Source organism: Roseimarinus sediminis (assembly GCF_050433125.1).
Lineage (GTDB): Bacteria > Bacteroidota > Bacteroidia > Bacteroidales > Prolixibacteraceae > Roseimarinus > Roseimarinus sediminis.
Genome location: NZ_JBNPXV010000012.1, coordinates 93,892 through 151,562 on the forward strand (window position 1 = coordinate 93,892; position 57,671 = coordinate 151,562).

Annotated in this window: 43 protein-coding genes (1 of these 43 running past the window's edge); 27 read left to right on the forward strand and 16 right to left on the reverse strand. The window is 42.3% G+C overall.

Annotation, left to right across the window (positions count from 1 at the left end):
- Window positions 1-593: 593 nt before the first annotated feature.
- The 6 genes from FHS86_RS14835 to FHS86_RS14860 form a co-directional block, all read right to left on the reverse strand.
- Window positions 594-1,046: a hypothetical protein gene (locus FHS86_RS14835; RefSeq protein ID WP_429415317.1), complete on the reverse strand. Its 453-nt coding sequence runs from the start codon at window positions 1,044-1,046 to the stop codon at window positions 594-596.
- A gap of 164 nt (window positions 1,047-1,210) precedes the next feature.
- On the reverse strand, window positions 1,211-1,342 hold the full coding sequence (locus FHS86_RS14840) for a FeoB-associated Cys-rich membrane protein (protein ID WP_429415320.1): 132 nt from the start codon (window positions 1,340-1,342) through the stop codon (window positions 1,211-1,213).
- Between the two features lie 25 nt (window positions 1,343-1,367).
- Window positions 1,368-3,455 (reverse strand): ferrous iron transport protein B, encoded by a 2,088-nt coding sequence (feoB, locus tag FHS86_RS14845; RefSeq protein ID WP_429415323.1) that lies wholly within the window; start codon window positions 3,453-3,455, stop codon window positions 1,368-1,370.
- Window positions 3,456-3,458: 3 nt separating this feature from the next.
- Window positions 3,459-3,689 carry a FeoA family protein gene (locus tag FHS86_RS14850; protein ID WP_429415326.1) on the reverse strand — a complete coding sequence of 77 codons (231 nt, stop codon included), beginning with the start codon at window positions 3,687-3,689 and terminating at the stop codon, window positions 3,459-3,461.
- A 132-nt stretch (window positions 3,690-3,821) separates the two neighbouring features.
- Window positions 3,822-4,373: a helix-turn-helix domain-containing protein gene (locus FHS86_RS14855; protein ID WP_429415329.1), complete on the reverse strand. Its 552-nt coding sequence runs from the start codon at window positions 4,371-4,373 to the stop codon at window positions 3,822-3,824.
- Window positions 4,374-4,539: 166 nt separating this feature from the next.
- Window positions 4,540-7,248, reverse strand: a complete 2,709-nt coding sequence (locus tag FHS86_RS14860; RefSeq protein WP_429415332.1) for a 4-alpha-glucanotransferase — start codon at window positions 7,246-7,248, stop codon at window positions 4,540-4,542.
- Between the two features lie 435 nt (window positions 7,249-7,683).
- Between FHS86_RS14860 and pheT the strand changes: the two genes are divergently transcribed.
- The gene (gene pheT, locus FHS86_RS14865) at window positions 7,684-10,140 is read left to right on the forward strand and encodes a phenylalanine--tRNA ligase subunit beta (protein WP_429415335.1); all 2,457 of its coding nucleotides are present in this window, start codon (window positions 7,684-7,686) and stop codon (window positions 10,138-10,140) included.
- A gap of 68 nt (window positions 10,141-10,208) precedes the next feature.
- On the opposite strand, the gene FHS86_RS14870 is transcribed toward pheT, so the two are convergent.
- Together FHS86_RS14870 and FHS86_RS14875 are read right to left on the reverse strand one after the other, a co-directional pair.
- Complete coding sequence (locus FHS86_RS14870; protein ID WP_429415338.1) at window positions 10,209-11,393, reverse strand: PSP1 domain-containing protein; 1,185 nt, start codon at window positions 11,391-11,393, stop codon at window positions 10,209-10,211.
- 225 nt (window positions 11,394-11,618) lie between these two features.
- Window positions 11,619-12,554 (reverse strand): sensor histidine kinase, encoded by a 936-nt coding sequence (locus tag FHS86_RS14875; protein WP_429415341.1) that lies wholly within the window; start codon window positions 12,552-12,554, stop codon window positions 11,619-11,621.
- 403 nt (window positions 12,555-12,957) lie between these two features.
- On the opposite strand from FHS86_RS14875, the gene FHS86_RS14880 reads away from it, so the two are divergent.
- From FHS86_RS14880 to FHS86_RS14945, 14 genes are all read left to right on the forward strand, one after another.
- Window positions 12,958-15,375, forward strand: a complete 2,418-nt coding sequence (locus FHS86_RS14880) for an alpha-ketoacid dehydrogenase subunit alpha/beta (RefSeq protein ID WP_429415344.1) — start codon at window positions 12,958-12,960, stop codon at window positions 15,373-15,375.
- Window positions 15,376-15,543: 168 nt separating this feature from the next.
- A complete protein-coding gene (locus FHS86_RS14885; protein ID WP_429415347.1) occupies window positions 15,544-17,106 on the forward strand; it encodes a carboxyl transferase domain-containing protein in 1,563 nt (520 codons plus the stop codon).
- Window positions 17,107-17,115: 9 nt separating this feature from the next.
- Complete coding sequence (locus tag FHS86_RS14890; protein WP_429415350.1) at window positions 17,116-17,907, forward strand: enoyl-CoA hydratase-related protein; 792 nt, start codon at window positions 17,116-17,118, stop codon at window positions 17,905-17,907.
- Window positions 17,908-17,924: 17 nt separating this feature from the next.
- Window positions 17,925-19,919 carry an acetyl/propionyl/methylcrotonyl-CoA carboxylase subunit alpha gene (locus FHS86_RS14895; protein WP_429415353.1) on the forward strand — a complete coding sequence of 665 codons (1,995 nt, stop codon included), beginning with the start codon at window positions 17,925-17,927 and terminating at the stop codon, window positions 19,917-19,919.
- A 2-nt stretch (window positions 19,920-19,921) separates the two neighbouring features.
- Window positions 19,922-21,091, forward strand: coding sequence for an acyl-CoA dehydrogenase family protein (locus FHS86_RS14900; protein WP_429415356.1), 1,170 nt, complete (start codon window positions 19,922-19,924; stop codon window positions 21,089-21,091).
- Between the two features lie 10 nt (window positions 21,092-21,101).
- Window positions 21,102-22,400: a hydroxymethylglutaryl-CoA reductase, degradative gene (locus tag FHS86_RS14905; RefSeq protein WP_429415359.1), complete on the forward strand. Its 1,299-nt coding sequence runs from the start codon at window positions 21,102-21,104 to the stop codon at window positions 22,398-22,400.
- Window positions 22,401-22,442: 42 nt separating this feature from the next.
- Complete coding sequence (locus FHS86_RS14910) at window positions 22,443-23,366, forward strand: GYDIA family GHMP kinase (RefSeq protein ID WP_429415362.1); 924 nt, start codon at window positions 22,443-22,445, stop codon at window positions 23,364-23,366.
- A 44-nt stretch (window positions 23,367-23,410) separates the two neighbouring features.
- Window positions 23,411-24,454 carry a diphosphomevalonate decarboxylase gene (locus FHS86_RS14915; RefSeq protein WP_429415365.1) on the forward strand — a complete coding sequence of 348 codons (1,044 nt, stop codon included), beginning with the start codon at window positions 23,411-23,413 and terminating at the stop codon, window positions 24,452-24,454.
- Between the two features lie 8 nt (window positions 24,455-24,462).
- Entirely contained in the window at window positions 24,463-25,365 is a 903-nt protein-coding gene (locus tag FHS86_RS14920; protein ID WP_429415368.1) for a mevalonate kinase family protein, read from the forward strand.
- Between the two features lie 71 nt (window positions 25,366-25,436).
- Entirely contained in the window at window positions 25,437-26,267 is an 831-nt protein-coding gene (locus tag FHS86_RS14925; RefSeq protein WP_429415371.1) for a CvfB family protein, read from the forward strand.
- Window positions 26,268-26,418: 151 nt separating this feature from the next.
- On the forward strand, window positions 26,419-27,273 hold the full coding sequence (lipA, locus tag FHS86_RS14930) for a lipoyl synthase (RefSeq protein WP_429415374.1): 855 nt from the start codon (window positions 26,419-26,421) through the stop codon (window positions 27,271-27,273).
- A gap of 34 nt (window positions 27,274-27,307) precedes the next feature.
- Window positions 27,308-27,973, forward strand: coding sequence for an FAD-binding oxidoreductase (locus tag FHS86_RS14935; protein ID WP_429415377.1), 666 nt, complete (start codon window positions 27,308-27,310; stop codon window positions 27,971-27,973).
- Between the two features lie 316 nt (window positions 27,974-28,289).
- Entirely contained in the window at window positions 28,290-31,142 is a 2,853-nt protein-coding gene (locus FHS86_RS14940; RefSeq protein WP_429415380.1) for a histidine kinase, read from the forward strand.
- Window positions 31,143-31,165: 23 nt separating this feature from the next.
- Entirely contained in the window at window positions 31,166-31,909 is a 744-nt protein-coding gene (locus tag FHS86_RS14945) for a LytR/AlgR family response regulator transcription factor (RefSeq protein WP_429415383.1), read from the forward strand.
- Window positions 31,910-31,950: 41 nt separating this feature from the next.
- On the opposite strand, the gene FHS86_RS14950 is transcribed toward FHS86_RS14945, so the two are convergent.
- On the reverse strand, window positions 31,951-33,645 hold the full coding sequence (locus FHS86_RS14950; RefSeq protein ID WP_429415386.1) for a T9SS type A sorting domain-containing protein: 1,695 nt from the start codon (window positions 33,643-33,645) through the stop codon (window positions 31,951-31,953).
- 173 nt (window positions 33,646-33,818) lie between these two features.
- Window positions 33,819-34,337: an RNA polymerase sigma factor gene (locus tag FHS86_RS14955; protein ID WP_429415389.1), complete on the reverse strand. Its 519-nt coding sequence runs from the start codon at window positions 34,335-34,337 to the stop codon at window positions 33,819-33,821.
- Between the two features lie 211 nt (window positions 34,338-34,548).
- On the opposite strand from FHS86_RS14955, the gene FHS86_RS14960 reads away from it, so the two are divergent.
- A complete protein-coding gene (locus FHS86_RS14960; RefSeq protein ID WP_429415391.1) occupies window positions 34,549-36,510 on the forward strand; it encodes a GNAT family N-acetyltransferase in 1,962 nt (653 codons plus the stop codon).
- 125 nt (window positions 36,511-36,635) lie between these two features.
- On the forward strand, window positions 36,636-37,607 hold the full coding sequence (locus FHS86_RS14965) for a glycoside hydrolase family 43 protein (RefSeq protein ID WP_429415394.1): 972 nt from the start codon (window positions 36,636-36,638) through the stop codon (window positions 37,605-37,607).
- A 199-nt stretch (window positions 37,608-37,806) separates the two neighbouring features.
- Here the strand turns inward: FHS86_RS14965 and FHS86_RS14970 are convergent, their stop codons facing one another.
- The 3 genes from FHS86_RS14970 to FHS86_RS14980 form a co-directional block, all read right to left on the reverse strand.
- Window positions 37,807-38,502: a GDSL-type esterase/lipase family protein gene (locus tag FHS86_RS14970; protein ID WP_429415397.1), complete on the reverse strand. Its 696-nt coding sequence runs from the start codon at window positions 38,500-38,502 to the stop codon at window positions 37,807-37,809.
- 61 nt (window positions 38,503-38,563) lie between these two features.
- Window positions 38,564-38,899 (reverse strand): type II toxin-antitoxin system PemK/MazF family toxin, encoded by a 336-nt coding sequence (locus tag FHS86_RS14975; RefSeq protein WP_429415400.1) that lies wholly within the window; start codon window positions 38,897-38,899, stop codon window positions 38,564-38,566.
- Window positions 38,900-38,911: 12 nt separating this feature from the next.
- Window positions 38,912-39,118, reverse strand: coding sequence for a hypothetical protein (locus FHS86_RS14980; RefSeq protein ID WP_429415402.1), 207 nt, complete (start codon window positions 39,116-39,118; stop codon window positions 38,912-38,914).
- Between the two features lie 328 nt (window positions 39,119-39,446).
- Here FHS86_RS14980 and FHS86_RS14985 point away from each other — a divergent pair, with 328 nt between their 5' ends.
- Window positions 39,447-41,798, forward strand: coding sequence for a beta-L-arabinofuranosidase domain-containing protein (locus tag FHS86_RS14985; RefSeq protein ID WP_429415405.1), 2,352 nt, complete (start codon window positions 39,447-39,449; stop codon window positions 41,796-41,798).
- 374 nt (window positions 41,799-42,172) lie between these two features.
- Window positions 42,173-43,978 carry a tyrosine-type recombinase/integrase gene (locus FHS86_RS14990; RefSeq protein WP_429415408.1) on the forward strand — a complete coding sequence of 602 codons (1,806 nt, stop codon included), beginning with the start codon at window positions 42,173-42,175 and terminating at the stop codon, window positions 43,976-43,978.
- A 113-nt stretch (window positions 43,979-44,091) separates the two neighbouring features.
- On the opposite strand, the gene FHS86_RS14995 is transcribed toward FHS86_RS14990, so the two are convergent.
- A complete protein-coding gene (locus FHS86_RS14995; RefSeq protein ID WP_429415411.1) occupies window positions 44,092-44,268 on the reverse strand; it encodes a hypothetical protein in 177 nt (58 codons plus the stop codon).
- A gap of 1,307 nt (window positions 44,269-45,575) precedes the next feature.
- On the opposite strand from FHS86_RS14995, the gene FHS86_RS15000 reads away from it, so the two are divergent.
- Together FHS86_RS15000 and FHS86_RS15005 are read left to right on the forward strand one after the other, a co-directional pair.
- Complete coding sequence (locus FHS86_RS15000; RefSeq protein WP_429415414.1) at window positions 45,576-46,199, forward strand: hypothetical protein; 624 nt, start codon at window positions 45,576-45,578, stop codon at window positions 46,197-46,199.
- A gap of 549 nt (window positions 46,200-46,748) precedes the next feature.
- The gene (locus tag FHS86_RS15005; RefSeq protein WP_429415416.1) at window positions 46,749-48,644 is read left to right on the forward strand and encodes a glycoside hydrolase family 130 protein; all 1,896 of its coding nucleotides are present in this window, start codon (window positions 46,749-46,751) and stop codon (window positions 48,642-48,644) included.
- Here FHS86_RS15005 and FHS86_RS15010 read toward each other — a convergent pair.
- The gene (locus FHS86_RS15010) at window positions 48,621-50,843 is read right to left on the reverse strand and encodes a glycosyltransferase (RefSeq protein ID WP_429415419.1); all 2,223 of its coding nucleotides are present in this window, start codon (window positions 50,841-50,843) and stop codon (window positions 48,621-48,623) included. The genes FHS86_RS15005 and FHS86_RS15010 overlap by 24 nt on opposite strands.
- Window positions 50,844-51,560: 717 nt before the next feature.
- Entirely contained in the window at window positions 51,561-52,070 is a 510-nt protein-coding gene (locus tag FHS86_RS15015; protein WP_429415422.1) for a hypothetical protein, read from the reverse strand.
- Between the two features lie 202 nt (window positions 52,071-52,272).
- On the opposite strand from FHS86_RS15015, the gene FHS86_RS15020 reads away from it, so the two are divergent.
- From FHS86_RS15020 to FHS86_RS15045, 6 genes are all read left to right on the forward strand, one after another.
- A complete protein-coding gene (locus FHS86_RS15020; protein ID WP_429415425.1) occupies window positions 52,273-53,139 on the forward strand; it encodes an adenine-specific methyltransferase EcoRI family protein in 867 nt (288 codons plus the stop codon).
- Window positions 53,140-53,289: 150 nt separating this feature from the next.
- The gene (locus FHS86_RS15025; RefSeq protein WP_429415428.1) at window positions 53,290-54,372 is read left to right on the forward strand and encodes an HNH endonuclease family protein; all 1,083 of its coding nucleotides are present in this window, start codon (window positions 53,290-53,292) and stop codon (window positions 54,370-54,372) included.
- Between the two features lie 60 nt (window positions 54,373-54,432).
- Window positions 54,433-55,233, forward strand: coding sequence for a hypothetical protein (locus FHS86_RS15030; RefSeq protein ID WP_429415430.1), 801 nt, complete (start codon window positions 54,433-54,435; stop codon window positions 55,231-55,233).
- The gene (locus FHS86_RS15035) at window positions 55,217-55,960 is read left to right on the forward strand and encodes a hypothetical protein (protein WP_429415431.1); all 744 of its coding nucleotides are present in this window, start codon (window positions 55,217-55,219) and stop codon (window positions 55,958-55,960) included. Before FHS86_RS15030 ends, FHS86_RS15035 begins: the two co-directional genes overlap by 17 nt.
- Window positions 55,961-56,118: 158 nt before the next feature.
- Complete coding sequence (locus FHS86_RS15040; protein ID WP_429415434.1) at window positions 56,119-56,964, forward strand: hypothetical protein; 846 nt, start codon at window positions 56,119-56,121, stop codon at window positions 56,962-56,964.
- A 372-nt stretch (window positions 56,965-57,336) separates the two neighbouring features.
- Window positions 57,337-57,671 carry the 5' portion of a hypothetical protein gene (locus FHS86_RS15045; protein ID WP_429415436.1) on the forward strand. The gene runs 163 nt beyond the window's last position, so the window shows 335 of its 498 coding nt (coding positions 1-335); the start codon lies at window positions 57,337-57,339; its stop codon lies off the right edge, out of view.

Consider the following 57,671-nt stretch of genomic DNA (forward strand, 5'->3'; position numbering starts at 1 on the left):
TGCTTTCAACCCTTTTCTATTGTGTCTTTTTTTGAGTTCCTTAGTACCTGAGTGCATAAGTTCATAAGAACGCCATTGCAAAGATTTCCATTCCGTGCTAAGGTGATGACAATTGCTTTCCATCGCTTCCAATTGCTTCCCATTGCTTTCAACCCTTTTCTATTGTGTCTTTTTTTGAGTTCCTTAGTACCTGAGTGCATAAGTTCATAAGAACGCCATTGCAAAGATTTCCATTCCGTGCAAAGGTGATGACAATTGCTTTCCATCGCTTCCAATTGCTTCCCATTGCTTTCAACCCTATTCTATTGTGTCCTATTGTTTCTATTGTGGTTTTTTTTTTGAGTTCCTGGTGTATAAGAATGCCAGTTGCGATCAATCTTATTAGCACAGCAGACACACAACTGTCTTCTATTGCTTTCCATCGTTTTCTATTAGGGTTCTTGTTTATTGCAGTGTCGGGAGGCGCGAGCTCCGACTCGCGCATTTATTAGGTTTACAGGCAAGCATGACAGCTTCCTCTTTTTCAATTAGTCACTGGTAATATTCGGATTTTGTTCGGCGAGTCGGAGCTCGCCGCTCCCGATGGTATTTTGTTATGAAATGAAGCCGCTGAAGTCAGTGAGAAAGCTGTAAAACAAGGATGGCAGGATAAAAAACAAGGGGAGCGGCTTAACATCCCCGGGTAGCAAGATAAAATCCTCGGGGAGCAAGATAAAAAACAAGAATTTCAGGCTAAAATCCTCGGGGATCGGCTTAACATCCTCGGGGAGCAAGATAAAATCCTTGGTTAGCAAGATAAAAAACAAGGATTTCAGGCTAAAAAACAAGGGGAGCGGCTTAACATCCCCGGGTAGCAAGATAAAATCCTTGGGGAGCAAGAAGAAAAACAAGGATTTCAGGCTAAAAAACAAGGGGATCGGCTTGACATCCTCGGGTAGCAAGATAAAATCCTTGGTTAGCAAGATAAAAAACAAGGATTTCAGGCTAAAATCCTCGGGGATCGGCTTAACATCCTCAGGTAGCAAGATAAAATCCTTGGTTAGCAAGATAAAAAACAAGGATTTCAGGCTAAAATCCTCGGGGAGCAGCTTAAAATTCCCGGGGAGCAAGATAAAAAACTAAGGTAGCACCTTAACAGCCCGGGGGGCGTAAGAAGAAAAAACTGATTAGAAAGTCAGCTTCGAAGCACCAGTCAAGCTAACCGCTACCTTTAGTGACAACTGCAATCGTTGATGCCACAGGCCGATGCCTTTTTTTTCTTTTTCCAGAAAAACTTGCGAATCAGGTAGCCGACTGCTGTTGCGAGTAAAAGGTAAACCAATAAATCCTGCCAGTTGAACATGGTCGCTTATTTTTATTGTTGATCATTATTTTAATAACTGATAGGCCGCCAGTGCGACCACGTAGGCAAAACCACTCATAAAGAAAAGCTGAATCAGGGGCCAGCGCCAGCTGTTGGTTTCGCGTTTTACAATGGCCAGCGTGCTCATGCATTGCATGGCAAAAGCATAAAACAAGAGCAGCGAAATTCCGGTGGCAAAGGTAAACAGGGGCTTTCCGGTATGGCTGTTGATGTCGGTACTCATTTTTTCCTTAATGGTGGCTGCTTCATCGCTGCCAACACTGTAAATGGTGGCCAGTGTTCCTACAAAAACTTCGCGGGCTGCAAATGAGGTAATCAGTCCGATACCCAGCTTCCAGTCGTAACCCAGGGGAGCAATGGCGGGTTCAATGGAATGTCCCAGAATGCCAATGTACGAATGTTTCAGGCGCCATGAATTGACGGCAATGTCGAGCTCTTCGGCATTTAATTGTTCGCTTTCGGCTTGTGCTGTTACAATTTGTTCAGCATTTCTGAAATTCTCACCGGGACCATTCGATGCCAGGAACCATAATACGATCGAAATGGCCAGTATGATGCGACCGGCACCCCAAACAAAACTTTTGGTTTTTTCAACTACGGTAATCAGCACGTTTTTGGGCAGTGGCATTTTATAAGCCGGCATTTCCATGAAAAAGAAGGAGCGATTGCTCATTTTTAATAGCTTATTCAGCACGTAAGCCGAAGCAATGGCCATCAAAAAGCCCAGCAGGTAAAGCATCATCAGCGTGAGCCCCTGCAGGTTGAAGCCCATGAAACTTTGATCGGGAATTACCAGCGCAATGATGATGAGGTACACCGGCAACCTGGCCGAACAGGTAATAAAAGGAGTCACCAGGATGGTGATGAGCCGTTCTTTCCAGTTCTCGATGGTGCGGGTGGCCATGATGGCCGGAATGGCGCAGGCGGTTCCCGAAATAAGGGGCACCACACTTTTCCCGTTGAGCCCAAAGCGCCGCATGATGCGGTCCATCAGGAAAACAACGCGGCTCATGTAGCCACTTTCTTCCAGTATGGAAATGAACAGAAATAAAAAGGCGATTTGGGGAATAAAAATAACCACGCCGCCGATTCCCGGAATAATGCCCTCGGCCAGCAAACTGGTAAAGGTTCCCTCGGGCATTGTGTTGTTAACTGTTGCGCTGAGGGTGGCAAATAACTGGTCGATCCAGTCCATGGGATAACTGCTCCAGTTATAGATCGACTGGAATACCAGCAGCATGATCAGGAAAAAAATAAGGTAACCACCAATGCGGTGCGTCAGTATGCGGTCGGCCATCGCTCTCAGGCCTTTGGCCGCTGCCGGATCGATTTTTAGCCCCTGTTTCAGCACCTTGTTGATTAGCAGGTAGCGCTGTATGGTTTCTTTTTGCTGTAAACGTTGAAAGTCTGCTTCACTGAGTCTGAACCCCGCTTCATCGTTTTGCTTTTCGTCTTTTGCTGTTTTCTGTTTGAGGATGCTTTCGAGCCACAGATCGTAGAGATTACGCTGCGGATCAGTAGCCTGGAGCTGGCTGAAAACTGCCTGGTCGATTTTTGAAAAATCGGTGAGCGCTGCTTTGGGAAGCATGTGGTAGTCGACAAGCAGCGATTTCAACTCGTCGATCCCCGTTGCTTTGCGGGCACTCACCATCGCCACCCGGGTTTGAAACTGCGTTTCGAGTACTGCGGTGTCGATGCTGATTCCCTTGCGCTTCATCCGGTCGGCCATGTTGATGACCAGAATAACCGGCAGACAAAGATCTTTCACCTGACTAAACAGCAGCAGGTTGCGTTTCAGGTTTTCGGCATCGGCCACCATGACCACCACATCGGGACGATCGCTGGCCTTGAGCATCAGGTGGTCGACCACAATCTGCTCGTCGGGCGATGCAGCATTTAAGCTGTAGGTGCCGGGCAGATCGATGATGCGCGCCTTGCTGCCATCGGGCAAACGGCAGCTGCCTTCCTTCTTCTCCACGGTAATTCCCGGATAGTTACCCACCTTTTGGTTTAAACCGGTGAGCAGGTTAAATACCGATGTTTTGCCCGTATTGGGATTTCCTATTAATGCGACCTGAATTGTTTTTGCCATAGATTATCCTGCCTGACGAATTTCGATCATTGCTGCTGTTTCACGCCGAATGGCAAAGTGACTTTCGTTCATCAGCAGATAAAACAGATCGTTGAACGGTGAAAGTTGAAGTAGTTGAACTTCACAACCCGGCATACAGCCCAATTCCTGCAGCTTTACCGGTATGTCGGATGTTGAAAAATGCTGTATGATGGCTTTTTCTCCCCTTTTTAAATGCGCGATTGTTCTTTTCATACTGCCAGATAACAACTATTAATTTAGAATGGTTTTAATTAAATGGCAATAATACTTCTTCTGCACTTCTGAATCAATCATCATTTATGATGATTTTTGTAGTGTCGGACGAGAAGTGTTTGACGGTAGTTATTATGCAAACTCGGTCTTTTTCAAATCTAGTTTGGGTTTGTTTAATTTAAGAATCGATTTTCTAACTTTATCACGTGTCTCCGATTGAAGAAAGGTTGGTATGAGAATTTCAAGATCGATTTTCAGAAGACGATGAATGATCACCAGGTCTTTAAGAGTGAATTGTGAAACACCATTGATTAACTCACTCATGTACGATTTGGGATGACCGAGAATTACACCTAAATCCTGTTGAGACAGATCATACTTTTTAAGTCGCTTCCTTATGGTCAGTTTGCGTTGATGGATGAACTGCTGTTCATTGGCTACAAGTTCCTCTGCATTTTCCAGCTCTGTTAGTTTTGAGTCAGTGAGCTTGTCAAAGTCAGACCATTCACGGTCTTCGTATTCCTTTATTAAATCACGAAGCTTTTTCCTGAGCGGAAGCAAATCGGGACTTTCATTCATCATTAATCTTAATTTGCGCTCAAGTAGTGATGCCTTTTTCAGATCGTATTCGTTCTCTAATTTTTTAATTTTTAATATGTCATTTATGTTTTGAAAGTCTTTCATCATTTTTTCGTTATATCCAGTTATTTGCCTTCAACCATTTTCTGATTACATTCCTGTTATTTTTGAAAGTTTGTTCCTATTCATCATGACTGCCAGCCCAAACAATCGTTGCTTCACCGTTATCTTCAAATTCAATCAGAACAAGCTGACTTTTTTACCCACTTACTTACAGGGCCTGATTGCGTCCGCTGCGTTTCAACATGTTGAGCAGCATCTGGTTGAATTCGCCTGCATTCAGTAATTCTTCCATGCTGAGGATCATGCGGTAGCGCCATTTGTTTTTCTCATCGCTTGGTACATTGATCCGCTCCTTGTCGGTTTCGTCCCAGCGGAGCTCGCCGTCCATGGCAATCAGATCCTGAATGGGAAAAATGGTGAGCATGGCCGGAGCGTACAGGTGTTGATTAATGATTTCGATGCAGAGCCAGGGTTCGGCAAAGTAGGGTGCCTGGTCGTTGTGTCCCAGTATGTTGTGGTAGAAGCGCGCCGTTCGATCCCTGTTTTCTTCCCACCAGCCTCTGATGGTCGACATGTCGTGGGTCGATGTGGTGCAAACACTCAGGTAAGGGGCATCGGCCGGATGTCCGAATTCCACTTCCGGATTTTTGGGCATGCGCTGTATTTCAAGGCTAAGAATATTCAGTTCTTTCATCACGCCGGGCACCGAATCGGGCACCATGCCCAAATCCTCACCGCATACAAGCATCTTACTTGCTCCCACAATGGCGGGCAATTTGTTCATGGCTTCGTTGCGCCAGAAACTTTCATGCCTTTTATAAAAGAAATGAATGTACAGCTGGTCGAGTTGTTCCTTGGTGGCAGCATCGAGTTCGCGGTAGGAGTAGGTGCTGTGAAAGGCAATGCGCGGATGGAAGGCATTGTAGCTCGAATAAGGATCGCGGATGAAAAGCACCTCGTCGAGCAGGCTCATCAGTCCATCGCGAATGATTACATTCTTTTCGCTGATGGTTTGTTCTGTGTCGGCGCCTGGGGTGAAATGTTCGTAAATTTTTCGCTGGGTATTCAGGTTTGCTTTCACTTCAAATACGTTGTACTCGGTTTCGGTCAGATAGAGTTGACGAACTTCTTCGGTGTATTCACCAAATATTTCGTGCAGAAAATGTCCTCTGATGTAGGGTTGGGTAAAACGTTCGTGATCGAACCAAATGCCGTAATCGGGGAACTCTTCGAGCAACATGGGCAGGGCCGGTTTAAAGTAGCCCAGCAAGCCATGGATGGCATGTGAAGGGATTTCCCAAATTCTGAAAAAGCCCAGAATGTGGTCGATGCGGTAGGCGTCGAAATATTTGGCCATCATGGCCAGTCGTTTTTTCCACCATGCAAAACCATCGGCAGCCATCACCTCCCAGTTGTAGGTGGGAAAGCCCCAGTTCTGACCCAGCACGGCAAAATCATCGGGCGGGGCACCGGCCTGCCCGTTCAGATGGAACAGTTCGGGCTCGGTCCAGGCCTCGACGCTGTTGGGACTAATGCCAATGGGAATATCACCTTTTAGTGCGATTCCGTTGGCATGGGCATAGTCTACCACTTCGCGCAACTGGCTGTCGAGCTGGTACTGCAAATAATAATGAACGGCAATGTGCCGGTGATGACGGGCTTTGGGATCAGTCAGTTCGTCAATCTTTTTCTGATCGTACTGTGCCCAGCTGTCCCATTCCCTGAAATTGCTGCTTTTGAAACGATCGCGCAGAAAACAGAAAGCCGCATAGGGTTTTAGCCAGTCCTGGTTGGCTTCGAAAAAGGCGCGGTAAGCCTTGGTTCTTTTTACATTCTTCCATTTCTGGTCGAAAATGTGCTTGAAATATTTCGATTTAAAACGGGTCACTTCCACATAATCGACATAGGGCTTGGCATTAAGCAATTCTTTGGTGAGTTCAAACTCATCGTTTAGTTTTTCATCCTCAAGTTTTCCCAAACGCTCCAGGTTGAGGTAAACAGGATGCAGTGCCAGCACCGAGATCGATTTATAGGGGTAGGAATCGAGCCACGAGTGGGTGGCCACTGTTTCGTTAACAGGCAATACCTGAATGACCTTTAAGCCGGTTGCCTTACACCAGTCGACCAGCTTTTTCAGGTCGGGAAATTCACCAATGCCAAAACTTTCATCGGTACGCAATGAAAACACCGGTACGGCAACTCCTGCACCCCGCCAATGGTCGGCCGGATAACGAAATTTCTCATCATTTTGGAAATGAACGATCTTCGAAGGCGTTTTATCGACATAAAAAAGTTGTCGCTCGTCCCCTTCTTCCCAATGAGTAATTTTTCTGCCCGACTGATCAATCAGTAAATATTTGTAGCTCAGCGGAAACTGTATCTTGCTCATATCGATTACCGCCCTCCAAACAGGGAAGTCAGCTGCATTCATCAGCAGGGGTTTTTTCCAGTTTCCCAGTTCGGGCGCATTGCCGGTAATAGCCAGCTGGCTTCCTTTGGGTACCCTGGGCGCCCGAAGCTGAAAGACCAGGGCCTTATCGGGTAGGGGAGTTGCCTCGCTGCCTTCGTTGGGATGTGGCATCAGGGCCTCGCTGAAAAGCTTTGAAAAATACACACTGTCGGCTTCAGCCTGCGGACGCCAGTAATCTCTTATTTCAACATGATGGGCGGTATCGACGCTGTACTGTCGGTTGGCTCCGGCTTCCCAGTAAGCCTTGTGATGTGACTTCAGGAAGTATTTGTATTCGAAATTTTTTTGTTTTTTAAAATTGAGCACAGCTTCCCATTCTCCTTTGCCATTGAAAACCATGGGGTAGGCCAGTTCCTTGTCCCAATTTCCCAATCCTTTGATCGATCCGGCAATCCAGATGCTTTCTCCCCACTGCGTATGATAATTGATTCTGAATGTGACTTTCATAATTCTTCCCTTTTTATGATCGGTGTTGCTTCTGCTGGTAAGAAGTTCGTATATATTCTTCAGAAAAAAAATGCCTGACGGCAATTAATTTCAATTTGCAAAGCGCTTTTCTTTTTAATTAACACTTTTTCCCCTTTTTATATTCTTTATGTTCAAAAGAGAGCGGGTAAAGTTAGAAATGAATGCTTCAAAGAAATCTGGTATCCGTCAGCTTATGTGTTTTTGTTAAGTTGTTGAAAGCTTATCACAATATTTGCATCGTCTTTTTTCTTTTTGTTTGACCAAAGAGGCTATTTTGCTACTTTTGTCCATCTTCCAAAAAAGAAGATACAACAGCATAGAAGCCATTCAATATGAATGCGCTTCGCTGTTTAACAATGATGATCACACACGGTTGGTGAGCTACCGGCCGGTAACTTTAATATTTGAATTGATATGAATATTGCTTATTCGTGGTTAAAAGAATACATCGATATTGACTTAAAACCTCAGGAGGTGGGTGATATACTGACCCAAACCGGCCTCGAAGTGGGAAGTATTGAGGAAGTAGAAAGCATCAAAGGTGGCTTGCGCGGACTCGTAATCGGAGAAGTAAAAAGCTGTAAAGCGCATCCCGATTCCGATCATTTGAGTATTACCACGGTCGATGTGGGTACTGGCGAACTGCTTCCCATCGTTTGCGGGGCGCCCAATGTGGCTGCCGGTCAAAAGGTGGTGGTGGCCACCGTTGGAACCATCCTGTACGATGGCGAGAAGGAATTCAAAATCAAGAAATCAAAAATAAGGGGTGAAGTGTCCGAGGGCATGATTTGTGCCGAAGATGAAATTGGCCTGGGAAGCAGTCACGACGGCATCATGGTGCTCAAAGCCGATGCCCGGACAGGAATGCCGGCAGCTGAATATTTTAAAGTCGAAAGTGACTACATCATTGAAGTAGACCTTACGCCCAACCGGATCGACGGAGCTTCGCACATTGGTGTAGCCCGCGATTTGGCTGCTTTTTTGAAGCAAAAACAGGAAATTGCCTACCATCGTCCGTCGGTCGACGCTTTTTCCGTCGACAATAACAAGCTCCCCATTGGTGTTGAAATTGCAAATCCCGAAGCCTGTCATCGTTATGCAGGTTTAACTATTTCAGACATCGAAATCAAGGATTCGCCCGAATGGCTGCAAAACCGCTTGCGTAGCATCGGACTGAGTCCCATCAACAATGTGGTGGATGTAACCAATTTCGTACTGTTTGAAACCGGACAGCCCCTGCATGCATTCGATGCTGCTCACATTAAAGGCAATAAAGTAGTAGTTAGTACGCTTAATGCCGGAACAAAATTTACGACCCTCGACGAGGTTGAACGCGAACTGCATCCCGACGATCTGATGATTTGCAATGGTGCTGTTGAGCCCATGTGTATTGGTGGTGTTTTTGGCGGGGCCGAATCGGGAGTAAAAGAAAGTACCACTGCGGTCTTTCTCGAAAGTGCCTGGTTCGATCCTGTTTACATTCGCAAAACAGCCCGCCGTCATGGATTGAACACCGATGCCAGTTTTCGTTTCGAACGCGGTACCGATCCCAACGGAGTTATTTATGCGCTGAAACGTGCAGCCCTATTAATCAAGGAAGTGGCAGGCGGAAGCATCTCGTCCGAAATTGTCGATATTTATCCTGAACCGGCTCAGCCCTTTGAGGTAGAAGTGAGCTTGTCGAATGTGAAACGTTTAATCGGAGTTGAAATTCCGGTAGCGCAGATCAAATCGATACTCGAAGCACTCGAGATGGAAGTGAGCAATGCTGGCGAAGGAAGGCTGAAAGTCAAGGTGCCACCGTATCGGGTTGATGTGCAGCGTGAAGCCGATGTGATTGAAGAAATCCTACGGATCTATGGTTACAATAATGTACAGCCTGAGCAACATGTTAATTCCACCATTCAATATGCTCCCAAACCAAATCCGGAGAAAGTAAAGAATCAGATTTCCGATTATCTGGCTTCCAACGGTTTTAACGAGTTGTGGTCGAATTCGCTGACCAAAGCGGGCTATTACAATCAGGGTGATGAAGCAGCGCAAAAAGAAACAGTTGAGATTTTCAATCCCTTAAGTCAGGATTTGGGTGTAATGCGCAAAACACTGCTGTTTGGCGGGCTCGAAGCCATTGCACGAAACATCAAGTTCCAGCAAAGCGACCTGAAGCTGTTTGAATTTGGAAATACTTATTTCAGAACAGATAAGACAAATGTTGAAAGTCCGGCTGACCGTTACCATGAAAATTTCAGACTGGGGCTTTTTGTAACAGGAAACAAGGATGCTGAGAACTGGACTTCCCCCGCAACGCTTAGCAATTTCTTTGTTTTGAAAAGTTATGTTGAGAATATATTACAACGACTCGGTTTTACTGTTGATCGTCTAAAAGTGGAAGCACATTCAGGCACATTCATCGATGAAGGTTTATCGTACCAGCGGGGTGATGGTAAAATTATTGTTGAATTGGGCTACGTAAAAGCAGAACTGCTTAAAGCGGCTGATATTGAACAGGAAGTATTTTATGCCGACTTTGACTGGGACTTTGTGATGCAGCAAACAGGAAAGCATCAACCGGTATTTAATGAACTGCCGCGCTTCCCGGCTGTACGACGCGATCTGGCCTTGCTCGTCGATGAGCAGGTTTCGTTTGCACAGTTGAAAGCCATTGCCATGAAAACCGAACGAAAATTATTGCGCTCGGTCGACATTTTCGATGTTTATAAAGGTGATAAGCTTCCAGGCGGTAAAAAGTCGTATGCCCTGAGCTTCATCCTTCGCGACGATGAAAAAACACTGAATGATAAGTTGATTGATAAAACCATGCAACGTTTTATTCAGGCATTTGAAAGGGAAGCAGGAGCAAGTTTGCGCTAGAAATAAATGAACCATATAAGAAAAAGCCTGATCATTGTATTTGATCAGGCTTTTTTAGTACTGCTTATTTACTGTTTTTGTTCTTTCTTTTTGAAGTTTCGCTTCTTTCTTCGCTTATCATTCTGATGGTTGGTATTTCCTGAACCGCTTGTTTCATTTTTGAAGTTTCTGTTGCGTTTGTTTCGTGGCTTTCTTCTCCGGCTGATGGTTTTTTCATCGGAAGTCAGGTTTTGATTAAACATGTTCTTCCCTTTGCTTTCCAATGAACCATCGGGATCGAGCAGTGCAGCCAGTTCAGGCTTTTTGCCCCGCTTGTTTTGATTGATGATTTCTTTTACCTTGTCGATGTTCAGTACAAAATTCTGTCGCACTTTGTCACTCTCTACACTGTACCAGATTTGCCGCTGAAGAATGTCGATCTTGAATTGTTTGGCCAGGCCGGCACTGGTTTCGAGATCGAGCAGTTCGGTGGGAAATTCCTCCTGTGCCTCAAGATAAGTATCAAGTTCGTACATCAGGCAGCATTTGAGTTTTCCGCAACGGCCAGTCAGTTTTTCTGCATTGGGAGAGAGTCCCTGTCGTGTGGCCATGTGTGCTGTAATGCTCGAGAAATCGGTTCTCCAGCTGGAACAGCACAACTCCCGTCCGCATGAACCAATGCCGCCAATAAGCGCTGCTTCCTGACGGGCTCCAATTTGTTTCATTTCAATTTTAATCTGAAATTCACGGGCATACACCTTAATCAGTTCCCTGAAATCGACCCTGCCTTCGGCAATGTAATAGAAGATGGCTTTATTGCCATCGCCCCTGAATTCAACATCTCCGATTTTCATGTCGAGCCCCAGCCCGTCGGCCACCTGTCGGGCCCTGATCATTACCGGCTTTTCACGTTTTTGGGCTTCTTTCCATCGTTCAGTGTCGCGTTCGCGTGCAATGCGGTAAACATTGAACCATTGGTAGCGGTTTTTTGCTTTGATTTTCCTGTTAAACTGTTTTTCAGCCAGTTTGCCGGTTAGCGACACCACGCCCACGTCGTGACCTCCATTGGATGCAAGCACCACAATGTCGCCTCGCTTCAAAGGCAGTTCGTTTTCATTTTTGAAAAACTCTTTTCTGGTACCTTTAAATCGTACTTCAATGATATTGCTTAGATGGGAGGTGTCGGGCAGATCGTCGAGCCAGTCGTAGGTATTTAACATCTCCGATCTTGATTCGGTATCGCTTTTATTTAGAGAACATCCTGTACAACTCATGTGTTTGTTTATTTAGAATAATTAAAAACAAAACTAGCAATTATCTCACAATAACAAATTGCGTTCATGAGCTGTTCATTGAACAGAACGGGGGTGGTATTTGGTAAAAGGCAGTTTGTCAGTTGTTTGTCTTAGAATGGGCAGCATGAAAAAAAGACAAAAGAGTATATTTATACTTTGAACAGGCATTCAGGATGAAAAAATTGCAGTAAATGCTCAAAGACATCAGGCACTAATACGCTGTAATTTACTTGCCTTTTTAAGGTTTACGATAAAAGTTGAACCTTTGCCTTTGCCTTCGGAAAGAGCTTTAACAGTACCCTGCATTTTTTCTGCCATCGATTTTACGAGATACAAACCCAGTCCTGAAGAGTCTTCCCCCCCTGTTGGGCGGGCACTTAATTTGGCATATTGACCAAATACCTTTTTGAGATCGTCAGGACTCATTCCCAGTCCTTCGTCTTTGACAAGAAAGCTGATTTCGTCCGGATTGTTTTGTGCGGCAATGGTGATGGTGGTATTGGGTAACGAATACTTAATGGCATTGCTGATCAGGTTGCTAAAAATGCTTTCAAGTCCGTCCCGCTCAAAAAGTACTTCCGACTGAAGTTCTTCTTCGTGCAGCTCTATGTGGATGTTCTTTTCAATGGCCAGAATGTGATGTTTTTCGACCACTTCTTTGATTAACTGAAGGGGGGAACCATTTTGCAGCGTCTCATAATTCTTATCGGCAAGCAGTTTAGCGTTGTCCAGAATACAGCAAATCCGGTTCAGCATGGCCGACGAACTTTTCCGAACGGAAGAAAGCAAGTCCCGATGGCCGGGTTCAACTTCGGTGAGTTCACTTTCAAGTAATTCGGAAATCATATTAATGGCAGCAACAGGCGATCGCAGATCGTGTACCACATTGGCAATGTATTGTTGAAAATTTTCCTGCTTTCGTTCAATATCCAGTTTACGCTGATGTAGTTTTTGCTTCAGCTGATAGATTTTTGAAGCAAGCGTTCCAATAATGGCTCCTGCAAGCAGTGCCATGGCATAAATTATTAGCGACAACGATTGTTGTATTTGCCTTGGCAATATCACAAAAGCGATCAGGCTCGTGCAAATCAGAATGCCTGAGTTGATAAAAGTGACTGATACAATTTGCTTCTTTTCCATTTTATCCGATGTTGTCTTTCACCGGTTGTTTTTCGACTCCCCACAGTAAGAAAAGAGGCTTAACTTCATAAGTATATTCCCTAAAACGGGAAAAGGTTACCCTCTTTTTCAATTTTTTTTACACCTGTAAGTAGAAATTATATTGATAAGTGGAAGTAATGATCATTTATTGAGTGGAATAGAGTGAATGTGATGGGTGATTTCCCATGCTTATTTAGAATTTTTTTAAGAAAGTTTTTGAAGTTGAATTGGGCAAAGCTTTCCTTCTGGCAATAGTTTGTTGAAAACTATACAAAAATCAGCCGCAAACAAATCAGCCGCAACCGTGTTTAATGTGTGGAAATTATGACAAAATAGTCTTTAATCTGGATTGGCTTTGATTTAACATTTAAAGCAGCATTCAATGTATGTAGAAAAAGTGAAAAATGTAGCTACCCCCCGGCTCAGCAAAAAGGAATTATTAAACGATTATTATATTGCTTATCTGAGTCGTCAGTTAAGTCTGATGGGCCGAAGGGAAGTGCACAATGGCAGGGCACATTTTGGAATTTTCGGCGATGGCAAAGAAGTAGCTCAGGTTGCTCTTGCCAAAACCTTCAGAAAAGGAGATTGGCGTTCGGGTTATTATCGCGATCAAACCTTTATGCTGGCATTGGGCTTACTGGAACCTGAGGAGTTTTTTGCCATGATTTACGGCGATACCGATGTGAGTTTTAATCCTTCAACCGGCGGACGAAATTTCAACAACCATTATTGCACCCGTAATATCGATGCCGATGGCAAGATTGACAACACCTTACAACGCTACAATTCAGCGTCCGATATTTCTTCTACGGCAGGGCAAATGCCACGCTTGCTGGGGTTGGCTCAGGCTTCAAAACTGGCCAGGGATGATGCCCGTTTGCGTAAAGCCAATGCAGGAAATGTGAGTGGAAACGAAGTGGCTTTTGGTTCGATTGGCGATGCGAGTACTTCGGAGGGCATGTTTTTCGAAACCATCAATGCGGCTGCAGTAATGCAGGTGCCGCTAGCAGTGACGGTTTACGACGATGGATACGGCATCAGTGTCCCCATTGAATTACAAACGGCAAAATCGAGCATATCGAAAGCCTTAAAGGGTTTTGAGAAAACGAAAGAAGATCAGGGCATACTCATATATCATTGTCATGGCTGGGATTATGCGACCATGGTTGAAAGCTTTGCCGAAGGAATCGATCGCTGTCGGAAAGAGCATGTTCCTGTGCTTTTTCACATCGATGAACTGACCCAGCCCACCGGTCATTCCACATCGGGTTCTCACGAAAGGTACAAAAGTGCCGAGCGACTTGAATGGGAGGCAGAAATGGATGGTATTGTTCAATTCAGAAAATGGTTGATTGTTTATAATAAAGCCACATTAAATGAAATTGAAGAGGTAGAAAAGGAAGCCAAAAACAGGGCCCGCTCAGCCCGCGATAAAGCCTGGAAAAATTATACTTCTTCCTTCAAAAATGAACGCGATCAGCTCGCTAAGTTGGTTGCTGCCTTCGATCAACAGCTGGAAACCGGCGGTGCTAAAATGGAGGAGCTACAACAAATCGATGAAAAGATTTTTCCTACACGCAGGGCTTTTCTGAGTTTTGCCAAACGCCTGGTGTACGAATTGCACCGCGATAAAAAAGCGCCTGAAATTAAAGCAGCATTGAAAGACTGGGTAGAAGCTTTTGAAGAGCGAAGCAGTCGCTTTTACAATATGCAGCTTCATCGCGAACTGAAGGATGCTGCCACAAAAGTTAAAGCCGTTGAACCTGTTTACAGTAATGAAAGCAGCGAGGTAAACGGTTCGGATGTTATTAATTACAACTTTCACGAACTATTCAAACGACACCCCCGGTTGATTACTTTTGGTGAAGATACGGGCAAGCTGGGCGATGTAAACCAGGGAATGAAAGGAATGCAGGAAAAATTCGGAGAACAGCGCGTTTTCGATACCGGCATTCGTGAAACGACCATCATCGGTCAGGGCATTGGCCTGGCCTTGCGCGGCTTCAGGCCCATTGCCGAAATCCAGTACCTCGACTACCTTATTTATGCCCAGTCTACACTCAGCGACGACCTGGCAACCATGCAGTACCGCACCATGGGCAAACAGGCCGCACCGGTCATTGTGCGTACCCGGGGGCATCAGCTGCAGGGGATCTGGCATGCCGGTTCACCCATGCAATTGCTGCTGGGCTCCCTGCGTGGAATGTACCTTTGTGTTCCCCGCGATATGACACGGGCAGCCGGTTTTTACAATACCCTGCTCGAAGCCAACGATCCGGCGCTGGTCATTGAGCCCCTTAAAGGTTACAACGTGAAGGAAAAACTTCCGGAAAACCTGGGCGGGTTCAGAGTACCGCTGGGAGTACCCGAAGTGCTTGTTGAGGGAAGTGATATCACCATTGTTACTTATGGATGGAACGTCCATCATGTAGAAAAGGCAGCGCAATTACTTGCAGAATACGATATTTCGGCCGAAGTAATCGATGTGCAGACTTTGATGCCCTTTGACCTGCCACAGCTGATCAAAAAGTCGGTGATGAAAACCAATAAGGTGCTTTTTGTCGACGAAGATGTCCCGGGAGGGGCTACAGCCTATATGTTGCAAAAAGCCCTCGATGAACAAAAGATATTCAACTATCTCGATACGGCACCCCGGACACTGCCTGCCATGGAGCATAGGCCGGCCTATGGCATCGACGGGGAATATTTCTCAAAACCCAATGTTGAACGTATTTTTGAAACAGTGTACGGGATGATGCACGATACCGATGTGAAAGCTTTTCCTTCTATTTTTTAAAGTTGAATGAATTGCAATAAAGCCACAAAGTGAACAAGAGTAGTAAGAAGCGTTGTTCACTTTGTGGTTTAATCATGTTTTGAAGACAAAATTTTTGAAGTTTGTATTGAACAAAATGGACAGAAAATGACTTCTATTGTTGTTTTGTTTAAATAAACAATTGGTAAATTGAAACAAATTAAATCAAATATCGATATTGGCAGTGAAGCATTTCGGAATCAGCGTGCGAAATATGAGCTTCTAATCAATGAATTGCGTCAGAATTTTCGTGCTGTTAACGATCGCAGCGAGCAAGGAGCGGTGCTTCGGCATCTTGAACGTGGAAAACTTACGGTTCGTCAACGTATCCGGCTCTTGATCGATGAACATACTCCATTTCTTGAGTTGTCGGCTATGGCTGCAAAAGGCCAGTACGATGATCAGTTTCCTTCGGCTGGTATTGTGACGGGAATCGGGCTGATTCATGGTCGTGAAGTGATGATTGTAGCCAATGATGCCACCGTAAAGGGTGGAACCTATGTTCGTGAAACTGTTAAGAAACATCTCAGGGCGCAGGAGATCGCCTTGCAAAATAATCTGCCCTGTGTGTACCTCGTTGATTCGGGGGGGATTTTTCTGCCTGAACAGGCCAATATTTTTGCCGACCGATTTAATTTTGGTCGTATTTTCCACAATCAGGCAAGCATGTCGGCCCGCGGGATTCCGCAAATTTCGGTGGTAATGGGCTCCTGTACCGCAGGAGGTGCCTACATTCCTGCCATGAGCGATGAGACCATCATTGTTAAAAACCAGGGAACCATTTTTATTGGCGGACCGCCATTGGTGAAGGCAGCTACCGGCGAAGATGTTACCGCCGAGGAACTGGGTGGAGCCCTTGTTCATACTTCGGTTTCGGGTGTGGCCGATCATTTGGCTGAAAACGATGTGGCCGCCCTGAAAAAGTGTCGCGAGTTGTTCGAGACCATTCAACCGGCCCCAAGGCAGGTACTTGAAATGAAGGAAACAGAAGCACCGGCTTATCCTCTTGAAGAGCTGTATGCCCTGGCGCCGGTCGATTTGAAGAAGCCGGTTGATGCCCGCGAAATCATTGCCCGCCTTGTTGACGGAAGCCGATTTAACGAGTTCAAGGAACGATATGGAACTACCATTGTTACCGGTTTTGCCCGCATTGAAGGTTATCCGGTGGGACTGATTGCCAACAACGGCTTTCTGACCACCGAAGCTTCGCTGAAGGCTGCACATTTCATTGAATTGTGTAACTTCAGAAAAATTCCCATGGTGTTTTTGCAGAACATTACCGGCTTTATTGTAGGCAAAAAATACGAGCAGGAAGGCATCGCGCGGGCGGGAGCAAAGCTGATTCATGCCGTGGCTACGGCAAGTGTTCCCAAATTTACCATCGTAACCGGTGGTTCGTATGGTGCCGGAAACTATGCCATGGCAGGCAGAGCTTTCGACCCAAATTTTCTTTTTATGTGGCCCAATGCCAAAATCGGGGTAATGGGCGGAGAACAGGCAGCCGGCGTTTTGCAATCGATCAACAGCAAAACCGGTGGACGTGATCTGATCGAACAGTTTGAAGCCGAAAGCTCGGTGTATTACAGTAGCTCACGCATATGGGACGACGGGATCATCGATCCGGTGGATACCCGCAAGGTATTGGCTTTGTCGATTTCAGTAGCTCTGAATCAGCCTTTTGCAGAACCCAAAACCGGCATTTACCGGATGTAATCAGATAAAATGAAGAAAGGATATCAAAATATAATAATAGAACAGAACGATGCAGTAGTCACCGTATGGCTGAACCGTGAGGAACGCCACAATGCACTCGACCCACTGATGATGCGTGAACTCATGCAGTTTTTCGAAAGCATTGAGGATGACAGGCAAATCAGGATTGTGGTACTCAGGGGAAAAGGCCGCTCGTTTTGTGCCGGAGCCGATATTGGCTGGATGAAGTTGGCCGCTCATTTAAGCGAGGAAGAAAACCTGGCTGACAGCCGTTTACTTTCGGCCTTCTTTTCCAGTATTTACAAAAGCAGAAAGCTTACCATCGCAATAGCACATGGCAGTATTTTTGGTGGTGGAAATGGTATTCTTGCTGCATGCGACATGTCATACGGATTAAACGACAGTCGTTTCTCGCTGAGTGAAACACGGCTGGGATTGATTGCAGCTACCATATCACCCTATTTGTTAAAACGAATGAAGGTACATGAATACAAGGAATTGGTATTAAGTGCCAGGATTTTTAACGGGGAAGAGGCAGCCCGCCTGGGATTGCTGAATATGGCTTTTGCCTCGGAACAGCTCATGGAACAACATGTTGAGCAACTAATACAGCATATTTTGAAGGGAGGTCCTGAAGCAGCTTTCCGTTCAAAGCAAATGATTAATGAGTTGAGCGATCCGGCACTTTTTCCATCACTGCTTGATTCGATTCCCGAAATATTGGCTTCGGTAAGGGTGAGCGATGAAGCAAAAGAAGGTTTTAGCGCCTTTCTTGAAAAACGTAAACCCGGGTGGCAATAAATTGAAGCAGGAAGACGATGTTGAAAAAATTCACTAAAATACTGATTGCCAATCGTGGAGAGATTGCACTTCGCATCATCAGGGCCGCACACAAACTGAATGTTAAAACAGTGGCACTTTATACAGCCGGTGAGGAAAACGCTCCCCACGCACTACAGGCTGACGAAGCAGTGCTTCTGGGCAATGGAGACCTGGCTGCTACCTGGCTGAATATTAATAAGATTATTAATCTGGCCATTGAAACCCGGGCCGAAGCCATTCATCCCGGATATGGTTTTCTTTCTGAAAACCCTGAACTGGCCGAGCGTTGTGAAGCGTCGGGGCTTGTATTTATTGGGCCTCCTGCTGACGTACTGCGTAAAATGGGAAACAAACTCACGGCTAAAAAGCTGGCTTTGGAGGCCGGAGTAAAGGTACTTCGCAACGTTCTGTCCGATCGATTGGCACAGCAAGACGAAGCAGTATCGCTAAATTATCCGCTGTTAATCAAAGCGGCGCATGGGGGAGGCGGAAAAGGGATGCAACTGGTTCGTACGGCTGCAGAGCTGAAAGAAAAAGCAATAAAAGCAGAAAGGGCTGCTGTCTCTTATTTTGGGAACGGTGAAATTTATCTTGAAGAATTTGTAGAAGAGGCCAGGCACATCGAAGTGCAGGTCATGGCCGATCAGTTTGGCAACCTGGTGCACCTTGGTGAGCGCGACTGCACGGTGCAACGCAATCATCAGAAAATTATAGAAGAAGCCCCCGCGCTTGTAATTGACGAGGACTTGCGCAAACAACTTCATCATGCGGCGCTTGAATTGTGCCGGAAAGTAAAGTATGAAAATGCCGGAACGGTAGAGTTTCTGGTACGCAACGATCAGTTTTGGTTTCTCGAAATGAACCCGCGCATTCAGGTGGAACATCCGGTGAGCGAAGAGGTGAGTGGCATCGATCTGGTGAGCGAACAACTTTCGGTAGCAGCCGGTAACCCCTTGTCGTTTCGTCAGGACGAGGTGAATATTAAAGGCCATGCCATCGAAGTGCGGCTTTACGCCGAAGATCCTTTGAAAAACTTTGTTCCTTCGGGAAAGCTGGTGCTCCATTATCATTTTCCCGAAAAAGCCGGTGTAAGAGTTGAATCAGCCATCGCAAGTGCTTCGCTTAGCAGCAGCTTCGATCCCTTGCTGGCAAAAATTATTGTTAGTGGCAGCAACAGGGCAGCAGCACGTTTAAGACTGCTCGAAGTATTGGCTGACACAGTGATTATTGGACCCCGGACTAACCTGGCCTATTTGCGAAGCATCGTGGCTTCGGACGAATTTGCACAGAACCGCCTGCACACCAAATACTGCGAAGAACATCAATCAAAGCTGCTGGAACTTTCAAGAAGCAACGAGAAAATAGTGCAGGCTGAGGCCTGGCTGGCAGCAGGGCTTTATCTTTTGTTTGGACCCGTAAATGCTGAATTAAACACGGCATGGCATACCACCGGCCATTTTTCCTTGCATCCGATGATTGAGTTGCATCTTGATGATGAGCACTACAAGCTGGCTTATCGTTTTACTCCAGATGGAATCGTTGTTCAAAACGGAAATACTGAGACAACGGCCATCATCGAAAAACATGAAAAAGTGAAAAATCAGCTTTTTATCAACATAAACGGTGAACAAAAAGCATTTTCATTTTTTAAAGAAAACGGAGTTTCCCTACGGCTTGCATACGATGGAAAGGTGATCAGGGTGACCAGTCCTTCGTTATTGGGCTTTTATCCCGAAGATCAGCAAGCCGCCGACGAAGGGCTTCAGCATGAAATGCAAGTGATTAAATCGCAATTGTACGGGAAAGTTGTAACAATCAATATTGAAAAGAATCAAACCATTAATAAGGGAGAAGTACTGTTGGTAATCGAATCGATGAAGTCGGAAAATGCAGTGCTTTCGCCTAAAAAAGCCAAAATTAAAGAGATAACAGTAGCGGTGGGTGCCCAGGTTACCGACCAAATGCCATTAGTTTATCTGGAGGATCTGTAAATATGGATGAATTATTAGCCAAAGAGTACGTATTGTACCGTAAAAAAGTAAGAGAATTTGCCGAACAGGAAATCAAGCCTGTAGCCATTGAGCTCGATAAAAAGGAAGAATTCTCGGTTGAACTGGCCCAGAAAATGGGGAAGGCCGGTTTGTTTGGTATTACGATGCCCAAATCGTTGGGGGGGCAGGGTCTCGACTACCTTTCGTACATCATTGCCATTGAAGAACTGGCCAGGGTTGACAGTTCGCCGGCAGCAACCATTGCAGCGCATAACTCGCTGGGCATTACCCCGATTTATAACTTTGGAAGCGAGGAGCAGAAGCAAAAATACATTCCTGCTTTGTGTACCGGTGAAAAGTTATGGGCTTTCGGACTAACAGAGAAAAATGCCGGTTCCGATGCCAAAGGTGTGGAAACAACGGCCGAACTGGTCAATGGACAGTGGGTCATTAACGGCTCAAAGATGTTCATAACCAATGCAGCCTCCGACATCGCTTCGGGCATTACCAACCTGGCCATCACCGGCTACGAAGGTGACAGAAAAGAGCTTACGGCCATACTCACCCCCCGTGAAACTCCCGGGTACATCACCGTGCCCATGCATGACAAACTGATGTGGCGCTCGGCCGACAATGCCATCATGACGTTTGAGAACTGCAGGGTGCCTGAGGAGAACATCCTCGGAGAGCGTGGACAGGGGATTAAGATCATGCTTTCGACCCTCGATGGAGGACGTTTGTCTATTGCCGCCATGGGGCTTGGACTGGCGCAGGGAGCTTACGAAATGGCCATGGAACACGCACAAAAGAGAAAACAATTCGGAAAGCCCATTGCTGAATTCCAGGGCATCTATTTCAAACTGGCCGACATGGCCACCAAGATTGAGCTGGCACGAAATACACTCTACAATGCATGTCGCCTGAAGGATGCCGGTTTACCCTTTGGAAAACAGGCAGCCATGTCGAAATATTACTGTTCGCAAATTGCCAAGGAAGTTTCGGACGAAGCGGTTCAAATTTTTGGTGGTTACGGATTGCTGCGTGAAAATCATGTTGAACGTTTTTACCGCGATCAGCGACTCCTGCAAATTGGTGAGGGAACTTCTGAAATTCTGAAAATGGTCATTTCACGGCACGAGTACAAGGAATTCAACGCCAACAGGGAAGCGTAAAGCAAGCACTATGAACAGGACGCAGGGCATCATCAAAGGTTTTTCAAAACTCGGTCGCAGGCAGCGGATTGCCGTTTTGGAAGAATGGCTTGGAGAAGAGGTGCTCACAGCGCTCGATTCCTTCCTGCATCAGAATGAAAAGTACCAGAAGGCCTTTAGTGAGTTCAGCGAAAACTACCTGAGCAACTTTTTTCTGCCCATGGGCTTGGTGCCCAATGTACTTGTGAACAATGAAGCTTATCTGGTGCCCATGGTCATCGAAGAAAGTTCGGTGGTGGCAGCCGCTTCGCGTTCATCGCGTTTTTGGGCCGAACGGGGAGGTTTTAAAACCAGTATTTCGGGTACCGTAAAAAAGGGACAGGTGCATTTTACCTGGAAGGGTAAGCCGGAGCAGTTGAAACTACTTTTCGAAAAACTGAAACCCGAATTTTGGGAGCTTACTGAGCCCATTACCCGGGGAATGAGAAACAGGGGAGGCGGAATCACAGCCATTGAGCTTCGCGATAAAAGTGATCGCCTGCCGTCGTATTATCAGCTCGATGTGAGTTTTCAGACGGCCGATGCCATGGGAGCCAACTTCATCAATACCTGTCTTGAAGCGCTTGCCGCAAGGCTTCAGCAAAGCTTTGACGAAACAGGCAATGGTGAGGGCGAGGTGCTGATGTCGATCCTTTCGAATCACACCCCCGAAAGCCTTGTGCGCTGTACTGTTTCGTGTACGATCGATGAGCTGGCTCCAATGAGCGGCTCGTACGCTCCGGCCGATTTTGCCCGTCGTTTTCAGCTGGCCGTTCAAATGGCACAAAACGATGTATCGCGGGCCGTAACGCACAACAAGGGAATCTACAACGGAATTGATGCTGTGGTTCTGGCCACCGGCAACGACTGGCGGGCCGTTGAGGCTGCCGGTCATGCCTATGCAGCCAGGAGTGGCACATACAGTGCACTTTCGGAAGTGCAGCTTGAAAACGGTATTTTCAGCTACAGCATTGAAGTGCCGCTTGCCATTGGTACCGTAGGAGGTCTTACAAAAAACCATCCACTGGCAGCACTTTCGATCCGTCTGCTGGGGGATCCCGGTGCAGAGCGCCTGATGGAACTCATGGCAGCCCTGGGCATGGCCAATAACTTTTCGGCCCTGGCATCGCTCGTCACTTCGGGAATTCAAAAGGGACACATGAAAATGCATTTGGCCAATATGCTGACTCAACTCAATGCCAGCGAGCAGCAAACGAAGGCAGCCAATGAGTACTTCAGGGAAAGAGCCATCAGCTTTTCGGCTGTTCAGCAGTTCTTAAAAGAGCATTGAAAAATCTTTATTGTTAAATACAAGCAGTCCAACATGTCGGAAATGAACAAGCAGCTTCAACGTTTTTACGCGCATGGAAAACTCATGCTCAGCGGTGAATACCTGGTACTGAAGGGAGCACTTTCGCTGGCTGTACCTCTGAAAACCGGGCAGGAACTGTTGTTAAGTGAGGGAACAGAAGATGGTTTACTGTGGGAGTCGAAAGAAATGGGTAGAAGCTGGTTGAAGGCACATTTTGATGATGAATTACAGCTTGTTTCGACCAGCGATCGTGCTATTGCAGAACGACTTCAGCGCTTGCTGATAAAGGCCCGTGAGCTGAATCCTGATTTCCTGGCTCAGAAACAAAAGCTGCATTTGCTTTCCTCTCTTGAGTTCATGCGTGAATGGGGCTTTGGATCGAGCAGTACTTTGGTGAGTAACATTGCTTCGTGGGCGCAATGCGATCCCTTTGCACTCAATGCGCACGTTTTTGGCGGTTCGGGCTACGATATTGCCTGTGCACAGGCTTCGGGTCCGCTTTTGTACCAGCTGAGAGATGGCAAGCCGGTCTGGGAAGAACTTTCTTTTTCGCCGCCTTTTGCCGGACAGCTTTACCTTGTTTGGCTCAATCGTAAACAGGATACCCGCAGTGGCCTGGCCCGCTTCGATCCTGAAATGGTAAGCGCAGCTCAGCTTGAAGAAGTAAATAATATTACCCGCGAAATGTTGCAATGCAGCAGCTTGTCCGACTTTCAGCGTCTGTTGCTTCAACATGAAGAACTGATTGGAAAAACACTCAATCAGCTGCCTGCAGGAAAGCGTTTGTTCGACGATTTTCCGGGCGTGGTGAAATCACTGGGAGCCTGGGGTGGCGATTTTGTTCTGGCAGCCTCCGATCTTCTGCCTTCAAGATTGATGGATTACTTTAAACAAAAGGGCTTTCCTACTGTTTTTCGATACAACGATTTGCTTTTTCAATCATGAGTAATACCCATTATCAACTTCAATTTTTTGTAAACCGTACAAAAATGTCAAAACAGCAGACAAGCATTGCCTGGCAGGCACCTTCTAATATTGCACTGATAAAATACTGGGGAAAACGCGGGGAACAGCTGCCTGAAAATGCCTCGCTGAGCATGACCCTGAAAAATGCATTCACCACAACACGCATGAGTTACGAACCCTCGGGCGATGGTTTAAAGCTAGCGTATTTGTTCGAGGGAATTTCGAATGCACTGTTTACACAAAAGGTGAAAAATTATTTAAGCAGGTTGAAGGAGGAGTTGCCCTTTCTTGATCAATTTGCACTGGAATTTAGCAGCAGTAACAGTTTTCCTCATTCAACCGGCATTGCTTCGTCGGCCTCGTCGATGGCGGCACTGGCACTTTGCCTGGTAAGCATGGAAGAACAGGTCACAGGAAAGCAATACAGTACAGCGGCTTTTTATCAACGGGCATCGCACCTGGCACGACTGGGATCGGGGAGTGCTTCCCGTTCGCTATATGGTGCCTACACCACCTGGGGCAAGGTAGAAGGCCTTGACGAAACTTCCGATTGTTTTGCCTCTCCGCTTGCAAGTCCCATCGATAATAAGTTCATTGGCATGGGCGATGCGGTATTGCTGGTGAGCAGCAAGCCAAAAAGTGTATCCAGCTCGTTGGGTCATCATCTGATGAAGGTACATCCCTTTGCTTCGGCACGGTACCAACAGGCCGAAGCACAACTTCAGTCGCTGCTGGTATGTATGCAGCTGGGCGATTTCGAGTCGTTTGCCAGCATTGTCGAGAATGAAGCCCTTACCCTTCATTCCCTGTTGATGACCTCGTCGCCCGATGGCTTACTGCTAAAACCCGGTACCCTTGAGATCATCGATGCGGTGCGAAAGTTCAGAAAGAACACAGGCATTGAAGTTTGTTTTACACTCGACGCCGGTCCCAATGTACATCTGCTTTATCCCTTGTATGAAAAGGAACATGTATTGCGCTTTATCAACGATGAACTGAAGCCGTTTTGCGAAGATGAAAAGTGGATCGATGATGAAACCGGCAGCGGTCCGCTGCGATTACAATAGAATGAAGGATGAAGCGTTTTCCGTCTAAAATATTATTGTTTGGAGAATACGGTCTGGTGGCCGGAGGTAGTGGCCTGGCTCTTCCGTATCCAAGGTATGGCGGATTGTTTACAAAGAAGGATGGACAGACCGCTGCGCTGATGGAGGAATCGAAACGGAATTTGAAGCGGCTGTTGGCTTTTCTTCAGTTCAGGAGCAGTGATTTTAGTTTTCTCGATTTGCCCCGTATGGAAAGCGATTTCAACGAGGGGTGGTGGTTCGATTCAAACATTCCCGGAGCCTATGGTTTGGGAAGCTCGGGGGCCCTGGTGGCAGCGCTTTATCATCGATATGTCGTTGAACAGGCAACTTCGCTAACAACAACCCGTCAGCAACTGGCTTCGATCGAATCATTTTTCCATGGATCAAGTTCAGGCACCGATCCCTTGGTATCCTTGCTGCAAACACCGGTTTTACTCCAAAGCGACGGATCGATCGAGGCCCTTGAAGCGTGGAATGCAGAAACAATGAAGGCAAAGATTTTTCTGGTCGATACCGGTGACAAGTCGAAAACGCTCAGTTTGGTTGAATGGTTCAAAGCACAGCTGCAAAAGCCCGCTTTCAGGGCAGCCACCGAAAAAGAAATGCTGGACGTTAACGATCGCATCATTGCTGCCATTCAGCAGGGAAAAGCTTTCGATATCGACCAGCTGAAAAGCTTGTCACGCTACCAGAACGATTACCTTTACCCGATGATTCCCGAGTCCTTTCATCAGCATTTCATGGCCGGGTTCATGAGTAATGAATTTTTTTTCAAACTGTGCGGATCGGGCGGAGGTGGTTTCATGCTTTGTTTTGCCATCGATGAGCAGGCTGCCATCAACTATTTCGAAACAAAAGGTCTGACTTATCAACCTTTGTTTTCTTCCTGAGTAATTCCTCTTAACCGGCAGGCAGCTGATTTCGTTTTGTTTTAGTACTTTCGCAGTTTAAAGCGCTAAGCATGGTAAAAATTGGAAAATGTTGTGTGTTGGAAGTAATGAGGCTGACTGAACCGGGAGCTTATCTCGATGGCGGACCTTACGGTGATATATTGCTTCCCGGGCGCTACGTCCCCGAAAACTGCAAGGTAGAAGATGAAATTGAAGTATTTATCTCCTTCGATTCGGAAGACCGTCTGGTAGCCACCACCGATAAACCAACGGTGATGGTCGATGAATTTGGTTTTCTCGAAGTGGCCGAGGTCAACCGCTTTGGTGCCTTCCTGGAATGGGGCTTGCCCAAACAGTTGTTTGTGCCTTTCAGGGAACAAGTGCTAAGAATGAAGGAAGGGCTTTCGTATCTGGTGTTTGTGTATGTCGATCGGAAAACCGGTCGGATTGCCGCTACCTCGAAAATCAGAAAACACCTCAGCAATACCGATATTGAACTAAGCGAAGGCGATGAAGTGGATTTAATTATTGCCGACAGTACCGAACTGGGCTACCATGCCATCGTAAATCAGAAACACCTGGGCATACTCTATCACAATGAGCTTTTTCAGCCGGTAAAAACGGGCGATCAGGTAAAGGGCTACATCAAAAAACTGCGCGGGGATGGAAAAATCGACCTGAGTCTTGAAAAGCAGGGCTACAAAAAGGTCGATCCTGTGGCAGTCAAAATACTGGAGCAACTTAAAATGGCCGATGGCGAACTGCTGCTTTCCGATAAAAGTGATCCCGAAATTATTAAATCTACACTGGGCATTAGCAAGAAGACTTTCAAAAAAGCCATTGGTGCATTGTATAAGGAAAAGAAAATTAGCATTTCAGACGACCGCATACGACTGTTGTAAGTTGTCAATCATCTTTCTTTAAAATATTTAGCGAAGGCTGCTGTTTGGCGGTGCTGCTTTCCTTTCAATTTTATTAAACCCTTTTTAAGCTCCGATGTTATAGTTCACAGCCGCCTGTGTGGAAGGGCGGTGAAAAACACGGAAAATAGTAATGGAAAGAAGAAGCCGAAGGCTGCCCGACTGGATGAAAACACCCATGCCGGGCGGAAAACAATATCTCGAAGTCAAGACACTTATAGCACAACATCAGCTGAACACCATTTGCACCAGCGGCAACTGTCCCAACCGGGCCGAATGCTGGGGGGCAGGAACGGCCAGCTTCATGATTCTGGGGAACAAATGCACCCGCAATTGTCGTTTTTGCGATGTACCCAATATGATCCCCGATGCCCCCGATTGGGAAGAACCACAGCGTCTGGCCGAAACCATTCGTACCTTAAAGCTCAAACATTGTGTAATCACTTCGGTAGCTCGTGACGACATGAAAGACGGAGGTGCTGCCTTTTGGGCCGAAACCATCAGGGTAGTGAAGAAGGTGAATCCTGAAGTAACACTTGAGGTACTGATTCCTGATTTTGATGCCAGTGCTGCCGACATACAGAAAGTGATTGATGCACAACCCGAAGTGATTTCGCACAACCTCGAAACGGTGCGCCGCCTGACGTCTAAAGTGCGCGACCGGGCCCGTTACAATCGTAGTCTGAGTGTACTCGAACAGGTGGCCAAGTCGGGCATTGTAGCCAAGTCGGGCATTATGCTCGGCCTGGGTGAAAGCCCCGACGAAGTGCTCGAAACCATGGACGATTTGCGGGCCGTTGGCTGCAAGGTGATGACCATCGGGCAGTACCTGGCACCGTCGGAGCACCACCTGAAAATAGAAGAATTTGTGAAGCCCGATGTGTTTAAAATGTACAGGGAAGAAGGGCTAAGGCGTGGTTTCAGCTTTGTTGAAAGCACCCCGCTTGTGCGCTCTTCGTATCATGCCGAACTGCATGTGAATGCCTGAATTTACGATGAGTACCCAAAAATCTTAATGAATAATGAAGAAAAACGATCAAAAAATACTGTGTAAGATTCTGGACATTATTGATGTGACTGAATCGACCTATGTGCTGCGCCTCGAGCGCAATGGCTTTGAGTTCAAGGCCGGTCAGTACCTGGTGCTGAGCATCCCCGATGAGCGCAAGGCCCGTGAATATTCGATTTACAGTCCGGAAGATGCCGATTATCTCGATCTGCTGATCAAGGAGGTCGACCCGGGCGATTTCTCGCACGAACTGAAATACCTTAAGGTGGGAACCAAGGTTGAAATCAGCGGTCCCTTTGGATTCTTCATTCTGAAGGAGGAAGTAATCGCCAAGCAGCAGCCTGTTGTTTTTGTGGCAACAGGAACGGGAATTTCGCCCTTTCACAGCATCATACTATCCAACTCAGGGCTCGACTACCAGGTGCTGCACGGCGTGCGCTACAAATACGAAGCCTATCACAAGGCCGACTATGATGCCGGGCGCTTTGTTCTGTGTTCGTCGCGCGAAAATGGCATTGGCTACAAGGGCCGCGTAAGCGATTACATCAAAGAAAACAAAATCAATAAGAAAGCACTTTATTACCTGTGCGGCAACTCGGCCATGGTCGACGAAGTGACCGATATCCTGGAAGAGAAAGGCCTTCCTGCCGACAACATTAAGACGGAGATCTTCTTTTAGAGAGCGAATTTTAATGGATAATTAATTATGGATATTAGATGTAGATGCGGAGTTTGTTATAAATTAAGAAAGCTATTGCAGGATGCTTATTTCAGAACAGCCTTTTAACATCTTAGTTTTTTGCATAGCAAGTGAGATGCAGCGCTTTTCCTTCTTTCGTTCTTAACTCAGCCATAAAAGAAAAAAATACTAAAGCTTACAGGAATAGAAAGGATGCTGCCGTTTAATAAGAGGAACAAGCCATTCAATAGTTTACATAAAATTTGTATACTTATACTTTCTAATTTAGTGGTGTTTATTCACCAAAAAGTATGCAATGAAAACAATGGCTTTCCTTTTTATGTTTGTTTCAGTTTTTGCTTTTGCAAGTACTGAGTTTCCCGAATTGAACCTTGAAACCGGAAAGAGATATCACATTGAAACCATTAGCCATGTAGATACTTCAGCAAGCTGGCTATACAGAAAATTCGATCAGCGAAAGTGGATACTAACACCGATAGCTTACGATACGGTGAGCAAAACGTACACCATAGAAGCTGTTCTTGACTACTATAAAACTGCCAGGCACGACTGGGTCGAATCGAAAGGCTGGCAGGAAATCCGTGATTATGAAACCGGTTACCATTCTATTCTTGCTTCACCTTTGGTAGCCTTAAATAAAACAAAGAAACCAATCATCTTCACAATCAGTAAGTCTGGAATAATTAGTGGATTTGATTACCGTAAATCTGGCCAGTCAATCGATCGTTATGAGATGTTCAGCAAGACATTTGAAGCAAGTTTCCAACAACTTTTTTTTCATAATAATGCCCTGGCCCAACAGGTCGCTATAAATGATTCAACTGTGAGCTATCGCTGCGAACCTTCAGGCAAGGATGGCACATTTATTAGCAGGACAGTTGAGTTGGATCGTGCCAGCGGATTAATTATCCGTCAATACCATAATGAGCTGATTCCTGAAACAAGTTTTGAAGTTGAGCCGGTTAAGGATGGTGCATTTAATCATTCCCTGTTTTTTCAAAAATATGTACCCTTATATCGTTCCAACTATAAGTATTTCGACGACAGATCTTTTGTAGGTTCAGAAAACGATACTGTTAACGTAATGCTTAAAGGAACCATTTTCCCGAAAGTGATGAATGAAGATACATTAATCGTTTACTTTTCAAAGCAAAAATACTTTCGTGTACCTCTCAACCGCGATGGAAGCTTTGAGGCGGCTTTTTATCTTTCCAGACCAATGCCTTTATTGTTTATTTACCCTGATGATTATTTAATGATCAATACAAGATATTCTACTTTTAGGGGTAAGGATTTTGGAATACACAAAAACCAACAGGAAATAATACTTTCACCAGGTGATCATATTGAAATTTCATTGCGTGAAGCTAATCATCTCATCATCGACTCAATTGCGGGAAGAGGATGGAATGAGGTGAAATATTCTACAATGATAAATTCATTTCTATCAAAAAAAGATTATTCCGGCAGTTTTAATGATTTTTTTCATAAATATTTATACGAATGGCGCGACCTTATTGATCCTTCCATATATCTCATGGACCTGTTTCAGTATCAGTACAGGCAGGTTATAATTCATGATGAATTGCATGATGCTATTTCTAAGGATGTATTGGTTAACAACAGTCTGGCTCTGAATAGTATTGCTTATTTTTATTTTCTTTATGAGTTTGTCGATAATGCTTTAGAAAATCAAATAAGCCAAAGTACCGGTGTTGATTTTGACCAAAATGTCAATGAGTTTGAATTCAATTATTTCATGGGGCAGTATTCCTTGAAAGAACCAGTCAAATCGAATTATGCTGCTTTTTGCATCTATAAGTTATTGAACACTTGGTATTGGCCTACAGGTATGGCCGAAGAGCTTTTTCCTTCCTTTGAAAGGAATTTTAGTGAAACTCCGGTATTTGAAGCTGTCAATAGAATGTACAAATTCAGGCAGCTAATAAGGGATGGAAATCCTGCTCCTGAATTTAAAGTGAATGATATCAATGGGGAAGAGCTTGCTTTAAGTGATTTTGAAGGTAAAGTTGTAGTATTGAATTTAATGATTCCTGGGCGAAATCGTTTTGAATATTTAACCAAACACATTTTTCGAAAAATAAAAGAATCCTACTTAGATAAGAGTGATGAAGTTGTGTTGCTAAATGTATTTTTGGGAAGTGAGTCTGAAATCCAGAAACTTTTAGTTATGAATCAACTTCCAGGCATTGTCGCAATTGATTCAAGCTATCCCAATTCAGAACTTTTTGAGATGTATCAGGTCGAAGGTTTTTCAAGGATTACTATTATCGACCGAAATGGTAACATAAGCGGAATTTCCAGAGGAATTAAAGGTGAAGAGATCATGGATGCTATTCAAATGGCGCTTTCAAAACCTTATCATGGTAAAAATGAATACCCGTTTTGGATACGTGTAACATTGATCGTTTTATCTGGTATAATCATTTTAATTTCAATGATATTTTTGTTGTACAGGGGCATTATGAAACGACGTTTGCAGAAAAGTGAGTTCAATAAAAAGATGCGCGAACTTGAGTTAACGGCCATAAGGGCACAGATGAACCCTCATTTCATGTACAATTGTTTAAACAGCATACAGAACATGGTGCAACAACATCAAAATGAAGCTGCTCATCTCTATCTTTCAAAATTTGCCTCCTTAATACGCCGTACATTGAATACCAGCAGAAAAGATGAGGTTTCGTTGCATGAAGAGCTGGAAGCGATCAGCGAATACATCGATCTTGAAAAGCTGCGGTTTGATTTCAGCTATGTGATGAATATTGATGAAAGTGTTGATGTTTATTCGGTTTTTGTACCTCCCATGCTTCTGCAGCCGTTTATTGAAAATGCGCTTTTACATGGGCTTTTGCCCAAAAAGGACAATCGTAAAATTGTATTGAAAGTTTGGAAGGAGGAGAATAGGGTCAAAATTGATTTAAGAGATAACGGAATTGGCCGAAAGATGGCTGCCGAAATTTCAGGAAACGGTAACGGGAAAGGTTTGCTGCTAAGTAAAGAAAGACTTAAACTGCTTAGCCGGATTTATGGCACTGATTATGAATTCTATATTGAAGATTTGAAAGATGAAAATAACTTACCTTTGGGAACTAAAGTGAGTTTTTGCTTTACTGATGAACAGTAGAATTTGCTCTAAATATCCTATCAATGACTGTTAAAGCTGTGATTATTGATGATGAACAAAGTGGCCGGGAGAACCTACGTGCTTCGATTGAAAAATACTGCGATGCTATTGAAATAATAGCGGAAGCTGATTCGGTACTTTACGGAATTGAAACAATCAAAATATATCAACCTGACCTGGTGTTTCTCGATATTGAAATGCCTGGTGGAAATGGCTTTAAATTGCTTGAATTTTTTGATAAGCCCGGTTTCGGCGTAATCTTCGTAACAGCTTATGACCACTATGCCATACAGGCCATAAGATTTTCAGCAATCGATTATATTTTGAAGCCCATCAATGTGGTTGAACTAAAAAATGCGGTTGTTCGCTTTGTTGAGCGGCAGAAAGAACAAAGCCGGCTTCTTTTAGAACATTTTCAGGACAATATCAGAAAAGAAAATTTGAATAAAAGAATTGCTCTGCCTACTGCACAGCAAATCGATTTCAAAGAAGTAAATACCATAATACGCTGCGAAGGCGAAGTCAATTATACTTTATTCCATTTCACAAATGGTTCTAATCTTTTAATCTCCAAAACCCTTGTTGAGTATGAAGAGATTCTTCAACCATACGGTTTTATCAGAATCCATAAAACCCACCTTGTAAACCTGAAGCATGTTGTTTCATTTCATAAAGCCGACGGTTGTTTTCTAACGCTTACTGACGGAACATCGGTGCCGGTTTCCCGAAGGAGAAAAGAAATTGTACTGGAAAAATTAAAGAAATAGTGCCCCTTTGTATCTGTGCATAGCACAAAGGGGCACTTTACTTATTTCGATATAATGAGTCGTTTTACCTGAATGCCGCTTTCGCTGTAAAGGGCGATTAAATAAATTCCTTCCTGCACCTTATCAAGATTTAAGTCGAAGCGGTGGTGGCCTGCGGCCAGTTGCGTTTGTGACTGCAGAATCATTCGTTCCCTGCCGGCGAGGTCAATTAATGTGATGCGTCCGTCAATGGAAAATGGCAGGTCGAATGTGACCGTGGCTGCATTGGCAGCCGGATTAGGAAATACCTTAAAATTATTTACCCGGAGTGTGTTACGGCATTCTTCAAAATAATTGCATTCAGGTTTTACCAGTTTGCTTTTGTTTTCAGTCATGATATAATTGTACTCGGCCTGTAGCTTTTTGCTGATCGCTGCCGGTAAATTTTGGAATAGATAGTCGGAGGGTTGGTACCAAAAGATCAGATCTTTGTTGAGAACATCGGGCAGCGAATCTTTTTTGATGATAACTGGTACCAGGTTTTCAACCTGGTGGATTGAGCCATCCGTAAAGTTGTATTGAAAGTCTCCACTAATGTGTGTAACGAAAGACAGCTTGTTTGTTGGTATTTCCTGTTTTTTATAATCAGGAGGAAAGCTCGTAATAACACGACCACTGCTGGAGAATTCTATTTCTCTTACCGAGTTGGTATCTCTTTGAAAAAACCGGAGTAATTTTGCATTAACATAGCCATCAATATCCTCAAACAATGTTGAATCATAAGTGATTTCAAAGCCCAATTGCTTTAATTCCTTCCAGCTTAAGTTGATGAATTTGGATGAGTCAATCAGGGTGGGCTGTGTGTAATCGATCAGGTTGAATTCAGGATATTGTTGCTTGATTGTTCTGAAATGATTGATATGACTGGCCTGCTTTTGAACTTCCGCTGGTAATAATGAAACAAACTCCTCTGTGACTGTAAACCATAAAATGGTATTGTTTGGATCACGGTTTAAAATCCCTTCGGGCACAAATACCGGGAACAAGGTATCGTTGGCCATTTCCAGATCATAATCAATATCGATTATGTCGCTTATATTCTCTCCAAAATAGAAGCTTTGTATTACCGGGTAGTAGTTATTCCGGGTTGTTGAAACCCTGTCAGTTGTATAAGAATTGTTCAGAGAGGATGTACGGGTTCCCACTTCTTTCTCTTCTTCCATGCTTATTTCATGAAACAGGGAAGTCAGTACTCCATTTTCAGTTTTGTTCTGATAGAATAAACTGTGCATGGTCCGCTCATCATCTTGTCCGTTTTGAACTGTATTGTATTTGATGAATTGAAATCCCAGCTTTTTGAGCAGTTCTTTGTCGGCAATAAGCATTTTCAAATCACCTTTAATCGTTTTAATATTATCAGGATGTTGCTGGGTGGTTTTTTGCAGATTAACCGGCGCAGAATTTCCCTTTGATGCTTCATTATTTTCAATCTGAAGGAATGAAGGCGAGCTCTCAGTCAGCTCTGTTTTTACTTTTTCTTCTGTTTGAGCTGTTTCAGGTTTTGAAATCGCTGTTTCACGATTGTTTGTTTCTTTCTGTTCTTCATAGGCATCGATTCCCTTTTTTTCTTCTGAAACAGCAGTAGTTACGGTGTTTGCAGCTTGTGAAAATGCAGTTTCATCGCTTGCCGTTTTATCAACATTTTTGGGTGGCCAGAATAAAACGGCGCTAATAATAATTGCTAAAATACTAGTCATAATAATAAATTTTAAAGGTTGAAACGGTTTACCCTTTATCCTGGCCGTGGATACAGGGCTGTTAATAATCTGGTGCACCTTTTCTTCTGTATAAATTGGCTCAAGTCGTTTTAACGACCTGAAAAAGTTTTCAATGGCTGTATCGTTATATCTTTTTTTCATTGCTGTGTTTTTTACAGGAGTAACATTACAACTTTACGTTCCCGCTCGTTGAGCATTTTCAACAGGTTTTCCTTTCCCCGTTTTATTCGCTGCTTGACCGCCGAAAGGCTCACTTGCTGAATCATACTGATCTCTTTTAGTGGCAAGTCTGAAATATGATAAAGTATCAAGGTTTCGTATTGTGACGCAGGTAAGCGTTTCATCTTTTCCATGATCATCGACAGCTCTGCTTTTACCTCTGCATTGGCATCAAGTGCCTCAATAAACGTTGCTGCTTTTTCGTTGTAATTTCCTTTAAACTTTTTTCTCCGTAGCTGTTTGCTGTAAATGTTATAAGCAATTGAAAATAAATACGAAGCAAAGGCCTGGTCGTTTTCAATTTGCTCAAACTTTTCATAAGCGGCCAGAATGGTGTCGTGCAATAAATCTTCTGCCAGTGTTTCGTTTTGGGTCAGCATGCGGCAATAGTTCGATATTTTTGGGTTGACCTGCTGGAAACATTGCATAAAGCTGGCTTGTTTGGTTTGCATTCAGTTGGTTTGTTTAAATGTTCTTCTTAAAAGTACCTTAGCTTCCGCAAAAAGTTACTGCTAAAATAAAGTGAATTTCGATGGTCGGTAGGAAATATTTTGTATTCTGTTGATAATGAATTGATCGCTTAGTGGATATTTTTTTGCCTGAAGTGCATCATGAATTGAAAAAACATCTAAATTCATTTTTTTATTTATAAGCGTTTTAATAATGATAACAATCAGAAGATCAGTAGTTGAGGATCTTTCTTTACTTCAGGAAGCGGAGCAGGTTTGTTTCCCTTCATTTCAGCGTAGTTCAAAACGAACACTTCAATTGAGTTTGAGCAGTGCCTTTCAGGAGGTATGGATTGCCGAAATTAAACAAGGAAAGCAAAAAGTGGTGGCAGGAATGCTGATTTTGCATTTGCATCCGCGTACCCTTCGTATTTACTCAATAGCCGTATTGCCTCAATTTCAGGGCAAAGGGGTAGGGGCCCGCCTGTTAACCCATGCATGCAGTCTGGGCCTGGCCAAAGGATGCGAGCGTGTTTCACTCGAGGCCCGGTGCAAGGATGAAACCCTGGTTGCCTGGTACAAGAAATTCGGATTTCAAATTACCGAAACCCTGATCGATTACTACATCGAAGGCGAAGATGCCTGGCGCATGATTTTTGTGCTTTCACGACCTAAATCGAGAGACAGCCTGTCAAACCTGATCGTGGTTGATCATCCTTCGAAGCTGAAGTTTAAAACCGAAGGGGTGCGGGTCATTTCATCGAAAAGCTACATTACCGATGCCGAATTCCAGTCGAACCGGAACTACCGGGTTTTCAACCTGAGCAATTCGTACCGCTATCAAAGCGCCGGTTATTATGTGTCGCTGCTGGCTTCGGCCCGTGAGCACCGTGCCATTCCAAGTGTAACCACCATTCGCGATTTTAAGAACCTGTCGGTTATCCGCTCCATTGCCAACGACATTGAAGAGCTCATCCAGGAATCGCTCGCCCGGGTGCAGGAGAACCGCTATATCCTGAATATCTTTTTCGGACAAACCCAGGAAAGTGTTTACAAAAACCTGGGTCACCGCCTGTATCAGTTGTTTGAAACACCGCTTCTGCAGGTTCAGTTTCTGAAAACCGATAAATGGATGATTCAGAAGGTGGTTCCGCTGAGCTTTAATAAGATAGAAGAAAATCAGGTGAAACAGATTGAAGAATTTGCCGGCCGCTACTTCAGTAAAAAACGTTTTCAAAAGCCCCGACTGAAACATTACAAGTACGATTTGGCCATTCTGATTAATCCCAGTGAAGCCAATCCACCTTCCTGTCCGCAGGCCCTGAAGCACTTTAAGGAAGCAGCCAACAAATGTGGTTTCTATGTCGATTTCATAACCCGCGACGATTACGAGGACATTTGTGAATACGATGCGCTTTTCATCCGCGAAACGACCAACGTAAACGATTATACCTACGAGTTTTCGCGTCGTGCCTATGCCGAAGGGCTGGTGGTGATCGACGATCCGTGGTCGATATTGCGCTGTGCCAACAAAATTTACCTGAACGAGCGCATGCGCCAGAACCGGATCCCCACGCCGCGTACCGAGATGCTGGCCAAAGGGGTTTTCAAGAAAAGCAGGGCACTCGAATTTTCCTATCCGATGGTGCTGAAACAACCCGACAGTGCTTTTTCAATAGGCGTAACCAAGGTGAACAATGCCGATGAACTGATCGACTCACTGAAACGGCTTTTTAGAAAGTCGGACATGGTGATTGCGCAGGAATTTCTTTATTCGGAATACGACTGGCGCATCGGGGTGCTCGACAACCTGCCTCTTTTTGCCTGCAAGTACTACATGGCCAAAGATCACTGGCAGATTTACAACTGGCAGGCCACCAAAGAAGAGGAAGCGGGCGATGCTGAAACCGTTCCCATTGAGCAGGTGCCCGAAAGTGTGCTGAAAGTGGCCCTGAAGGCAGCAGCACTCATGGGCGACGGCCTTTACGGGGTCGACCTGAAAATGGTGGGCAGTAAGGTGTACGTCATCGAGGTGAACGACAATCCCAACATCGATGTGGGAATTGAAGATGCCGTGCTGAAGGAAGAACTTTACATGAAGGTGATGCAATCGATCCTGAACCGGATTGAAGTATCGCGGAACATGACCCGCCTGGTGGCCATTGCGCCCGAATAGGAGAAGTAGATTATTTGTACGCTATTATCCACCATTGGTAGATCAAAATCCACTCCATTGTAAACAGAATGGCTTTTATTTGATTTGCGTTTCGATGATGTACTAACATTAATGTAATCAATAAGATGAATAAGTTATTTGCAGTAGTTGTGGTATGCTATGCCCTGGTGTTTAGCGCTTGTACCAGCAGTAAGAAAGAGCTTCGCAGTGGGAACCCGCTTTTTGATACGCCGTTTACAGCCGATCCGGCGGTACTGGTTTACAACGATACCCTGTATCTTTTTACCGGAAGTGATGAACAGGTGGAAGGGACCGATGGTTTTGTAATGCATAAATGGTATGTTTTTTCGACACCCGACATGGTGAACTGGACCAATCATGGAGTGAAACTCTCGGTGGCCGATTTTGAATGGGCCGCAGCCAATGCCTTTGCCGGTCATTGTGTCGAAAACCATGGCAAATTCTGGTGGTATGTTCCCATGGTTCATAAAGATCCAGCTGCACGTGTAAACGAAGGTTTTGCCATGGGAGTTGCCGTGGCAGATCATCCGCTGGGGCCTTATCGCGATCCGCTGGGCCGGCCCATCATTGCCGATACCACTGCCAATTCAATTGTGTTGAACATCGACCCGGCAGTGTATGTCGACGACGATGAGCAGGTTTATTTTTTCTGGGGTTCGTGGGGCGAAGTGCGCTCGGTAAAGCTGAAGAGCAACATGACAGAACTGGCGGGACCGGTTGAAAACATTGCGGGACTGAGCAATTTCTTTGAAGCACCCTGGGTGCACAAGCGCAACGATACCTATTACATGAGTTATGCAGCAGGTTATCCCTCGCGTACCGAATATGCCACTGCCCAAAGCATTAACGGCCCCTGGGAGTACCGCGGGGTAATTAACGATACCCTGAGCAATTCGCCAACCAACCACCAGGCCATTGTGCATTTCAAAGGGAACGATTATTTCTTCTACCATAATGCCGAGGCACCCGGTGGCGGTCCGTACCGTCGCAGTGTTTGTGTCGACAAGCTGGTGTACGACGAAAACGGACTGATTGAAAAAGTAGTTCGTACCAGCGAAGGAGTGCCTGCTATTTAATCAGACCATCAGAACTATTGTTTTAGAGGCTGTTTCACTTTGATGATCCGGCTGTTCATAGAAAAGCCCCGGCGACCTTTTGGTTTCCGGGGCTTAGGTGTTTTATGGGAGCTAAGTGCTTATTGGGCAGTTGGCAGGGGCTGACATTCACATCGCGCAGCCTGTTAATTTCGGTATCTATTCCTGGATCAGGACGGCTTTATGCTGTTCCGCTTAAAAACTGGTAGATGATCTTTGCCATTATGCCAGCTCCTGCTGCATTGGGATGAATCAGATCGGGGAAATATTCGGGATGCGCTGTCAAAGGGGTGTACAGATCAATGACAGGCAGTTCGAGTTCCCGGGCCAGTTCTTCTACCATTGGATTCATTTCGTGGTAGATGATGCTGTCGGAAATGCCCCAGCGTTCAGGAAAGGCAGGAACGGCTTTGAGCAGGATGACTTTAGGTTTTGACGGCAGTTGTTGGAACGAATGCACCAGGGCTTTGTAATCGCTTTTAAATTCGGCCTTGTATTGCCAGTTTTGTGGTTTGGTATCGTTGGTCCCCAGTTTGATCAGTACCACATCGGGATTGAAGGCTTTGGCTTGGGTGTAGATGTCTTCATGCACATAGGGGCGGTCACCTTTGGAGAGCAGGGTACGGCCACCAATGCCGAAGTTCTTCACTTCCCACGAAGCGCCCAGCAGACGTTGCAGTTGGGCAGGATAACTCAGGCTGTCGCGGTGTTCGATGCCCGAACCATAGGTGATGCTGTTGCCCACACAGGCCACCCGCACCGGATGGTCGTAGTCGGCCGGATTGACCAGTACCTTGTCTGACTGTTGGCAGGCTGCCAAAATTAGCAGGGCCAGCAGCATCGTAAACCAGGGTTTGATAATGCTTTTCGAATTCATGTTGATGATTGCTTTTGTAGGTTTGTTGAATTGTTGTGTTTTGTTTCGTAGCAGCAAAATTCTATATTTCAATTATTTTATGTATTCTTTTAGCCAACTCTGAATATTTATGCTTTTTGAGACCAGATACTTTGCCTTTTATCAGACTTTGCTTAAGGACAAATATTTCATGAACCCGGATGTAGCTTTTCACAGGTAATTTTTCGGATACATCATCGTCAGTCAAGGTGATATGTAATTTGTCGGATTTTAGCTTTGAAGTGATCTGTACTATCATCACATCACCTGCTTTATGTACTAAATCATTTGAAATTACAACAGCAGGGTGTAATTTATGACCTAAATTATCGGTAAACGGAACAGGAATAATTACGGTATCACCTTTAGTGAAGTTCATTTTATGGCTTATTTAATATTTCCTCTGCCCAGCTATCCCAAATATTGTCTGCGTCGCTGCTCCATTCTTTTGTAATGAGCTATCAGACAATTCGACAAAGGGTTTTTCTTCTTTTTCTTCAATTATTTCTAAACTTTTTACCTTGTTAAGTTGAGAGAGCAGCTTTTGAAGAAATAAACCTGATTTTTTGCTTTTGGGCTTAATTACAATGCCTTGCATGTTGATTAATTTTTATCAAAGATAGACGTAAAAGGTGATTTTTGCAATAAAGTGCTTAAAGCTTGCAGCTACAATCGTACGTTTTTCCTGGTGTTTCCGAATATTAAACCCATGGAGCCAAAGAAACAATGCCAGAAAGGGCTTTGTCCCGGGTTATTTCCCCCTTCATTCTTTGAAGGTTGAGTAAAAATTCATGTTTCCATACAAAAGTCCACCGGGCTGCAATGTTGATCCTCCTGTTTTCAGCCAATTTTTTGTATTTTGCCGGCACAAGCGAAGGCAATACCTGCTGGTAAAAACAATTCAATGTAACTATAAACCGAAACACATGAAATCCATCCTTGTAATTTTGCTGCTCTGCCTGTTTTCTTCGTCGTTGTTTGCCGGAGATCTTCATTTTTTCCATCTGAAACAGGTCAAACTGCTCGAGAGTGAGTTCAAAAATGCCCAGGAGCTCGATAAGGCTTACCTGCTGGCCCACGATCCCGACCGCCTGCTGGCGCCCTTCCTGATCGATGCAGGTTTTGAAGCCAAAGCCCCGCGCTACGGGAACTGGGAAAATACAGGGCTCGACGGCCACATTGGCGGGCATTACCTTACTGCGCTGGCTCAAATGTATGTTGCCACGGGCGATGAGGAACTGCTCACGCGTTTGAACTACATGCTGGATGAACTGGAACGCTGTCAGCAGAAGAACGGAAACGGTTACATTGGCGGCATTCCAGGCGGACAGGAAATGTGGAGAGACATTGCCGAAGGAAAGATCAATGCCGGAGCCTTTTCGTTAAACGATAAGTGGGTGCCACTGTACAATATTCACAAGCTTTATGCAGGCCTGCGCGATGCCTGGTTGATTACCGGTTTGGAGCAGGCCAGGAACATGCTCATTCAACTGTCGGAATGGAACATCAGGCTGGTGGAAAAGCTGAGCGATGAGCAGATCCAAACCATGCTGCGTTCGGAACACGGAGGCATGAACGAGGTATTTGCCGATGTGGCCATGATTACCGGAGATGAACGTTACCTGAAACTGGCCCGCCAGTATTCTCACCAGTTCATTCTCGATCCGCTGCTTAAGGGCGAAGATCGTTTGAACGGTCTGCATGCCAATACCCAGATTCCAAAGGTGATTGGTTTTGAACAGGTGGCCCGGGCAGCAGGTGATAAGGAATGGCACGAAGCGGCTGTTTTCTTCTGGAATACTGTGGTGAACGAACGTTCGATCTCGATAGGCGGTAACAGTGTGCGTGAGCACTTCCATCCAGCCGACGACTTCTCGTCGATGGTGACTTCGCGGGAGGGACCTGAAACCTGTAATACCTACAACATGATGAGGCTTTCGAAACAACTTTATCAGGCCGATCATGCACTAAAATACATCGATTATTACGAACGGGCCCTGTACAATCACATTCTCTCGTCGCAGCATCCCGAACACGGTGGACTGGTTTACTTTACTCCGGCACGGCCACAACACTACCGTGTGTATTCGAAGGCCGAAGAAGCCTTCTGGTGCTGTGTGGGATCGGGCATGGAAAATCATGGTAAATACGGAGAGCTGATTTATGCCTACGGTGACAATGAATTGTATGTTAATCTGTTTATTGCTTCGGAACTGAACTGGGAAGAAAAAGGACTGGTGCTTAGCCAAAACAACCGTTTTCCCGATGAGGCAGCCACCGCTTTGCACCTGCAACTGAAAAAAGCGAAACGCTTTACGCTGAAACTGCGCTATCCGGCCTGGGTAAAAGCCGGCGAACTGGTGGTGAAAGTGAATGGTAAAGTAACAGAACATGCGGCACAACCCGGCGAATATGTTGCCATTCAACGAAAGTGGAAAGACCACGACAGGGTGGAAGTGAGCCTGCCCATGCATTTGGAATACGAAGTGCTGCCCGATGAAAGTCACTTTGTATCCTTTGTATACGGTCCGCTTGTGCTGGCTGCCGCTACCGATCGCAGTCAGCTGGACGGGCTTATTGCCGACGACAGCCGCATGGGACACATTGCCAATGGTCCGCTGTATCCACTCGAAGAAGCACCGGTGCTTGTTGCTTCGGATTTGGAACAGGATGTAAAAATGAAACGTCGGGACGAAAAACAGGTTAAATTTGAGTTGGAAGGCCTGTGGCCCGAACAATACAATGGAATTCAGCTGGAGCCTTTTTACCGCATCCACGATGCACGCTATGTGCTTTACTGGCCTTATGCCAGTGCTGAAGAACTCGCTGTCCGTCAGGAAAAAATAAGACAAGAAGAAGCCGGGCGCAGGTTACTTGAAAAGCAAACCATCGACCAGGTAGCTCCGGGCGAACAACAGCCCGAATCGGACCATTTCTTTAAGGCCGCGGGCAGTGAATCGGGTGTTCATCAGAACCGGCACTGGCGCCATGCACGGGGCTGGTTCAGTTACCAGCTGCGCGACCCCGGGAAGGAAGCCAAAAAGCTGCGCATCACCTATTATGGTCTCGACCGCGACCGCTCGTTTATGATTAAAGTGAACGGCACCACAGTTGCGGTGGTGGAACTTAAGGGCGATCGGGGAGACGTCTTCTTCGAAGAGGATTACCAGTTGCCTTCTGAATTAATCGATGAAAGCAAGGGGGTGCTTGAAGTGAAGTTCGAGGCGCAGCCCAATTCGCTAGCCGGCGGAGTATACGGGGTGCGGCTGATGCGGTAAGTCAGGAAGCTGGATATTAGACCTTAGACCTTAGACTTTAGACTTTAGACAAAAGGTCAAAGGTCGAAGGTCAAAGGTCAAAGGTCAAAAAGTCAAAAGGGAATCAGGTATCAAGACTTTGGACTTTTGGACCTGCTTGCTGTTTGCTTGTTGCTGAATGTTCGATGCTCGAATCAAGTATCAAATATCAAGACTTTTGGGCTTAGGACTTATGAACTTAGGAACTCATGCACTCAGGTACTAAGGCACTCATACACTCCCACACTCCCACACTCATTTACTTTTCTTTCTAAACAAGGTACAGCATATTTTAGCTTTTGATGCATGTTATAATAATATATTTTATTAAATTGTAGCACCAAACAAAAAGTGCCATGGTGCTTACCCTAAAAAAAATAGAACACCGAAATGCCAGCCGGATCGGGGTCTTTTTCCCGTTTCACCGGCCAACGAGTGATCGGCTAAAGGCCCTGGGAGCCACTTACAGCCGCACCTGGCGCTGTTGGTATTTCGATTACAGCCGTGAAAATTACCAACTACTGAAGCAGCATTTTCCTGATCTTTTGATTGTTACTTCCAATAAAACAAAACATGATGATGCAGCGGCGGCCGGCTCCGAAAGCCGTGACCTTCCGCCCATAGCGCCTGTTAGCGATGCCGTAAAGCAGAACGAAGCAGGTTCGAAACTTCCTGATCGCGGTCCTATGCCGTTGAAGCAGGAACATAAAGCGGCCGCTGTGCCGCTTGCCCAAAAGCTGCATGTGCAATGTTTCGATAATTTGGGAAAATACTGGGTGGTGCGCATGCGTTACCATCGCCCAACCAGCCAGGAAATGTTGAAGATCAAAGGGGTTTACTGGAATAAACAGGAAAAGGCCTATTTGATTTACCGCGACGAGCATGTTAAAAGGCGGGTTGAAACTTTGCTGGAACAAAATGATTTACTGCCCGATGATTATTTCTCAAAAGAGAAAAAGCAGGCAGGCGGAGTTGTAGTGGTGAAAGCTCATCGTGAGAATACCAGTCTGATGCAGGTTGAAGTCCCTGCATCGTTCAAATTGCAACAGATGATCAAACGTTTTGCGCTGGCCCGCTACAGTAAGGAGTATCAATGTTATCTGCTGCCTGCGACTCCTGAAGTTTTTAAGGCAATAGGCACACATTACGAAACGGTGGAAGTGGGTATAAAAAGCCAGCTTCCCAATGGTTATCTAAAGAAAGAGAACATGCCCCGGCGTAAAAGTCTCTTGCTCGATAAAGCCAAAATGCGTATGATTGACAGGACCCCCGAGAAGGGGCTATTGTACATGGAGAGGATGGTCGACCAAATGCTGGCAAACAATATGAGCCACAATACCATCAATAATTATGGTCAGGCATTTTTGCGTTTTTTGCGCGATCATGCTTACGCCGATCCTTCGACCATTGATTACCACGACATTGTAAAATATCTTGGTCAACTGATGATGAAGGGGCTGACTTCTGCTTCGGGACAAATGTTGGTTAGTGCGCTTAATTATTACTATCAGCATGTTGAGCAGAACCATTCAATTGTGTTCAAATTGCCACGTCCACGGGCTGAGAAGAAAATCAGGACAGTATTTACCATGGACGAATGCTTGCAGGTATTTGGTACCATTGAAAATCCAAAGCATAAGCTGGTTTTGATGATAGCATATGGTGCCGGATTAAGGTTGAATGAAGTAATTACCCTGAAATGGGAAGATGTTTTGTTGGCCGAACAAAAGATTCATATCAAAAATGGCAAAGGGAAGAAAGACCGGATGGTGATGTTGCCTTATACTTTGATTAGTATGCTGGAGCATTACCGGGCACTTTATCCATCGGAAGGCTATGTGTTTGAAGGGCAAATAGCCGGAACACCCTACAGTCGGTCGAGTGTTGACCGGGTAATGGGCAGGGCTATGAAGAAGAGCGGCTTATCGAAGAAGGGGACTGTACATAGTCTCCGGCACAGTTTTGCCACCCATTTGCTAGATTTAGGTACAGATATTCGCTATGTTCAAGAATTGTTAGGGCACAAGGACATTAAAACCACGATGATTTATTCGCATTTGAGTCAATCGAATGTTGACAGAATACAGAGTCCGCTGGATCGGATAATGCCGGCTGAAGCCAAACAGCTGAACATAAAAAACAAGAAAAAGACGACAAAGTGAGATATATAAACTAGTTACAGCCTATATAAAAAAAGACTTTCAGACAGCCCAGAAAGTCACCGGCAGACTGTCGCTCTATTCAAGTTCAGCGGCTTGACATGACGAGAAGATTTTTATAAAAGTTGGCGGTTTTTCATCGGTTTGACAGTCTTTCGTTGACTTTTTAAAATTATACCGCGAGAGTTCTTTTCATATTTAGGTTTAACAAAACGACGGCTAAAAAAATGATTGAGCTTAACGAGGATTAAAGTTTTGCAGACAGTTTTTTCGGTTGCTGGTATTTGTGCCATGACTTTTTGCCGCTCAACGATTCGGAGAAAAAAATGATTGGTGTTTAAAAAGTGTTTTCGTAAAGATTTTTGAGAAACGATTACTTAAAAGCATATTTTTCAATATTTTATAATCGTGAGGACAGTTTTTAAAAACGGTCTGGTTTTCAAAAATGAGACAAACATTTTAAGCTGTTGCGATGAAATAAAAACAGATTTTTTGAGAAAATCTGTAGAAAGAGATAAAGTATTATATTTAACACACGGTTTTAATAAATATCAGCAACGATTAGATTTGACTGTTTCTTCAGGAGATGTTTAGTGAAACCAATAAAGACGAATATTTGACAAAATAATATACAGGCTGTAACAACGTGTAAATTTAAGCACGGGCAGCGTTGCAAATCCAACGCCCTACCCCGCTCCAACAGCGGCGTACCACGACAGGAAAGATGCCCGCAATCCGCGCCTAAACTTACACTCGTACGTTATAAACCATATCAAAAAAGACTTTTACACAACATTGAAAGTCATCGGCAGACTGTCGTTCTGTTCAATTTTTTTGCCATAACATGACAGGAAAACTTGCCGAGAAATTAGTGGTTTACAAAGAGTACGACAGTCTTTCGTTGACCTTTTAAAAAATTTAACCGCGAGAGTTCTTTATAGATATGGAGTTAAACTAAACGGACAAGTAAAAAATAGGCTTACGGTGGACAGGACTTTTTCGCTTTGCAGACAGTCTTTTCATTTGCGGCCAGAGTACCATGACTTTTATGCCGCTCAACGACCAGGAGAAAAAAGCGATTGGTGTTTAAAAAATATTCTCGTTACGATTTTTGAGTAGTAATTATTTAAAGTCATATTTTCAAACACTTTACCGCCACGAGGACAGTTTCTTAAACAGACTGGTTTTTCTAAAATAATACAAAGTTTTTAAAACTGTTGCGATGAAATGAAAACAGATTTTTTTGAGAAAATCTGCAAAAATTGGATAAAGTATTATATTTAACACACGGTTTTTATAAATGTCAGCAACGATTAAAGTTGACTGTTTTTCAGGAGATGTTTAGTGAAAACCAAAAAAGGCAACGAATATTTGACAAAATAAAATACGGTTTATAACATTTTGTTTATTGCATTGCGGCTGACGTGGTGCATGTCGCCTCGGATTCCCGTAATTATCCCGTCCGTATCCGGACAGATAATCACTCGCAATCCGCAACGACAACAAACAATTTTCCGTTAGCACCAATAAAAAAACGACACCCAACACACTCTATTCTAGACAGATAAACAGACTCTTAAAAAAAGACATTATATAATAAATGGCAGATGCATTAGAAATATACAGTGAATTTTACACGATTGGATCAAATGATTCGATGGGAATTATCAGACTTTATGAGAAAAACCGAATATTGCTTGACAATAAATCGACATTTAAGGATAAAGATGATTTCAATGATTTCATATTATTACTTGCACAATATGTGATAAGTCTGGAGAAAATGGGCAAATATTCAAAGACTCTAATGTATTCAGACAAGTTATTGCAATTGGTTGATTTAAAAAATGATGAATTTAACATTAACCAAAAAGATTTTACAACTTATTGGAGTATTTTGACTTCAAAAGGGCGAGCATTATATAATTTAAAGGATTATAAAAAATCAATTTCTATTTTTAAAAAATTACTTGATTGGGATTCTGAAAATGACAATTTTAAAAACTGGTTAGACGCATCAAAATCAAGACTTCGTAACTCGATTAATAAATATCTATATATAATAGCAGGTATTCTGTTTATTACAGAGATTTTTTTCGGTGACAAGATTGGCATTCCGAAAATAAAACTTTACATGTCAGGATTTGGATTTATTATTTTCATTATAGCATTAATAAATGAATATCTTGGTGATAAGATTTTGAAAATGATTAAAAAAGAATAAATTACTGGTGCTAACATTTTGTTTATTGCATTGCGGTTGACGTGGTGCTCGTCGCTTCGGATTCCCGTAATTATCCCGTCCGTATCCGGACAGATAATCACTCGCAATCCGCAACGACAACAAACAATTTTCCGTTAGGTGCAAGCCTGAGTCGCTATTTTGACACCGATGTGCAAATTTGCAAAAGACCAAACAAAAATATCAGAAAAGATTTCTGCGAAGACGAAGTTTACTGCAATGGATTTAATTTTTTTCCCCCACGCTCCTTGCGCCTGATGGGCGCATTTGAGAAAACAACAGCCCCCGCTTAAAACAATACATTTGCAAGCCCAAGCCCAAATGCCAAAGCTTCAGCTTGCAAAAAAGTTGTTTTCTTGCCCTCGCTCCCTTGCAACTTTGAGCTATTGGTATCAATTGAAAACAGTATATTTTAAATATCAAAAATTATATTATTGAAAGAATAATTTTTACAACTTAGAGCAAATTAAAACCTTGTTTTTTTACTTATTGTCGAGTTTTCTTTCTTATTTTTAATAAAAAATTTCAATTATGAGCACTTCTATTAAACGCAAACCAATTCGTTTTTATAGCGATCCCAAAAGAGTAATTGTACGCTTCTTTTTCCCTGGCCCCGAATCAAGGGTTCATTCAATCATTCAGAAAGTAATTGGTATGCCAGAAGAAGCTGCTGCATTAAGTTTAAAGCATGTATTACGTGATTTTTCTGGTCGGCACCGTAATATTTCTCGAATTTTTCAAAATCATTTTGACAGAACTCGTGATATCATGAATGGTAGAAATGGAGATTTAAATGAATTATCTATTTCAAAAAAATTATTGATTGGTGCTTTTTTTTCTTCGGAATATTCCATTGAATCAGCTGCTTTCTTTAACCCATCGATTGTTGAAGATCCTGATCAAACAGGACTTCAGGATAAACAGAAAAGGGTTATTATTAGTTTTAGGGCTACAGGAGAAGGGCACATTTCTTCGATAGCTTTTCGGGGTGGAATTCTTGATGCAAACAATAATCTTGAATTAATGCCTACTGGTAGAATAGTCGATGAACCGGAAACAGTTTATAATTTTATTTACAATAAGGATTTTTTCTCAAATAAGCTTTGTGAGATTTATGGTGTTTGTGAGATTCCAACGGAAGACTCAGCTCTTGGTCATGTTTTTGGGAAATTAAGGCAAGAATTTGATTATAATGAACTTTATAGAGCAATTGATGAGACAAAAAAAGAAATGAAATTGGATGATCAGCAAATTCATTTATTAAAAATTATTAGCTGGATTGGAGAATCGTATTACAAAATTTCATTTTCGCTTGATACTGGTATTTCCGACCGTGTTATCTTTCCGATTGCCGCTGCCGAAAGCAATGGAATTGAAGATGCACGCTTTGTAAAGTTTACAGATGACGATGGTATTGTTCGATATTGTGCTACCTATACTGCATATAATGGGGTAAGTATTATGCCCATGTTGCTTGAAACTAAAGATTTTTACAGCTTTACCATTAAACCAATTCATGGTGAGAATGCACAGAACAAAGGAATGGCCTTGTTTCCTAGAAAGATTAATGGTAGATACGCAATGCTTTCTCGTATTGATGGCATCAATAATTATATTATGTTTTCTGATACGATTAATTTTTGGCAAGAGGCAGTGGAAATTCAATCCCCAAAGTTTCCGTGGGAATTTATTCAGGTTGGCAACTGTGGTTCACCTATCGAAACAGAATTTGGTTGGTTGGTAATAACACATGGAGTTGGTCCAATGCGCAGATATGCAATTAGTGCTATCTTGCTAGATTTATACGACCCTACAAAATTAATTGGTCAACTGAGCGAACCTCTTCTGTTTCCAAATGAAGAAGAACGTGATGGTTATGTTCCAAATGTAGTTTATTCGTGTGGCTCAATCGTAAATAACAATGAATTGGTATTACCTTATGCTATGTCAGATACTACATCTACCTATGCAACCTTTTCATTAAAAGAAATACTTACAAACTTGCTCCCTTCTGACCTAAAAAAAGGCCGACTTAACGATGAAAAAAGCAAAGCAAGAATTTTACTCATCGACGACGAAGTTACATTCCAACGTGATATCAGTAAAATTTTGAAAAAAGATGGATATGATGTACAGATCGCTCCTGATGGTGTTATCGCCTTAATGCAAATTTCAAAAGAAAAATTTGATTTGATACTTTGCGATATTTCAATGCCAAATCTTGATGGTTATCAAATGCTTGAATACTTGAATAATAATGCGATTGAATTACCCCTAATTTTTATGTCGGATCTCGCAGGATTGGCCAATAAAACAAAAGGGCTGCAAATGGGTGCATCCGAATATATTCAAAAACCAATTGATAAAAACTTATTGTTGCTTTTAGTCGATAAAGTTTTAAAATCAAGACCGCAAATTGAGGAATGATTCTGAAATTAAATAAGATAACAAATACGCAATATTACTTTCAGCACCTTGGTTCCGGTTAATACTTGCTTCTTCTATTCCATCATTGCACGCTTTCGATTCAGAATCAAATAGTGTAATATCTAGGTCGTTCTTGCCAAAGAACCAATCAAATGACATCTGTAATTTGTCGATGTAAACTGATTCGCCTGTTGCTTCCCAGGCGCATTGATAAAGGATAACCATTGCCATGGCATCAATAGGTTGTTGAGCAAATAAATCATAGTCCTGATCTAGTCGCAACCATTTACGGTTGCCTATCAACGACAACCAATCTTCCCTGATACATTTTGATTCAAGAAAAACCCGGCTTTCATCTGCTATTTGCAAATAACGTTGTTCCCCTGATATTTCAAAGGAGCGATAAAGAGCAGCAGGCAATAATCCATTGTCATACGTTAAACTATCTTCAAACCAATTCCAATTTGCCTTTTTATGCCTTTGATATAATTCGCACAGTTGATCTGATAGGGTTTGCAAAAGCTTAAGGTATCTTTCCTGATCGGGAAAACGTTTCACATAATGATATAAACCAAAAATACAATTGGCATATCCTCTGGCATATCTCAATTTACCATACTGAGGTATTGCTCCTTCAAATATTTCATAACCCAAATGAAAATATGAATTGGTGGGTGCAAATCGCATTAAATACCCCAGAGCCCAGATTATTCGACCATAGGCATCATCTGATTTTGCATCAAGTACTGTACGTTCATAGGTCATAAAGTTGGTAAAACTTCCATCCCGCCTTTGCATAAAAGTTAGGTAAGCTAAATATTTATCTAAAAGATCAAGATAAACCTGTTTATTATCTTTTTGCCATGCTTTAACGCACACGACAATTGCACGAGCATTATCATCAAGACAATAACCCGCTTTATAATATGGCACACTCGTTCTGGCATGCTGGAGTAATCCTGAATCATCCGTTAACCTTTTCAAATGAGTAATATCAAAATCAGGATAATGAATTTCAATATCCTGATTCTTCATATCATTGACTTTGTCCTTTTGATAGACTACTGAATCGAAAAGATCTAAATAGTTCTTTCCAATCAATGGCCACGTAATATTCTGCCCATACTCGATAGCTTTTTGTTGTAGTTTCTGCATTAGTTCAGGTTTGTCTAATAGTTCGTTTACGATTTCAGCTAATTGTGTGTAATTTCCAAAATCAAATAGTATTCCTCTATCGTCAGCCAATAATTGTTCAGCATGCCAGTATGGAGTTGAAACTACAGCACAACCACCACTCACCGCATAGCTTAATGTTCCACTGGTAATTTGCGCCTTATTCAAATAAGGAGTTACATAAATATCAGCTCTTTTCAGATATGCCATTAATTCCAATTCACTAACATACTCGTTAATAAAGAGTACATTATTGGAAAGATCTAAACGAGAAACCATCGAATTTAAATAATTACGATATTCTTCGCCAGCATTTTGAATTACATGTGGGTGTGTTTTCCCAAGTATAACATACAAGACATCTGGATTTTTCGAAACAATTGCTGGCAACGATCTGATCACCGTTTCAATACCCTTACTTCTACCAATCAATCCAAAAGTGAGCATGATTTTTCTGTTGTTCCAATCTTTAGGTATCTGTTGTTTATCATCACCTAAAATCTTGAAGTCGGGAACTCCATGTTCAATACATGCAATTTTTTCTTGGCGAACATGATAAATATTTGTTAGAAATTTAATTGCAAGTGAATTCATAATGACAACCCGTCTTGAATATGCAGTTATTTTTCGAAGAACTTCCAATTGATGAAAATTCGGTTTTTCCAAAACTGTATGAAAAGTAGATACAATAGGTATTTTCAATCGGCGAAGTAACGCTAATAATAAAACGCCACTTTCTCCTCCGTAAATACCATATTCGTGCTGCAATAAAAAAATGTCTGCACCTGAATCATTGACATAATTCGAAATTTGAATATAATCCATTTTTTCATTTGCCCGGATAGTTTTTTTAACAATCGAAGGATATGCGTATGTTTTCCCTCCATCATTCATCGCTATAACTTCAAGCTCAATTTTAATTGTATGAATTTCGGCAGCATTTAAAATAGACCTTACAAGGTTTTCGGTAAATGTAGCGATTCCACATTGTCGGGGGGGAAAGTTGCCTAAACAGATTATTTTCATAGTTGATATTTTTAATGGAAAGGTACATTAATATTTGTTGAATAAATTCAGTTCTGATGATATTTTTTCCATTTATTGAATGATGCCCAAAAGTTAAAAATTATTATCTCAAAACGAAGAATTGTATTAAAACTGCCTAAAAAAATACAAGTTCGCCAGTTTTGAATTATACAGAGACAGCCAAATTAGATAAAAAAGAAATGAAGTCATACCAAGCCAACTCAAAAAAGCAAGCACATTTGCAATTCACTACAAGCTCTCACACAAACCAAAAATTACAAAAGAGCTTGCGTTTTCCCCAATGCACACGACAGTATTCGTGTAACTTGACAGGATAAAAAGGCCCTCACAAAAAAAAAATAAAATCTCACAACAGTATTCTACCGTAATTGGAGAAAAAATTGACAGACAAGGTTTTCGTATGTCAGAACATTTTATCTTTGATATGTTAAACCAGACAGGAAATGAAGGCCTGGCACCTAACACGCCGCTATAATTAATTGCCGGTTTCGTTCGGACAACAAGCCGTATAGCCCGCAACAAAAGCGGTGCGGCTCGACAGGAATGAAGCCCGCAATCGGCAACTAATCATAGCGCAAACGTTGTGTTGCATTAAAACGACAACACAACACGGTATATAACCAATGCTTGCCGTGTAGCTTCGTATTAAGTTCGTGCAAGTGTTTTAAAAATTTTTGCCCACCCGCATCGGCTTTATCAAGCCGTTTGGATTTTTCCTTTTGCTTCTTTAACGGCATTGTAGTTTTTTATATAATAAATACAAGCGTCCTTTTCATCATCGGTAAATTGATGGTTTGTATCAATTAAACCTATTCTGTCAACAATCGAACCGTGTCGCGGCCCATATCCGTATTCACAATCACACCTTTGGTAAAAACTTTCGTATTCTTTATTGCCAAAGAATTGCGTTCTCATTTTTTTACAATCTTCAGCAATATCAACTATTGCACATTCAGCAATTACAACTCCACCAAACTTTGTTACATCTGATGTTTTACCGAATGGATTTCCTCTTATCCAAATTAATTTTTCTGCAATTTGAACTTTGTCTAAATCAAGTCCATTTTGAGCAACATTTTCAAGTCTTAATAATTCCTGTATTTCAGAATTTAATTTAGCTTGTTCTTTTTTAAATGTCTCTGTTTTTTGACTTAATTCATTTTGCTTTTCAAAGCGTTCTTTCACAATTTCATGTAGTTTTTTCATTTTCGTATAATTTAATAATTTAAAAAAATCCCTCCCTAAAAATTTTTAAAACGTGAGCGTCAGTTCTCGTATCGAACTGCATCGGTTATTGTCGCACTGGTCATATACCAGCCCGTTGGGTGCAAGTGTATGAAGACCGAAACGACAGGGCAAATGATTAAAAAATGTATCTTTACGAGTTAAATTAAGGAAAGAATATAAAATGGCTAAAAAATCAGCAAATCTGAATTTAAGAAAAGCAAGTACCGCTAAAAAGGATGAGTTTTATACTCAACTTTCGGACATAGAAAGGGAGTTAAAACACTATAAAAAACATTTCAAAGACAAAGTAGTTTATTGTAATTGTGATGACCCAAGAGTAAGCAATTTCTTCCATTATTTCTCATACAATTTTGAGAAATTAGGTTTGAAAAAACTCATTACAACTTGCTATAAAAATCAAGATATGGATTTGTTCAGTCAGAACAATTCTGAAAAAGCAATATATTTAGAATATGATGGCGATAAAAATGGAAATTTTGAACCAGACCCACAAGAAATAGGAATCAAACATTTAAAAGGTGATGGTGATTTTCGTAGCAAAGAAGCTATTGAATTATTAAAGCAGGCAGATATTGTTGTTACTAATCCACCTTTTTCATTATTTCGTGAGTATGTTGCACAGCTTATTGAATATGACAAAAAATTTGTAATTGTTGGGCATCAAAATGCAATTGCATACAAAGAAATATTTAAATTAATCAAGGAAGATAAACTCTGGTTAGGCTACGGATTTAAAGGCGGTGCAGCACACTTTATAAATACGCATTATGAAGATTATGCCTCTGCTGGCGACCATAAAGAAGGCATGATTAGGGTTTCAGGGGTTGTATGGTTTACAAATTTAGATATATCTAAACGACACGAAGATTTAATTTTATATAAAAACTATACACCAGAAGAATATCCTAAGTTTGACCACTACGATGCTATCAATGTTGACAAAACAAATGAAATACCCATTGATTACAAGGGGAATATGGGCGTACCAATTACTTTTTTGAATAAATATAGTCCCGAGTCAATTTGAAATTATTGGTTCTAGTTTAACATTAGGCGAGCCAATGAGTTCAATTGCTAAAAAAGGAACATATAGTGCTGGTGGTCCACGTTTTTATTTAGACAACGGAGATGGTACTTATCGTAGACTTTATGATAGAATTGTTATAAAAAAGAGAAAATGAAAATAGAACTTAAAGAAATAACTGTCCGTGAATTAACTGAAGGATACGAAGATAACGAAGAAGGTGGTGTTATTGGTTATGATGGTAAACTAGACATTAGACCACCTTATCAAAGAGAATTTATTTATAAAGACAAGCAAAGAGATGCTGTAATTGACACAATTACAAAAGATTTTCCATTGAACGTAATGTATTGGGCAGTTAGAGAAGACGGAAATTTTGAAGTAATTGACGGTCAACAAAGAACAATTTCAATAGCTCAATATGTTGAAGGTGATTTTGCTTTTAATAATAGATATTTCCATAATCTGCAAACTGATGAAAGAGAACAAATCCTAAACTACAAATTAATGGTTTACTTATGTAGCGGTGCAGATAGTGAAAAACTGGAATGGTTCAAAACAATTAATATTGCAGGAGAAAGATTAACAGACCAAGAATTAAGAAATGCAGTTTATTCAGGTTCGTGGGTTTCTGATGCAAAGAGATATTTTAGTAAAAACGGCTGTGCTTCTTATGGTTTAGGTGGCGATTATCTTAACGGCTCTGCAATAAGACAAGATTATTTAGAAACAACAATCAAATGGATAAGCGATGATGCCATTGAAACATATATGGCTAAAAATCAACACGAACCTAACGCAAACGAAATTTGGCTTTATTTTCAAGCAGTAATAAATTGGGTAAAAATTGTTTTCCCGAACTATCGTAGAGAAATGAAAGGAATAGATTGGGGCTTTCTTTACAATGAGTTCAAAGACCAAAAATTTGACTCTAAAAAACTTGAAACAGAAATCGCCAAACTAATGGAAGATGAAGACGTTGGTAACAAAAAAGGCATATATACTTATATCTTAACTCGTAAAGAAAAATTCTTAAATATTCGAGCATTTAGTCCAAATCAGAAAAGAGAAGCATACGAAAGACAAAAAGGAATTTGCCCTGTCTGTAAAGAACATTTTGAAATTGAAGAAATGGAAGGAGACCATATAACACCTTGGCACGAAGGCGGAAAGACAAGTGCCGAAAATTGCCAAATGTTATGCAAAGAAGACAACAGGAGAAAATCGGGAAAATAGAACACCAGCACCCAACATGCGGTATATTTTATTGCCGAGATAGTGCTGAAATCAGAGGTTGTGGCTCGCTTCAAACTTCATCGTGGTTTGACAGTGACGTGCTCCGAAATCGGCAACAAAAACATACCGCCAACCGTTATGCAAAATTTAAAAACCATGCTGCCAAATGAAAATTCCATACTGAGATATTTACCAATTGAACTGGAAAAGCGACAAATGTTAATCTTAGATTCAATTCGTTTTACACTTGAAATGATTGACTATAGTTATAACCAGCTTCGAGAAAAGCTATTGGTAACATCTAAAATGAAAAACCGTCAATACGATTTGCCTGAGTTATTCATATATGCATGGAGTATTGTTGACAACAGCAAACGATTTTACAGCTTATATAAAAAATTACCATCAAACGATAATCATAAGAATGTTGAGAACCTAGATTTCTTAAGAACCTTTAGAAATACATATCAACATTTAGATCAAAGAGTTGATGAATCAATTTTAATTAATGAAAAACCAATTTATGGTTCTCTAAAATGGTTATATACAGATTTAGAAACCAAAAAAACAGTTTTTAGCCTTGCTATTAGCGGAATTAATCTTGGTACAAAAGGACACCCTTTATACCCAGAATCCAAAGGCAATGATAAAAAAGAAATTGATGATATTATTATTGAAACTGTTGACAACGTTGAGATGAAGGAAATAAATCTTTCAGAGCTCTATGAAAACTTGGAAGTTATTACAAGCAAATTAGAAAGTAAATTGAAAGATCAATTTAAAAAGTTTAATGCAAATCCTGTAAATTGGATAAAACGAAAAGACATAATATTATTTTTTAAAAATGAAGATAATTGCTGATACAAATATATGGTACTATCTAAGTCAAGAAAGTCAATTGCTTGAAAAATCTTTGCAGTTACCAATATATCCTACGTTCATAAATATTTATGAATTATCTAAATCACATAACTTAATTGACAACGAGGAATTATCAAGAGCAGCAATAAGAATGCTTTTTAAATTCCAAAAATACGTGATTTTAGAACCACCCATAATCCATATTGCAAAGCTGCATCAGAAATACGATTATAATCCATTAGATGATGTTCTTGACTTACTTCAATTCACTGAAAGATTTGCAAAAGGTTATAGATTAGATAGAGGCCGAATAGATGATTTTAAAAAGATACTTGACAAAACAAAGTCTGAATTTGAAGAAGCCGCAAATTTCATGAACGAAGAAGCTGAACGAATTAGAAAAAACATAACCGATAAAAAGAAACATAAAAATATAGATACACACCAAGTAACTGCTGGATTTATAAACTTTGCGGTGGAAGTAGTTACAAAAGGATCATGCAACTTAAACCAATTTGATTTAAACAAAATTGAGCTATTAATAAGGACTTTAGATCACTTTTTTAAGACACTTGAAACCAGTAAAATGAAATTTCAAGCAAATGACTGGTATGATTTTACAATTTTAGGCTATGTTCAACCTGGAGACAAATATTGGACAAGAGAAAAAAGGTGGATAAACCTTATAACAGAAGCAGGCTGTGAAGAATATCTATATAAAGAATAAAAACTTTGCATAACATTTTATAAATTTAATTGTGGCTTTTCTGCTTAATTTCAGCGTCTTAACTCGCACTTGTTTTGTGGGTATGCGGACAGAGAAACAGCCCGTAATCCACAACTAAACTTATAATTTACCGTTACAAGCCATTTAAAAACACACATATGAAGCAAACTTCGAATATATTATTAATGACTCTTTGTCTATTTTTTCTTTCTTCATTTACGGATTCAATTCCTATAGTTAAAACTGATTCGATTGCAGTAAAGGAAGTGATTTATACACGAGACCAAATAATGAATGTTAAAATTGAAGAACCATTAATTGTCAAATCGTTAGAGACTGAAACAAAAGATTTCTGGTTTTACTTCTCAAGACTTGGAGCAATGATTGGATTTCTTGGTGGTTTATTTGGTTTAATTATTACTGGATATGCTATTAATGACAGATGGATTAGAGGAGCAAAAGTAAATTCGAAAATCATAAGCTTTGCTTCGAGTGACGGAAAATTTGAAGTAATGGGTCTTTATAAGCCAGAAGAGAATCCAGAGATGAGATATGGAGTAAGATTCTTTTTAAAATTATCATTAAACGTTATTGGGAAAGACTTGAATTATAATAACATAGAGGTGAAAGTTAAATACAATAAAATCGATTCTTTGTTTACAGGTCAAATTTATAGCCCAAGAAATTATGCAGTTTGGAATAGAGATGGAAAAAATATAAAACTTGATTTACCTCAAGATAGGTTGCTTTTTTACAAAACGACATTACAACAAAATGCAACTCACTTAGAATATTTAACTTTTATCACATACGATATTGACGATAAAATTAAAAAGACAATAAAAGGTAAAGATTTAATACCTGAGTACATACAACTCTATTTTCATAATAGTGAAATAGACATGTTTCGCCGCAAAAGCAAAAAGACATATTCAAACAAAATGACAATAGACCAAGGTATTGAACAGTACATATGGGAAGATGAAATATGGAAAACAATTTAAAAACGGCTTGTAACATTTTGCAAATTCCATAAGGGGTTCAGTGGTATGCAAGCAGCGGTTTTCCGCTCATTCTCTCGTCATTACCATGACAGAGAATCACACGCAAACCCTTACGTAACTTGCAATTTACCGTTAGCATTTATTAAAACGAAGCGCCCATTCAGCTGTAGATAAAGACTTTGACTGATATTGAAATTTTAAATTATGAAATACAAATCAATGATTTAAACTATTAATTTGTTTTGACATAATTTTCTTTGATTAATTGTATTTGATGATAAAAAAGTGAATCAAGAATTTTAAAACGTTTGACATATTTGTATAAGATATTGGATCTATAAATTAAAAGGATTTCAAAATTTGACTAAATAGATGAGAGAAAACAATAAAAATAAGTTTAATGATCCTGTTTCAATTAAATGGGATATTTTTTATACAATTTTCTGGTTAGCTATAGTTGTTTTCATGTTTGTTTTTATAGTTCCAAAAAGTGAGGAAGAATTATTAATAATCTTTGGAGATGTAGATTTAGTAGGAACATCAAGACAAAGAGCATCTGATGCAATTCAAGCTTTTATTATAAATCATTTTGGGAAAACAGGATACATCGTTTTTATTTCGATTCTTTCATTGATAATTATAGATCAATTATTCAAATGGATTTACTCAATAATTAGATACAAAAGAAAACTTAATTTATTCAGAAA

What these genes read in the sequence shown, in the direction of transcription:
- FHS86_RS14840 (WP_429415320.1), bottom strand. Translation starts at nt 1,342, where the DNA reads ATGTTCAACTGGCAGGATTTATTGGTTTACCTTTTACTCGCAACAGCA.
- feoB (WP_429415323.1), bottom strand. Translation starts at nt 3,455, where the DNA reads ATGGCAAAAACAATTCAGGTCGCATTAATAGGAAATCCCAATACGGGC.
- FHS86_RS14850 (WP_429415326.1), bottom strand. Translation starts at nt 3,689, where the DNA reads ATGAAAAGAACAATCGCGCATTTAAAAAGGGGAGAAAAAGCCATCATA.
- FHS86_RS14855 (WP_429415329.1), bottom strand. Translation starts at nt 4,373, where the DNA reads ATGAAAGACTTTCAAAACATAAATGACATATTAAAAATTAAAAAATTA.
- FHS86_RS14860 (WP_429415332.1), bottom strand. Translation starts at nt 7,248, where the DNA reads ATGAAAGTCACATTCAGAATCAATTATCATACGCAGTGGGGAGAAAGC.
- pheT (WP_429415335.1), top strand. Translation starts at nt 7,684, where the DNA reads ATGAATATTGCTTATTCGTGGTTAAAAGAATACATCGATATTGACTTA.
- FHS86_RS14870 (WP_429415338.1), bottom strand. Translation starts at nt 11,393, where the DNA reads ATGAGTTGTACAGGATGTTCTCTAAATAAAAGCGATACCGAATCAAGA.
- FHS86_RS14875 (WP_429415341.1), bottom strand. Translation starts at nt 12,554, where the DNA reads ATGGAAAAGAAGCAAATTGTATCAGTCACTTTTATCAACTCAGGCATT.
- FHS86_RS14880 (WP_429415344.1), top strand. Translation starts at nt 12,958, where the DNA reads ATGTATGTAGAAAAAGTGAAAAATGTAGCTACCCCCCGGCTCAGCAAA.
- FHS86_RS14890 (WP_429415350.1), top strand. Translation starts at nt 17,116, where the DNA reads ATGAAGAAAGGATATCAAAATATAATAATAGAACAGAACGATGCAGTA.
- FHS86_RS14895 (WP_429415353.1), top strand. Translation starts at nt 17,925, where the DNA reads ATGTTGAAAAAATTCACTAAAATACTGATTGCCAATCGTGGAGAGATT.
- FHS86_RS14900 (WP_429415356.1), top strand. Translation starts at nt 19,922, where the DNA reads ATGGATGAATTATTAGCCAAAGAGTACGTATTGTACCGTAAAAAAGTA.
- FHS86_RS14905 (WP_429415359.1), top strand. Translation starts at nt 21,102, where the DNA reads ATGAACAGGACGCAGGGCATCATCAAAGGTTTTTCAAAACTCGGTCGC.
- FHS86_RS14910 (WP_429415362.1), top strand. Translation starts at nt 22,443, where the DNA reads ATGAACAAGCAGCTTCAACGTTTTTACGCGCATGGAAAACTCATGCTC.
- FHS86_RS14915 (WP_429415365.1), top strand. Translation starts at nt 23,411, where the DNA reads ATGTCAAAACAGCAGACAAGCATTGCCTGGCAGGCACCTTCTAATATT.
- FHS86_RS14920 (WP_429415368.1), top strand. Translation starts at nt 24,463, where the DNA reads ATGAAGCGTTTTCCGTCTAAAATATTATTGTTTGGAGAATACGGTCTG.
- FHS86_RS14925 (WP_429415371.1), top strand. Translation starts at nt 25,437, where the DNA reads ATGGTAAAAATTGGAAAATGTTGTGTGTTGGAAGTAATGAGGCTGACT.
- lipA (WP_429415374.1), top strand. Translation starts at nt 26,419, where the DNA reads ATGGAAAGAAGAAGCCGAAGGCTGCCCGACTGGATGAAAACACCCATG.
- FHS86_RS14935 (WP_429415377.1), top strand. Translation starts at nt 27,308, where the DNA reads ATGAAGAAAAACGATCAAAAAATACTGTGTAAGATTCTGGACATTATT.
- FHS86_RS14940 (WP_429415380.1), top strand. Translation starts at nt 28,290, where the DNA reads ATGAAAACAATGGCTTTCCTTTTTATGTTTGTTTCAGTTTTTGCTTTT.
- FHS86_RS14945 (WP_429415383.1), top strand. Translation starts at nt 31,166, where the DNA reads ATGACTGTTAAAGCTGTGATTATTGATGATGAACAAAGTGGCCGGGAG.
- FHS86_RS14950 (WP_429415386.1), bottom strand. Translation starts at nt 33,645, where the DNA reads ATGACTAGTATTTTAGCAATTATTATTAGCGCCGTTTTATTCTGGCCA.
- FHS86_RS14955 (WP_429415389.1), bottom strand. Translation starts at nt 34,337, where the DNA reads ATGCAAACCAAACAAGCCAGCTTTATGCAATGTTTCCAGCAGGTCAAC.
- FHS86_RS14960 (WP_429415391.1), top strand. Translation starts at nt 34,549, where the DNA reads ATGATAACAATCAGAAGATCAGTAGTTGAGGATCTTTCTTTACTTCAG.
- FHS86_RS14965 (WP_429415394.1), top strand. Translation starts at nt 36,636, where the DNA reads ATGAATAAGTTATTTGCAGTAGTTGTGGTATGCTATGCCCTGGTGTTT.
- FHS86_RS14970 (WP_429415397.1), bottom strand. Translation starts at nt 38,502, where the DNA reads ATGAATTCGAAAAGCATTATCAAACCCTGGTTTACGATGCTGCTGGCC.
- FHS86_RS14975 (WP_429415400.1), bottom strand. Translation starts at nt 38,899, where the DNA reads ATGAACTTCACTAAAGGTGATACCGTAATTATTCCTGTTCCGTTTACC.
- FHS86_RS14980 (WP_429415402.1), bottom strand. Translation starts at nt 39,118, where the DNA reads ATGCAAGGCATTGTAATTAAGCCCAAAAGCAAAAAATCAGGTTTATTT.
- FHS86_RS14985 (WP_429415405.1), top strand. Translation starts at nt 39,447, where the DNA reads ATGAAATCCATCCTTGTAATTTTGCTGCTCTGCCTGTTTTCTTCGTCG.
- FHS86_RS14990 (WP_429415408.1), top strand. Translation starts at nt 42,173, where the DNA reads ATGGTGCTTACCCTAAAAAAAATAGAACACCGAAATGCCAGCCGGATC.
- FHS86_RS14995 (WP_429415411.1), bottom strand. Translation starts at nt 44,268, where the DNA reads ATGGCACAAATACCAGCAACCGAAAAAACTGTCTGCAAAACTTTAATC.
- FHS86_RS15000 (WP_429415414.1), top strand. Translation starts at nt 45,576, where the DNA reads ATGGCAGATGCATTAGAAATATACAGTGAATTTTACACGATTGGATCA.
- FHS86_RS15005 (WP_429415416.1), top strand. Translation starts at nt 46,749, where the DNA reads ATGAGCACTTCTATTAAACGCAAACCAATTCGTTTTTATAGCGATCCC.
- FHS86_RS15010 (WP_429415419.1), bottom strand. Translation starts at nt 50,843, where the DNA reads ATGAAAATAATCTGTTTAGGCAACTTTCCCCCCCGACAATGTGGAATC.
- FHS86_RS15015 (WP_429415422.1), bottom strand. Translation starts at nt 52,070, where the DNA reads ATGAAAAAACTACATGAAATTGTGAAAGAACGCTTTGAAAAGCAAAAT.
- FHS86_RS15020 (WP_429415425.1), top strand. Translation starts at nt 52,273, where the DNA reads ATGGCTAAAAAATCAGCAAATCTGAATTTAAGAAAAGCAAGTACCGCT.
- FHS86_RS15025 (WP_429415428.1), top strand. Translation starts at nt 53,290, where the DNA reads ATGAAAATAGAACTTAAAGAAATAACTGTCCGTGAATTAACTGAAGGA.
- FHS86_RS15035 (WP_429415431.1), top strand. Translation starts at nt 55,217, where the DNA reads ATGAAGATAATTGCTGATACAAATATATGGTACTATCTAAGTCAAGAA.
- FHS86_RS15040 (WP_429415434.1), top strand. Translation starts at nt 56,119, where the DNA reads ATGAAGCAAACTTCGAATATATTATTAATGACTCTTTGTCTATTTTTT.